43 protein-coding genes and 1 tRNA gene (1 of these 44 running past the window's edge) are annotated in these 57,671 nt (G+C 74.0%); 26 read left to right on the top strand and 18 right to left on the bottom strand.

Annotated elements, in window-relative coordinates:
• Both hemG and RMN57_RS26995 read right to left on the bottom strand, forming a co-directional pair.
• Positions 1–1,097, bottom strand: partial view of a protoporphyrinogen oxidase gene (gene hemG, locus RMN57_RS27000; RefSeq protein ID WP_313765890.1) — the 5' portion only. It extends 340 nt beyond the left edge of the window; the window shows 1,097 of its 1,437 coding nt (coding positions 1–1,097); the start codon lies at positions 1,095–1,097; its stop codon lies beyond the left edge, outside the window.
• Positions 1,098–1,131: 34 nt separating this feature from the next.
• A complete protein-coding gene (locus tag RMN57_RS26995) occupies positions 1,132–1,728 on the bottom strand; it encodes a Uma2 family endonuclease (protein ID WP_313765889.1) in 597 nt (198 codons plus the stop codon).
• Between the two features lie 168 nt (positions 1,729–1,896).
• On the opposite strand from RMN57_RS26995, the gene RMN57_RS26990 reads away from it, so the two are divergent.
• Entirely contained in the window at positions 1,897–2,943 is a 1,047-nt protein-coding gene (locus RMN57_RS26990; protein ID WP_313765888.1) for a DUF4349 domain-containing protein, read from the top strand.
• A 92-nt stretch (positions 2,944–3,035) separates the two neighbouring features.
• Here RMN57_RS26990 and hemE read toward each other — a convergent pair whose 3' ends face one another.
• Positions 3,036–4,049, bottom strand: a complete 1,014-nt coding sequence (gene hemE / locus RMN57_RS26985; protein ID WP_313767977.1) for a uroporphyrinogen decarboxylase — start codon at positions 4,047–4,049, stop codon at positions 3,036–3,038.
• A gap of 259 nt (positions 4,050–4,308) precedes the next feature.
• On the opposite strand from hemE, the gene RMN57_RS26980 reads away from it, so the two are divergent.
• The 5 genes from RMN57_RS26980 (at position 4,309) to RMN57_RS26960 (ending at position 11,089) form a co-directional block, all read left to right on the top strand.
• Entirely contained in the window at positions 4,309–4,971 is a 663-nt protein-coding gene (locus tag RMN57_RS26980) for a DUF3000 domain-containing protein (protein ID WP_313765887.1), read from the top strand.
• Positions 4,972–5,292: 321 nt separating this feature from the next.
• Positions 5,293–6,009: a response regulator transcription factor gene (locus RMN57_RS26975; RefSeq protein ID WP_313765886.1), complete on the top strand. Its 717-nt coding sequence runs from the start codon at positions 5,293–5,295 to the stop codon at positions 6,007–6,009.
• 179 nt (positions 6,010–6,188) lie between these two features.
• Positions 6,189–7,442: a ribonuclease D gene (locus tag RMN57_RS26970; protein WP_313765885.1), complete on the top strand. Its 1,254-nt coding sequence runs from the start codon at positions 6,189–6,191 to the stop codon at positions 7,440–7,442.
• Positions 7,443–7,739: 297 nt separating this feature from the next.
• Positions 7,740–8,957 carry an acetyl-CoA C-acyltransferase gene (locus tag RMN57_RS26965; RefSeq protein WP_313765884.1) on the top strand — a complete coding sequence of 406 codons (1,218 nt, stop codon included), beginning with the start codon at positions 7,740–7,742 and terminating at the stop codon, positions 8,955–8,957.
• A 2-nt stretch (positions 8,958–8,959) separates the two neighbouring features.
• Positions 8,960–11,089: a 3-hydroxyacyl-CoA dehydrogenase NAD-binding domain-containing protein gene (locus tag RMN57_RS26960; RefSeq protein WP_313765883.1), complete on the top strand. Its 2,130-nt coding sequence runs from the start codon at positions 8,960–8,962 to the stop codon at positions 11,087–11,089.
• A 152-nt stretch (positions 11,090–11,241) separates the two neighbouring features.
• Here the strand turns inward: RMN57_RS26960 and RMN57_RS26955 are convergent, their stop codons facing one another.
• From RMN57_RS26955 to RMN57_RS26945, 3 genes are all read right to left on the bottom strand, one after another.
• Positions 11,242–12,759: a glycosyltransferase family 39 protein gene (locus tag RMN57_RS26955; RefSeq protein ID WP_313765882.1), complete on the bottom strand. Its 1,518-nt coding sequence runs from the start codon at positions 12,757–12,759 to the stop codon at positions 11,242–11,244.
• Positions 12,760–12,885: 126 nt separating this feature from the next.
• Positions 12,886–14,799, bottom strand: a complete 1,914-nt coding sequence (dxs, locus tag RMN57_RS26950; RefSeq protein ID WP_313765881.1) for a 1-deoxy-D-xylulose-5-phosphate synthase — start codon at positions 14,797–14,799, stop codon at positions 12,886–12,888.
• Positions 14,800–15,043: 244 nt separating this feature from the next.
• Positions 15,044–16,246 (bottom strand): ROK family transcriptional regulator, encoded by a 1,203-nt coding sequence (locus tag RMN57_RS26945; protein ID WP_313765880.1) that lies wholly within the window; start codon positions 16,244–16,246, stop codon positions 15,044–15,046.
• A gap of 490 nt (positions 16,247–16,736) precedes the next feature.
• On the opposite strand from RMN57_RS26945, the gene RMN57_RS26940 reads away from it, so the two are divergent.
• Both RMN57_RS26940 and pepN read left to right on the top strand, forming a co-directional pair.
• Positions 16,737–18,440, top strand: coding sequence for a PQQ-binding-like beta-propeller repeat protein (locus RMN57_RS26940; RefSeq protein WP_313765879.1), 1,704 nt, complete (start codon positions 16,737–16,739; stop codon positions 18,438–18,440).
• Positions 18,441–18,589: 149 nt separating this feature from the next.
• Positions 18,590–21,181: an aminopeptidase N gene (gene pepN / locus RMN57_RS26935; RefSeq protein WP_313765878.1), complete on the top strand. Its 2,592-nt coding sequence runs from the start codon at positions 18,590–18,592 to the stop codon at positions 21,179–21,181.
• A gap of 171 nt (positions 21,182–21,352) precedes the next feature.
• Here the strand turns inward: pepN and RMN57_RS26930 are convergent, their stop codons facing one another.
• Positions 21,353–21,583 carry a hypothetical protein gene (locus RMN57_RS26930; protein WP_313765877.1) on the bottom strand — a complete coding sequence of 77 codons (231 nt, stop codon included), beginning with the start codon at positions 21,581–21,583 and terminating at the stop codon, positions 21,353–21,355.
• A gap of 21 nt (positions 21,584–21,604) precedes the next feature.
• Complete coding sequence (gene malQ / locus RMN57_RS26925; protein WP_380234786.1) at positions 21,605–23,725, bottom strand: 4-alpha-glucanotransferase; 2,121 nt, start codon at positions 23,723–23,725, stop codon at positions 21,605–21,607.
• 283 nt (positions 23,726–24,008) lie between these two features.
• Between malQ and RMN57_RS26920 the strand changes: the two genes are divergently transcribed.
• Positions 24,009–27,950 (top strand): beta-N-acetylglucosaminidase domain-containing protein, encoded by a 3,942-nt coding sequence (locus RMN57_RS26920; protein WP_313765876.1) that lies wholly within the window; start codon positions 24,009–24,011, stop codon positions 27,948–27,950.
• 103 nt (positions 27,951–28,053) lie between these two features.
• On the opposite strand, the gene RMN57_RS26915 is transcribed toward RMN57_RS26920, so the two are convergent.
• On the bottom strand, positions 28,054–28,695 hold the full coding sequence (locus RMN57_RS26915; RefSeq protein WP_313765875.1) for an HNH endonuclease: 642 nt from the start codon (positions 28,693–28,695) through the stop codon (positions 28,054–28,056).
• Between the two features lie 632 nt (positions 28,696–29,327).
• On the opposite strand from RMN57_RS26915, the gene RMN57_RS26910 reads away from it, so the two are divergent.
• From RMN57_RS26910 to RMN57_RS26865, 10 genes are all read left to right on the top strand, one after another.
• Positions 29,328–30,452, top strand: a complete 1,125-nt coding sequence (locus RMN57_RS26910) for a mechanosensitive ion channel family protein (RefSeq protein ID WP_380234810.1) — start codon at positions 29,328–29,330, stop codon at positions 30,450–30,452.
• A gap of 232 nt (positions 30,453–30,684) precedes the next feature.
• Complete coding sequence (locus RMN57_RS26905; protein ID WP_313765874.1) at positions 30,685–31,875, top strand: ROK family transcriptional regulator; 1,191 nt, start codon at positions 30,685–30,687, stop codon at positions 31,873–31,875.
• A 181-nt stretch (positions 31,876–32,056) separates the two neighbouring features.
• The gene (locus RMN57_RS26900; protein WP_313765873.1) at positions 32,057–33,412 is read left to right on the top strand and encodes an ABC transporter substrate-binding protein; all 1,356 of its coding nucleotides are present in this window, start codon (positions 32,057–32,059) and stop codon (positions 33,410–33,412) included.
• A gap of 23 nt (positions 33,413–33,435) precedes the next feature.
• A complete protein-coding gene (locus tag RMN57_RS26895; protein WP_313765872.1) occupies positions 33,436–34,434 on the top strand; it encodes a sugar ABC transporter permease in 999 nt (332 codons plus the stop codon).
• 21 nt (positions 34,435–34,455) lie between these two features.
• Positions 34,456–35,379, top strand: coding sequence for a carbohydrate ABC transporter permease (locus RMN57_RS26890; RefSeq protein WP_313765871.1), 924 nt, complete (start codon positions 34,456–34,458; stop codon positions 35,377–35,379).
• Positions 35,379–36,668 carry a 6-phospho-beta-glucosidase gene (locus RMN57_RS26885; protein WP_313765870.1) on the top strand — a complete coding sequence of 430 codons (1,290 nt, stop codon included), beginning with the start codon at positions 35,379–35,381 and terminating at the stop codon, positions 36,666–36,668. Before RMN57_RS26890 ends, RMN57_RS26885 begins: the two co-directional genes overlap by 1 nt.
• 131 nt (positions 36,669–36,799) lie before the next feature.
• Positions 36,800–37,819: a BadF/BadG/BcrA/BcrD ATPase family protein gene (locus RMN57_RS26880; protein WP_313765869.1), complete on the top strand. Its 1,020-nt coding sequence runs from the start codon at positions 36,800–36,802 to the stop codon at positions 37,817–37,819.
• Positions 37,820–38,102: 283 nt separating this feature from the next.
• On the top strand, positions 38,103–39,416 hold the full coding sequence (locus RMN57_RS26875) for an MFS transporter (RefSeq protein ID WP_313765868.1): 1,314 nt from the start codon (positions 38,103–38,105) through the stop codon (positions 39,414–39,416).
• Positions 39,395–39,688: a hypothetical protein gene (locus RMN57_RS26870; RefSeq protein WP_313765867.1), complete on the top strand. Its 294-nt coding sequence runs from the start codon at positions 39,395–39,397 to the stop codon at positions 39,686–39,688. The genes RMN57_RS26875 and RMN57_RS26870 overlap by 22 nt, the downstream gene beginning before the upstream one ends.
• A gap of 252 nt (positions 39,689–39,940) precedes the next feature.
• Positions 39,941–41,014 carry a helix-turn-helix domain-containing protein gene (locus RMN57_RS26865; protein ID WP_313767974.1) on the top strand — a complete coding sequence of 358 codons (1,074 nt, stop codon included), beginning with the start codon at positions 39,941–39,943 and terminating at the stop codon, positions 41,012–41,014.
• A gap of 328 nt (positions 41,015–41,342) precedes the next feature.
• Here the strand turns inward: RMN57_RS26865 and RMN57_RS26860 are convergent, their stop codons facing one another.
• Positions 41,343–42,974, bottom strand: a complete 1,632-nt coding sequence (locus RMN57_RS26860; RefSeq protein WP_313765866.1) for an FAD-dependent oxidoreductase — start codon at positions 42,972–42,974, stop codon at positions 41,343–41,345.
• 117 nt (positions 42,975–43,091) lie between these two features.
• Entirely contained in the window at positions 43,092–44,009 is a 918-nt protein-coding gene (locus RMN57_RS26855) for a diiron oxygenase (RefSeq protein ID WP_313765865.1), read from the bottom strand.
• A 391-nt stretch (positions 44,010–44,400) separates the two neighbouring features.
• Here RMN57_RS26855 and RMN57_RS26850 point away from each other — a divergent pair, with 391 nt between their 5' ends.
• The 3 genes from RMN57_RS26850 (at position 44,401) to RMN57_RS26840 (ending at position 49,535) form a co-directional block, all read left to right on the top strand.
• Positions 44,401–47,046 carry a SpoIIE family protein phosphatase gene (locus RMN57_RS26850; RefSeq protein ID WP_313765864.1) on the top strand — a complete coding sequence of 882 codons (2,646 nt, stop codon included), beginning with the start codon at positions 44,401–44,403 and terminating at the stop codon, positions 47,044–47,046.
• Between the two features lie 261 nt (positions 47,047–47,307).
• Positions 47,308–48,684 carry a nucleotide disphospho-sugar-binding domain-containing protein gene (locus RMN57_RS26845; protein WP_313765863.1) on the top strand — a complete coding sequence of 459 codons (1,377 nt, stop codon included), beginning with the start codon at positions 47,308–47,310 and terminating at the stop codon, positions 48,682–48,684.
• Between the two features lie 116 nt (positions 48,685–48,800).
• Positions 48,801–49,535, top strand: coding sequence for a rhomboid-like protein (locus tag RMN57_RS26840; RefSeq protein ID WP_313765862.1), 735 nt, complete (start codon positions 48,801–48,803; stop codon positions 49,533–49,535).
• Between the two features lie 90 nt (positions 49,536–49,625).
• Here RMN57_RS26840 and RMN57_RS26835 read toward each other — a convergent pair.
• The 4 genes from RMN57_RS26835 to RMN57_RS26820 all read right to left on the bottom strand — a co-directional run bounded on the left by RMN57_RS26835 (position 49,626) and on the right by RMN57_RS26820 (position 52,307).
• Positions 49,626–49,712: transfer RNA gene (locus RMN57_RS26835), tRNA-Leu, on the bottom strand.
• Positions 49,713–49,794: 82 nt separating this feature from the next.
• Entirely contained in the window at positions 49,795–51,126 is a 1,332-nt protein-coding gene (locus RMN57_RS26830; protein ID WP_313765861.1) for a hypothetical protein, read from the bottom strand.
• 142 nt (positions 51,127–51,268) lie between these two features.
• Positions 51,269–51,397 (bottom strand): DUF397 domain-containing protein, encoded by a 129-nt coding sequence (locus RMN57_RS26825; protein WP_313765860.1) that lies wholly within the window; start codon positions 51,395–51,397, stop codon positions 51,269–51,271.
• Entirely contained in the window at positions 51,360–52,307 is a 948-nt protein-coding gene (locus RMN57_RS26820) for a helix-turn-helix transcriptional regulator (RefSeq protein WP_313765859.1), read from the bottom strand. The genes RMN57_RS26825 and RMN57_RS26820 overlap by 38 nt, the downstream gene beginning before the upstream one ends.
• A 179-nt stretch (positions 52,308–52,486) precedes the next feature.
• Here RMN57_RS26820 and RMN57_RS26815 point away from each other — a divergent pair, with 179 nt between their 5' ends.
• Positions 52,487–52,957, top strand: a complete 471-nt coding sequence (locus RMN57_RS26815; RefSeq protein WP_313765858.1) for an ATP-binding protein — start codon at positions 52,487–52,489, stop codon at positions 52,955–52,957.
• 151 nt (positions 52,958–53,108) lie between these two features.
• Positions 53,109–53,495 carry a hypothetical protein gene (locus RMN57_RS26810; protein ID WP_313765857.1) on the top strand — a complete coding sequence of 129 codons (387 nt, stop codon included), beginning with the start codon at positions 53,109–53,111 and terminating at the stop codon, positions 53,493–53,495.
• A gap of 94 nt (positions 53,496–53,589) precedes the next feature.
• On the opposite strand, the gene RMN57_RS26805 is transcribed toward RMN57_RS26810, so the two are convergent.
• A complete protein-coding gene (locus RMN57_RS26805) occupies positions 53,590–54,048 on the bottom strand; it encodes an Lrp/AsnC family transcriptional regulator (protein ID WP_313765856.1) in 459 nt (152 codons plus the stop codon).
• 63 nt (positions 54,049–54,111) lie between these two features.
• Here RMN57_RS26805 and RMN57_RS26800 point away from each other — a divergent pair, with 63 nt between their 5' ends.
• Together RMN57_RS26800 and RMN57_RS26795 are read left to right on the top strand one after the other, a co-directional pair.
• Positions 54,112–54,981: an AzlC family ABC transporter permease gene (locus RMN57_RS26800; protein ID WP_313765855.1), complete on the top strand. Its 870-nt coding sequence runs from the start codon at positions 54,112–54,114 to the stop codon at positions 54,979–54,981.
• Positions 54,974–55,309, top strand: coding sequence for an AzlD domain-containing protein (locus RMN57_RS26795; RefSeq protein ID WP_313765854.1), 336 nt, complete (start codon positions 54,974–54,976; stop codon positions 55,307–55,309). Before RMN57_RS26800 ends, RMN57_RS26795 begins: the two co-directional genes overlap by 8 nt.
• A 58-nt stretch (positions 55,310–55,367) precedes the next feature.
• Here RMN57_RS26795 and RMN57_RS26790 read toward each other — a convergent pair whose 3' ends face one another.
• Positions 55,368–55,865, bottom strand: a complete 498-nt coding sequence (locus RMN57_RS26790; protein WP_313765853.1) for a cupin domain-containing protein — start codon at positions 55,863–55,865, stop codon at positions 55,368–55,370.
• Between the two features lie 389 nt (positions 55,866–56,254).
• Positions 56,255–57,367 (bottom strand): FAD-dependent monooxygenase, encoded by a 1,113-nt coding sequence (locus tag RMN57_RS26785; RefSeq protein WP_313765852.1) that lies wholly within the window; start codon positions 57,365–57,367, stop codon positions 56,255–56,257.
• Positions 57,368–57,671 lie beyond the last annotated feature (304 nt).

Raw genomic sequence — 57,671 nt, 5'->3', positions numbered from 1 at the left:
AGCCGGCCGAGCGAGGTGCGCAGGAGGAAGGTGTCCGGGGCCGAGCGCTCCAGCCAGCCCCACTTGTTGGACGAGAAGGTGGAGGCCTTGATCCGGCGCCCGTCCACCGGCGGCACCAGGAACCCGCTGCCGGCCGGCGGCCCGGGCAGGTCGGCCCGCCGGAACGCCATGGTGACCAGCGCCATCCCCGCGTACTCGATGCCGTCCAGCTCTGCGGCGGCCCCGGGCGCGTCGGCCCGCAGCAGCCGGGCGGCGGCCGGCGCGGGCACGGCCAGCACCACGGCGTCCGCGTGCAGCACCTCGCCGCCGTCGGTCACCACCCGCCAGCCGTCCGGGGTGCGGCGCAGCTCGTCCACGGCGGTCCGGGTGCGCAGCTCGACGCCGGCCTCGGCGCAGGCCGCGGCGACCGCCTCGGGCAGGGTGCCGAGGCCCCCGCGCAGGCCCTGGAAGACCGGGGTGGCGGCGGTCTGCGGGCGGGTGGCCAGCGCGTGCACGCCCTCGACCAGCGAGCCGCCGCCGCGGGCGATCTCCAGCAGCTGCGGCACTGCGACGCGCAGCGAGATCTCGTCCGCGTGACCGGCGTAGACGCCGCCGAGCAGCGGCTCGACCAGCCGGTCCACCACCTCACGGCCCAGCCGGTCGGCGACGAACCGCCCGATCGCCACGTCGTCCGCGACGGCCTCGCCGGCGGCCTCGTGCCGGGCCCGCTCCAGCCCCTCGGACGTGAGCACCCCGGAGGCGGCCAGCGCGTCGAGGTTGCCGGGGACGCCCATCACCTGGCCGCCGGGCAGCGGACGCAGCGCGCCGCGGGTCCAGATCGCGGCCTTGGCGGTGGTCGGAGGCTCCAGCTCCGTACCCAGCCCGACCGCCCGGGCCAGCTCGACCGCCTCCGGCCGCCGCGCCAGCATCGACTCGGCCCCGAGGTCCACCCGGACCCCACCGACCTCTCCGCCCCGCAGCTTCCCGCCGAGCCGTTCGGACGCCTCCAGCAGCGTCACCCGGGCCCGCGCGGGCCCGCCCGCGGCCCCACTCAGAAACGCGGCAGCGGCCAACCCCGCGATCCCGCCACCGATCACCACGACCTGTGCTTGCGCCATGCCCCGCAGTCTTGCAGGTCCTTACACCAACGACTCAATCCGCCCGCTTCGTCCGCTTCGGCACCGGCACCAGGGCGTCGAGGTCGATGTCGACCGGGAACGGCACGGGCCGCTTCAGCCGGCCCCGGAAGATCCCGGCCGAGACGTACGAGGCCGTGCAGGTCTCCAGCTCGAAGACGTGCGCGACCGGCAGGCCGTTCTTCTCCTCGATCACCCAGTAGTGCGGGATGCCGGCCTCCGCGTACTTCCGCACCTTCACGTTGCGGTCACGATCGGCGGACTCCGGCGAGACGACCTCGACGACGAGCACCACGTCGGACGGCGCGTACCAGGTACGGTCCGGGTCGTACTCGGCCTCCGCCGCCACCAGGTCCGGTTCGGGACGGTTGCGCCGGTCCAGCTTGATCGTCATCTCGCGCTCGGCCAGGACGCCGTCCGGGACGAGGTCTTCCAGCGCGGCGGTGAGCCCGGTGACTGCTCGGCTGTGCCAGGAGCGCTGCGGGGACATCCTGAAGACCAGGGCTCCGTCGATCAGTTCGGTGTGCCGCGGCGCCTGCGGCAGGTGGTCGAGGTCGTCGGCGATCCACCCCTCTTCGCGGGGCGGGTACATCCACTCCGGCAGCTCGCTCATGGACGCACAGTAGCGAGGCCGGCCCGTGCCCGGGGCCTTGTCCGGGCCGCGGCCGAGCCGTGACGGAGTTGCGACCTCCGGGGCGGGTCCGATCGGGCGGGGGCTCCGTCCAATGGGCTGGGCGTCCGGATCCGGGCGCCGGCCAAGGGACTTGGGGAGGGCTCGATCGTGGTGCGAGAAGTGCGCGGGGCAGGGCGCAGAGCCGGGGCGGCGGCCGTGGTGTTCGCGGCGGCGGTGCTGGTCGGGGGGTGCAGCGCCGGCGGCGGGTCCGTCGTGGCGAGCGACAGCGCCAAGCGTGACGCCGCCGCGCCGGCGGCCGCGCCCCCGGTGGCGGCCTCACCGGGCGGGGCCGGCGCGGGCGCCGCGGCCGGCGAGGCCGCGGGCAGGCCCGGCGGCGGGGCGGGGCAGCCGAGCGCCGTCCAGGTGGCGGACAACCGGCTGATCGCCTACACGGCGCAGCTGTCGCTGCGCAGCAAGGACGTCCCCGCGGTGCTGGCGAAGGCGCGCGAGCTGGCCTCGTCCGCCGGGGGCTACGTCGGCGGCGAGACGGTGAGCGGCGGGGGCGACGAGAACGCCGGGCAGACCGGCCAGATCACGGTCAAGGTGCCGTCGGCGACGTTCCAGCAGACGCTGGACCAGTTCGCCGCGCTCGGCGAGGTGCTGTCACGGCGGAGCCAGGCGGACGACCTGACCCAGCAGGTGGCGGACGTGTCGAGCCGGCTGCAGACCCAGCAGGCGAGCGTCGACCGGGTTCGGGCGCTGATGACGCAGGCCAAGACGCTGGCCGAGGTCACCAGCCTGGAGGGTGAGCTGAGCCGCCGCGAGGCGGACCTCGAATCGCTGCAGAAGCAGCTGAAGGAGCTGTCGGCCCGGACGTCGCTCTCCACCATCACGCTGGACGTGCGGCGGGATCCGAAGCCCGTCCACGACCAGCCGGACGTCAAGAAGGAGAAGGACGAGGGCTTCTGGTCCTCGGTCGGCTCCGCGCTGGGCGGCGGCTGGCACGCACTGGTCACGGTCGTCCGTGTGCTGGCCATGGCCCTCGCGGCGGTGGCGCCGTTCCTGCTGGTGGCCGGCCCGGCGGTGGCGGCGGCCTGGCTGGTCCGGCGGCGCCGGGCCCGCACCCCCCGCGCCGCGGTGCCGCCGGTGCCGCCTATGCCGGAGCACCTGCCGAGCCCGCGGGAGGAGGCGGACGGGGAGCGCCGGGAGGCCTGAGTGCGCCCCGGGTACGGCGGTGGCGGGCCCCTCCCCTCGGAAGGAGCCCGCCACCGGGTCGTGCCGGCCGTACCGGCCGCGCCGGCCGGGCGTCAGCGAGCGCTGGCCTCGTGCACGAACTCGACCAGCCGGCTGAGCGCGTCCGGGTCCATGCTCGGGAGCACGCCGTGGCCGAGGTTGAAGATGTGGCCGCTGGTGCCGAGCGCCTGGGCGGCGTGCAGCACCTCGCGGGCCTTGGTCTCGACGGCCTTGGTCGGCGCGAAGAGCACCGCCGGGTCGAGGTTGCCCTGCAGGCCCTTGCCGGGGCCGACCCGCTCGGCGGCGACGTTCAGCGGCACCCGCCAGTCGACGCCGACGACGTCCGCGCCGGCCTGGCCCATCAGGCCCAGCAGCTCGCCGGTGCCGACGCCGAAGTGGATCCGCGGCACGCCGTAGTCGGCCACCGCGTCGAACACCTTGGTGCTGGCGGGCATCACCGAGCGGCGGTAGTCGTCCGGGGCGAGCGAGCCGACCCAGGAGTCGAAGAGCTGGACCGCCGAGGCGCCGGCCTCGATCTGCACCTTGAGGAAGGCGGAGGTGATGTCGGCCAGCCGGTCGACCAGGGCTGCCCAGAGCTCGGGCTGCCCGTACATCATGGCCTTGGTGTTCTCGTGGTTCTTGGACGGGCCGCCCTCGACCAGGTAGCTGGCCAGCGTGTAGGGGGCGCCGGCGAAGCCGATCAGCGGGGTGGAGCCGAGCTCGTCGACGAGCAGGCCGATCGCCTCGGTGATGTAGGGGACGTCGTCCGGCTCCAGCGGGCGGAGCCGCTGGAGGTCCTCGGCGGTCCGGATCGGGTCGGCGATGACCGGGCCGATGCCGGGCTTGATGTCGACGTCGATGCCGATCGCCTTGAGCGGCACCACGATGTCGCTGAAGAAGATGGCCGCGTCCACCTTGTGCCGGCGCACCGGCTGCAGGGTGATCTCCTTGACCAGCTCGGGCCGCATGCAGGACTCCAGCATGGGGATGCCCTCGCGGACCTTCAGGTACTCGGGCAGCGAGCGGCCCGCCTGGCGCATGAACCACACCGGCGTGTGCGGCACCGGCTCGTGCCGGCAGGCGCGCAGGAACGCCGAGTCGTACGCGGCGCCGCGGCGCGCGGGGGTCTGCTGGCCGGGGGCGGCGCCGGCCGGGACGCCTGCCCGGGTGGCCGCCGTGGTGTCTGCCGTAGTCTCGCTCACGGTTCAAATCTTCGCACGCGCCCCGCACCGTCCTCCCCGGGCGGGCTCGTCGGTTCCTCCAAGATCTGGCCGGTTTGCCGTCCCGGCACGCCGCGCGGGCAGAAGTTGCGGCGATTACCCGCGTTTTCGACCTAGTCTTCGGGTCATGGCAGCGGTCGGCGGGCACCCAGCGCAGGGTGGCGGAACAGGTGGCGGGACGGGTCGGGAGGCGGCGCCGAGCGAGTTCCTTGCCGCGGTCGAGGCTCTGCGGGGGGCGCGGCTGCGCCCCGAGATCGAGTTCTCCCCCGCTCCGGCGCCCCGTCGGCTCGCCCCGCACGCCTTCGCGTTGACCGCCGCGGTGGAGGTGGACGGCGAGGAGCTGGCCGACGGCCGGCTGGTGCTGCTCCACGACCCGGCCGGGCAGGAGGCCTGGAACGGGGACTTCCGCGTGGTGACGATGACCCGCGCCGAGCTGGAGCCCGAGATGGCCGGCGACCCGATGCTCTCCGAGGTCGGCTGGGCCTGGCTGCTGGACGCGCTGCAGGCGCACGGCGCCGGCTACGCGGAGCCGTCCGGCACGGTGACCAGGTGCGCCTCGCAGTACTTCGGCGGACTGGCGGACCGCGCGTCGTCCACCGAGATCGAGATCCGGGCCTCCTGGACGCCGGCCGACGGCCGGTTCGAGCGGCACCTCGCGGCCTGGGGGGACCTGCTCTGCATCAGCGCCGGCCTGCCGCCGGCCGCCCCGGCGCCGCAGCCCGCGGCCGACGCGTCGTCACTCGGCGGAGTGGTCCCGATGCCCGCCCGGCGGCGTCCGCGCTCGCACTGACGAGTGGCGTCCGGGCCGATCGGCGCCGGCGAGGCCCGGCGCCACCCCCAGGGCTGACGGAGTGTGACTTCGGATCAGCTCCGCGTCAATTAACCGGTCAAGGCCGACCGATTTGCTCCGGATCCGATCGATTTTGTGCGAATTCCAGGCATGTCGCATCAGTCACCTGCGCGATTTGTCCGTATTGTTACTCACTAGATCGTGATCTTTCGCTAAAGCCGGGCACGGTAGCTGCCGAAGCAGACTGTGACCCTTTCCGAACGCGGAACACTCCGACCGCCCCCATCGGGGTTCCGTCCGCCACTCCCCGCAGGAGGCCTGGTGTCGGTCCTTCTTGAGCACCCCGCAAACGTGGTCGCCTACCGTCCGACCAAGCCCACCGCCATGGTGGTCATCGCCGATCCCCGCGTCCGCAACACCGTCACCCGCCACCTCTGGGCGCTCGGCGTCCGGGACGTGATCGAGGTGTCCTCGATCGCCGAGGCCCGCCCCCGGGTCTCCACCCCGCGCGACATCTGCGTCGCCGACGTGCACCTGCCGGACGGCTCCGGGCTGACCATCCTGGCCGAGACCCGCGCCGCGGGCTGGCCCAACGGCCTGGCGCTCTCCGCCGCCGACGACATCGGCGCGGTCCGCAGCGCGCTGGCCGGCGGCGTCAAGGGCTACGTGGTCACCGGCACCCGCACCAACGTCGCCATGCCCGGCCGCCCCGGCCTGCCGCTCGGCGCCGGCGGCCTGGCCGGCCGGATGCGCCGTCCCGGCATGCCGGGCGTGCCGGGTGCGGCCGGTGTCCCGGGCGCCCCCGGGGCCCCCGGTGCGCCGGGCGCGCAGCAGGCCGCCTACCGCGAGCTCTCCGGCCGCGAGGTCGAGGTGCTGCGGCTGGTCGCCGAAGGGCAGTCGAACAAGGCGATCGGCGTCGCCATGGGACTGTCCGCACTCACCGTCAAGAGCCACCTCGCCCGCATCGCCCGCAAGCTGGGCACCGGTGACCGGGCCGGGATGGTCGCGGTCGCGCTGCGCACCGGCATCATCCACTGATCACCCGGTAGGACCGCTGGACCGCTGCGGCGGTCTTGGAGGAACGTTCCTTCAGGACCGCCGCAGCACTCCTGTCCGGCCCCGGTCGGCGCCCACACGGGCGCAAGGGCATATGCGGACTCCCGGTCTGACCAGTCCGACAACACTCCCGGCCGCGAGGACCGTCGTACCCTTGGTGGGTGACCGACGCCGTAGCAGCCATCCCAGAAGAAGCAGCCCCGGTCCCACTCCTCGAACCGAAGGAGGGGATCCCGCCAGTGGTGGCGGACGAGCGGGCGCTGGCCGCCGTCGTCGCCGCCTTCGCCGCGGGTACCGGACCGGTCGCCGTCGACGCCGAGCGGGCCTCCGGTTACCGCTACGGGCAGCGGGCGTACCTCATCCAGCTGCGCCGCGCGGGCGCCGGGACCGCGCTGATCGACCCGATCGCCTGCCCCGACCTGACCGCGCTGGGCGCGGCCCTGGCCGACACCGAGTGGGTCGTGCACGCGGCCACCCAGGACCTCCCCTGCCTCGCCGAGGTCGGCATGCGCCCGCAGCTGCTGTTCGACACCGAGCTGGCCGGCCGGATCGCCGGCTTCGCCCGGGTCGGCCTCGGGCCGATGACCGAGAGCGTGCTCGGGCTGAGCCTCGCCAAGGAGCACTCGGCGGTCGACTGGTCCACCCGGCCGCTGCCCGAGCCGTGGCTGCGCTACGCCGCTCTGGACGTCGAGGTGCTGGTCGAGCTGCGCGACGCACTCGAACAGGAGCTGGACGCCCAGGGCAAGCTCGGCTGGGCGATGGAGGAGTTCGCCGCCATCGCCGCCGCGCCCCGCCCGGCGCCGCGCACCGATCCCTGGCGCCGCACCTCCCAACTGCACAAGGTCCGCCGGCGCCGCCAGCTGGCCGTGGTGCGCGAGCTCTGGCTCGCCCGCGACCGGATGGCGCAGGAGCGCGACGTCTCGCCGGGCCGGGTGATCTCCGACGCCGCGATCGTCAACGCCGCGCTGGCCATGCCGCTCAACCTCGCCGGGCTGCAGGCCGTCCAGGGCTTCGGGCCGCGGGTGCACCGGCGGCAGCTGGAGCAGTGGCTGGCCGCCGTGCAGCGGGGCCGGGACGTCCCGGAGAACCAGTTGCCGCCGGCCACCGCGCCGCACGACGGCCCGCCGCCGCCCCGCGCCTGGGCCGAGAAGGACCCGGTGGCGGCCGCCCGGCTCTCCGGGGCGCGGGCCGCGGTCACCGAGCTGGCCGAGGCGCACAACCTGCCGGCCGAGAACCTGATCACCCCGGACCTGGTCCGCCGCGTCTCGTGGGAGCCGCCGGCCGACCCGAGCGCCGCCGACGTGGCCGCCGCGCTGCGCCGGCTCGGCGCCCGGCAGTGGCAGGTCGACCTGGTGGCCCCGGTGGTCGCCGAGGCGTTCGCCAAGGCCGCGGCCCAGCCGCCGCAGGCCGACTGAGGCCGGCCGGGGGCCCCGGCCGCCACGGCACCGCCACAGCGCCGCCACCGTGCGTCCACGGCGCACCGAAGGGGATGTCGTCCGAGGACGGCATCCCCTTCGCCGTCCCCGCGGACCTGCACAGGTCTCCCGGGGGGACGTGTCGCGGGACACACCCGGAGATCCGGCCGCCGGGCCTGGGCAGGTTGGTTACCGACGGGTAGCATGACCGTGAAGCGGCGCCGCTCACGTCCCGACTGCGACGGACGGCGGCAGCCTGCCCACCTCAACCTGTTGGTCCCTGGGAGGAGAGCCCCCGTGCCTCGTACCGCGAGGGACGTCGTCTTCGTCGATGGCGTCCGCACCCCGTTCGGCAAGGCCGGCCCGAAGGGCATCTACCACGAGACGCGCGCCGACGACCTCGTCGTCAAGTGCATCCGGGAGCTCGTGCGCCGGAACCCGAACCTGCCCGTCGAGCGGATCGACGAGGTCGCCATCGCGGCCACCACGCAGATCGGCGACCAGGGTCTGACCATCGGCCGCACCGCGGCCCTGCTGTCCGGCCTGCCGAAGTCCGTTCCGGGCTACGCGATCGACCGCATGTGCGCCGGCGCGCTGACCGCCGTGACCACCACCGCCGGCGGCATCGCCTTCGGCGCGTACGACGTGGTCGTGGCCGGCGGTGTCGAGCACATGGGCCGCCACCCGATGGGCGAGGGCGTCGACCCGAACCCGCGCTTCGTCTCCGAGAAGCTCGTCGACGAGTCCGCCCTGTTCATGGGCATGACCGCGGAGAACCTGCACGACCGGTTCCCGCACATCACCAAGGAGCGCTGCGACGCCTACGCCGTGCGCTCGCAGGAGAAGGCCGCCAAGGCGTACGTCAACGGCGACATCCAGCCGGACCTGGTGCCGATCTCGATCCGCAACACCAACCCCGAGGTCGGCGAGACCGGCTGGGGCCTGGCCACCGTGGACGAGCCGCTGCGCCCGGGCACCACGATGGAGTCGCTGGCCAACCTGAAGACCCCGTTCCGCCCGCACGGCAACATCACCGCGGGCAACTCGGCCGGTCTGAACGACGGTGCCACCGCCTCCCTGCTTGCCGCCGAGGACGTCGCCGAGGAGCTCGGCCTCCCGGTCAAGATGCGCCTGGTCTCGTACGCCTTCGCGGGCGTCGAGCCCGAGGTGATGGGCATCGGCCCGGTGCCGGCCACCGAGAAGGCGCTGGCCAAGGCCGGTCTGACCATCGACGACATCCAGGCCTTCGAGGTCAACGAGGCCTTCGCCGTCCAGGTGCTGGCCTTCCTGGACCACTACGGCATCGCGGACGACGACGAGCGGGTCAACCCGTTCGGCGGCGCGATCGCCTTCGGCCACCCGCTGGCCTCCTCCGGCGTGCGCCTGATGAACCAGCTGGCGCGCCGCTTCGAGCAGCGCCCGGACGTCCGCTACGGCCTCACCACGATGTGCATCGGCTTCGGTATGGGCGGCACCATCATCTGGGAGAACCCCCACTTCGAGGGCGGTAAGTGACCATGAGCACCACGACTGAGCTGCTGACCCGTGGCGCCGAGCTGTTCCCCGGCGAGGTCGTCACCACCGCCCACGTCCGCCACCTGGACCTGCCGCTGCAGGCCGGCAAGCTGGCGCTGGTCACCCTGGACAACGGCTTCGACCACACCAAGCCGACCACCTTCGGCCCGGGCTCGCTGCTCAAGCTGGACGCGGCGCTGGACCAGGTCGAGGCCGAGGCCGCCGAGGGCAAGATCGTCGGCGTGGCCATCACCGGCAAGCCGTTCATCTTCGCGGTCGGCGCCGACCTCAAGGGCGTCGAGCTGCTCAAGGAGCACGCGGACGCGCTGGCCATCGGCAAGGGCGGCCACGAGGTCTTCAAGCGGATCGCCGCGCTGCCCGTCCCGTCCTTCGCGTTCTACAACGGCGCGGCGATGGGCGGCGGCGTCGAGGTCGGCCTGCACTGCACCTACCGCACGGTCAGCGCGGGCGTCCCGGCCTTCTCGCTGCCGGAGGTCTTCCTGGGCCTCGTCCCCGGCTGGGGCGGCTGCACCATCCTGCCGAACCTGATCGGTCCGGCGAAGGCCGTCAAGGTCATCGTCGAGAACTCGATGAGCCAGAACAAGCAGCTCAAGGGCAAGGAGGTCTTCGAGCTCGGCATCGCCGACGCGATCTTCGAGCCGGCCGACTTCCTGGAGCAGTCGCTGCTCTGGACCGCCAAGGTCCTCAAGGGCGACGTGGTCGTCGAGCGCGAGGAGATCGACCGCGGCAAGGCCTGGGACGACGCCGTCGCCTGGGGCCGCCTGGTCGCCGACGCCAAGGTGCACGGCGCCGCGCCGGCCGCCTACAAGGCGCTGGACATCATCGCCCAGGTCAAGGACGAGGACCTGCAGGCCGGCTTCGACGCCGAGGACGCGGCCCTGGCCGAGCTCATCATGGGCGGCGAGCTGCGCAGCGGCATCTACGCCTTCAACCTGGTGCAGCGCCGGGCCAAGAAGCCGTTCGGCGCCCCGGACAAGTCGCTGGCCCGCCCGGTCACCAAGGTCGGCGTCGTCGGCGCCGGTCTGATGGCCTCGCAGCTGGCGCTGCTGTTCGCCCGCCGCATGGAGGTGCCGGTGGTCCTCACCGACATCGACCAGGAGCGCATCGACAAGGGCGTCGGCTACGTCCACGCCGAGATCGACAAGCTGCTCGGCAAGGGCCGGATCGGCCAGGACAAGGCCAACCGCCTCAAGGGCCTGGTCACCGGCTCGCTCGACAAGGCCGTCGGCTTCGCCGACGCGGACTTCGTGATCGAGGCCGTGTTCGAGGAGATGGGCGTCAAGCAGACCGTCTTCGCCGACCTGGAGAACGTGGTCTCGCCGACCTGTGTGCTGGCGACCAACACCTCCTCCCTCTCGGTCAGCGAGATGGCCTCGAAGCTGAAGCACCCCGAGCGGGTCGTCGGCTTCCACTTCTTCAACCCGGTCGCGATCCTGCCGCTGCTGGAGATCGTCCGCGGCGAGCAGACCGACGACGCCTCGCTGGCCACCGCCTTCGGCGTCTCGAAGAAGCTGAAGAAGACCGCGGTGCTGTGCAAGGACGCCCCGGCGTTCGTGGTGAACCGGATCCTGACCCGCTTCATGGGTGAGATCCAGGGCATCATCGACGAGGGCACCCCGATCGCCACGGTCGAGAAGGGCGTCGAGCCGCTCGGCCTGCCGATGTCCCCGATCATGCTGCTGGAGCTGGTCGGCCCGGCCATCGCGCTGCACGTCTCGGAGACCCTTCACGGCGCCTTCCCGGAGCGGTTCACCGTCTCCGAGAACCTCGGCAAGGTGGTCAAGGCCGGCAAGCGCGGCTTCTACACCTGGGTCGACGGCAAGCAGGTGCTCGACCCCGAGGTGCTGGAGCTGCTCTCCTTCGGCGACAGCGTGCTGACCGAGGAGCAGGTCCTGAACCGCGCTCTGGACGCCGTGGCGCAGGAGATCGGCCTGATGCTGGAGGAGGGTGTCGTCGGCGAGGCCCAGGACATCGACCTCTGCATGATCACCGGTGCCGGCTGGCCCTTCCACCTGGGCGGGATCACCCCGTACCTGGACCGTGAGGGTGTCTCGGAGCGGGTGAACGGCAAGCGGTTCCTCGCCCCGGGTGTGGCCTCGGTGCCCGCCTAGCAGTGGTACGGAAGGGCCCCGGTGACCATCAGGTCACCGGGGCCCTTCCGTGTCCGCGGGGGCGGCTGCCGGCCGTCCTCGCACCTGCGGCGGCACCGTGCGCCGGCGGCGGGCTCCCGGCGCCGGGGTCGGGCCCGGGCGCCGGGCGGGCCTCAGCGCTTGAGGCGGTAGACCACGGTGTCGGCGAAGACGCCGACCATCTCGTAGTGGGTGTCCAGCAGGTTCTCGATCTTCGGGATCTGGGTGGGCTGGTACGGCGCCAGGCCGGAGTCGTCCACGACCACCTCGGGCAGGCCGTTGTCGACCAGCTCCTTGTCGAAGGTCTGCCAGGCGTTGCTGACGCTGAACTGCTCGCCGACGTTGAGGCTGCCGTCCTTGCCGCCGCTGTAGTTGGTCAGGAAGCCCGCGGTCAGGTAGCGGGTGGCCGGCTTCCGGTCGGCCAGCCAGTACAGCTCGGGGTGCATGCCCCAGACCAGCACGGTGTCCTTGGGGGTGGTCTGCGCGGCGACCGCGGTGGCCACCTCGGTGGTCCGGTCGAGCCGCTCCCCCGGCCACGCCAGCGCCAGCGTCCAGAAGGCCGTCGCGGCGACCGTGGTGTACACCAGGACGGGCTTCCAGCGGACCGCCGAGGTGGCGACCGCGCCCGTGCCCAGCAGCACCAGCGGGGGCATCAGCTGCAGGTAGTAGTGGCCGAAGAAGTGGAAGCCGACGCTGACCGCGACGACCGAGGAGAGCAGCCAGACCCAGAGGTCGGCGGTGGAGCCGTGCTCCTCCCCGGCGACCGGCAGCGGCCGGTGGCGGTGCTTCAGCCAGAGCCGGCGGCCGACCGGCAGCAGGAAGCCGAGCCCGGCCGCGGCCAGGATCGCCGAGTTGCCCAGCGCCCGGCCGATCATCTGCAGCCAGGCGCCGCCGAAGGAGGCGTAGTCGCCGCTGCCGGTGACCACCCAGAAGAGGAAGCCCTTGGGCTTGGTGAGGATCACCGCGACCAGCGCTATCGGCAGTGTGAACCCGAAGCCGATCTTGAACAGGGCGGGCGGCCAGCGCACGCCGCGCCGGCGGGCGTCCTGGAAGAGCATCCAGAGCACCGGCAGCAGCACCGCGCCGCCGGTCTGCTTGGTCAGCGAGCAGAGTGCCACCGCGATGCCCGCGGCCAGCCAGCGGCGCCGCTCGGCGTACCGGAAGGCCGCCACCATGGCGGGCAGCATGAAGACCTCGAAGGTGGCCGCCTGGGTGTCCTCCGGCGAGAGCCCGATGGAGACCAGCAGGTAGAGCAGGCCCGCGCCGGCGCCGGCCCGGTTGCCCCAGCGTCCGCGGGCGATCGAGGCCAGCAGGATCGCGGTGACCAGGTGGGCGGCCACCGCCAGGGTGCGCAGCGGCCAGAGCGAGGCCGAACCGAAGACCGCGAAGCAGGCCTGGTAGAGCCAGGGCAGCAGCGGCGGCTTCCGGTCGACCACGGTGTCGTACAGCACGCCGCCGTCGGCCAGCATCCGGGCCTGGGTGGCCAGGAAGCCCTCGTCGGGGCTCCAGACGGGCCGGACGAAGGACGGGATGTGGGTCACGAGCGCGACCAGGGCCAGCACCGGCACCAGCCTCGTCCAGTAACCCTGGCGGACGCGGTCGGGCAGGCGCTCGGCGAGCCCGGCGAGGCGGGGGCGGGTGGGGGTCGGCACGGATGACAACCTACCGGGCGGGATCGGCGCGGGCTGCGCCGGTCCCGCCTTTCGGTGCGATTATCGGCCTGTTCGCCGGGGAACTGTTGCCCAGTTGTCGCAAACGGCGGCCGTGGGCCGAACGGGTCAGGCCTCGACGGCCGCTACGTCCAGCCGGGCGATCCGGGAGACCAGGGCGGTCACCTGGCGGGCGATGTCCGGCCCGTTGAGGCCGATCTCGGCGAGGATCTCGCCCCGCGAGGCGTGGTCCAGGAACTCCTGCGGGATGCCGAAGTCGCGCAGCGGGACGTCCACCTCGGCGTCCCGCAGCGCCTGCGCGACCGCGGCGCCGACGCCGCCGACCCGGCCGTTGTCCTCGATCGTGACGACCGCGCGGTGTTCGGCGGCCAGGCCCGGCAGCGCCGGGTCGACCGGCTTGACCCAGCGCGGGTCCACCACGGTGGAGGTGATGCCCTGGGCGGCCAGCAGGTCGGCCACCTCCAGGCTGGTCTGGGCCATCGCGCCGACCGAGACGATCAGCACGTCGGCGCGGCGGCCCTCGGTGCCGTCCTCGTCGGCGCGCAGCACGTCCATGCCGCCGATCCGGCCGACCGCGGGGACGGCCGGGCCGACCGTGCCCTTGGAGTAGCGCACCACGGTCGGGGCGTCCTTGACCTCGACGGCCTCGCGCAGCTGGGCGCGCACCTGGTCGGCGTCGCGCGGTGCGGCCATCCGCAGGCCCGGGACGACCTGGAGGATCGACATGTCCCACATGCCGTTGTGCGAGGCGCCGTCGGTGCCGGTGACGCCGGCCCGGTCCAGCACGAAGGTGACGCCGAGCCGGTGCAGCGCGACGTCCATCAGGACCTGGTCGAAGGCCCGGTTGAGGAAGGTCGCGTAGACCGCGAAGACCGGGTGCAGGCCGTTGGTGGCGAGGCCCGCCGCGCTGGTGACGGCGTGCTGCTCGGCGATGCCGACGTCGAAGATGCGGTCCGGGAACTCCTTGGCGAAGGGCGCGAGCCCGACCGGGTGGAGCATCGCGGCGGTGATGCCGACGATGTCCTCGCGCTCGTGGCCGAGCGCGACCATCTCCTCGCCGAAGACCGAGGTCCAGTCCTTGCCCGAGCTCTTCACCGGCAGGCCGGTGTCCGGGTGGATCACCCCGACCGCGTGGAAGCGGTCCTCCTCGTTGTTCTCGGCGGCGTGGTAGCCGCGGCCCTTCTCGGTGAGGCAGTGCACGATCACCGGGCCGCCGAAGCCGCGCGCCTTGGTGAGCGCGGACTCCAGCGCGGTGAGGTCGTGGCCGTCGATCGGGCCGATGTACTTGAGGCCGAGGTCCTCGAACATGCCCTGCGGGGCGATGAAGTCCTTGAGGCCCTTCTTGGCGCCGTGCAGCGTGTCGAACAGCTGCTGGCCGACCACCGGGGTGCGCTGCAGGGCGTCCTTGCCCCAGGACAGGAAGCGCTCGTAGCCCTGGGTGGTGCGCAGCGTGGCGAGGTGGTTGGCGAGGCCGCCGATGGTCGGGGAGTAGGAGCGCTCGTTGTCGTTGACGACGATGACGACCGGCAGGTCCTGGGCGTCGGCCAGGTTGTTGAGCGCCTCCCAGGCCATGCCGCCGGTGAGCGCGCCGTCGCCGATGACGGCGACGACCGGGTCCGACTTGCCGAGGATCTTGTTGGCCTTGGCCAGGCCGTCGGCGTAGGAGATGACGGTGGAGGCGTGCGAGTTCTCGATCACGTCGTGCTCGGACTCGGCGCGCGAGGGGTAGCCGGACAGGCCGCCGCTCATCTTCAGCCGGGAGAAGTCCTGGCGGCCGGTGAGCAGCTTGTGGACGTAGCTCTGGTGGCCGGTGTCGAAGAGGATGCGGTCGCGCGGCGAGTCGAAGACCCGGTGCAGCGCGACGGTGAGCTCCACCACGCCGAGGTTGGGGCCGAGGTGGCCGCCCGTCTTGGAGACCTCCGTCACCAGGAAGGTCCGGATCTCCTCGGCCAGGGTGGCCAGCTGTGCGGGCGTGAGCCGGTCGAGATCGCGCGGTCCCCGAATGCGGGTCAGCAGGGCCACCCGTTCCTCCTCGTTCAAAGTCGCGGACCGCGGGCGGTCCGGCGGGCGTCGCTGCCCGGTGTGCCGACGCGCTCCGACGGTCGTCTAGGTCGGTGCCGACCGGTCGAGTCTAATGTCCGCCTACCGGACGCCGAGCGGGGTGCCCGGTGCCGTGCGCCGGTAACCCCCCTCACCCTGCGGTTCTCGTCGTGAAGCCGGGCGTGGCGGCCCGCGTGGCGGCTCCCGCCGGCCGCCCGGCTCGAACTCACGAACGGGCGGCGGACGCCTGTGCGGACCGGCCGAGCGCCCCGGACTCACCCATCTCGCTCATCACCAGCGCCAGCGCGCCGAGCACCTCGGCCCGGCCGCCCAGGGTGCCGGGGACCACCGAGAGCTGGCGGGCGGCGCTCGGGATCGCGTAGCGGGCCACCGAGTCCCGGATCGGGGCCAGCACCAGCTCGCCGGCGTCGGCGAGGTCGCCGCCGAGGATCACCCGGCGGGGGTTGAGCAGGTTGCACAGGGTGGCCACGCCGGTGCCGATCTGCCGGCCGGCGTCGGCGATCACCCGGCGGCAGCCGAGGTCGCCCTGGTGGGCCAGCTCGACCACCCGGGGCAGGGTGAGGTCCGGGCCGAGGGTGGAGGTGAGCAGGCCGAGCAGGTAGCGGGAGCCGACGAAGGTCTCCAGGCACCCGCGGTTGCCGCAGCGGCAGACCGGGCCGGCCTCGTCCAGGGTGATGTGGCCGATCTCGCCGGCGGTGCCGCCCGGGCCGCGGTAGATCTGGCCGTTGACCACCAGGCCGGCGCCGACGCCGCTGGCCACCTTGATGTAGGCGAGGTCGCTCAGGCCGCGGCCGGCGCCCCAGACCAGCTCGCCGAGCGCGCCGAGGTTGGCGTCGTTGTCCACGTGCACCGGCATGCCCAGGCGCTCGGCCAGCTCGTGGCCGGGGGCGATGCCGGTCCAGCCGGGCAGGATCGCGGTCGAGCCGAGCGCGCCGGTCTCCACGTCGATCGGGCCGGGGACGCCGAGGCCGACGCCGATCACCTTGTCCGGGCGGAAGCCGGCCTGCTGGAGCAGCCGCTCGACCAGCGCCTCGGCGCGGTCGAAGCCCTGGGCGGCGGAGACGTCGACGTCGATCGGGGCGCTCTCCTCGGCGAGCACGCGGTGCGCGAGGTTGCCGACGGCGACGCGGAGGTGGGTGTGGCCGAAATCGATCCCCACCACGATGCCGGCGTCGCCGCTGAGCGACACGCTGCGGGCGCGGCGGCCCCCGGAGGAGGTGTCGGCCACCACGACGGTGCCGCTCTCCTTGAGCTCCCGGACGATGTTGGACACGGTGGCCGCGGAGAGCCCGGTGCTGCGCGCGATCTCGGCCTGGGTCAGCGAGCCGGCCATCCGTACCGCGCGGAGCACCCGCTCCAGGTTCGCCCGGTGCAGTGAGGACTGCGAGCCCGGTGTGTCCGTCGACATGATCCACCCTCCCAAGGGCAGGGGAACCGCTCGGCCGGGTATTCCCCTTTCAACTCCTGAAGCCTAGGCCCTGACGCGTCCGGACGGTGCGGCGACCGGCGACGCGGGTGCGGGGCGGGGGCGCACCCGGCCGCCACGACGAACCGCGGGAGGCGGTCCGGCAGGGCCGGCCGGAGCGGCGACACGCCCGGGTGGGTGCGGAGCGGACGGCGGGGAAGCCCGGCAGCTCAGCGGGACGACGGGGGTGCTCCGGGGCTCCTGCGACCGGGTGAAATCGGGCCACCCGTACCATGGTGCCCAATCTCACCCGTCCCACGGTCCACGGATGTCATCCGGCCGGGGGGCGATTCCAGACATGACGGGGCATCAGATGGCAGGGGATCACCCTACTCCAGGGGCGGGCGACTCGCCCGGCAGCAGTCCGGCGGACAACCGGGGCGTATCGCTCGGACGGGGGCCGGGCGTCGACCCGGCGGCCGTGGCGAACCAGATGACACAGCTCGACGGGGCGCCGATCCCGGGTCAGGGCGGCCCGGCCGCACAGGCCGCGCCCGGCACGCCGCCGCAGCCCCCGGCCCAGCCGCCGGCACCGGGCAGCGACTACGCCTACGCGCCCACCGCCGCCGCAGGCTTCCCCGCCCAGGCCCCGCCGCCGCCGGCGGCCGCGCCCGTCGGCCCGTTCGACCCGGCCCCGACCAACGGTCAGGGCTACGGCTACCCGGGCCAGCCGCAGGCCGACGGCGGCTACGGCTACCCGCAGCAGCAGGCCGGGTACAGCTACCCCGGCGCCCCGGTGCCGCAGCCGCCCAAGCAGCGCAACCCGGTGATGCTCTGGGGCGGCATCATCGGCGGCGTGCTGGCGATCGCCATCATCGCCGGCCTGGTCGTCCTGTTCACCGAGAACGACACGCCGGACAACCCGACCGCCAGCGGCGGCACCAGCACCTCCGGCGGCACCAACACCGACCCCAGCGCCTCGGCGAGCTCGGGCGGTTCGAGCGGCGGCTCGGGCGGCGGCGGTGGCGGCAAGGCCGGTGCCTACAACCTCGCCTGGAGCGCCCCCAAGCCGACCGCCGCGGCGAGCGGCTCGCAGCTGCTCGGCATCTGGGGCGCCGACAAGACCGTGGTGCGCGCCGACAGCTACGGCATCCGAGGCCTCAACGCGGCCGACGGCAAGGAGCTGTGGAGCATCGCGCCGCCGTCCGGCAGCAAGGAGTTCTGCGCCGCCTCGTACGGGGTCAACTCCAAGCACATCGCCGCCGTCGCGCTCAACACCGGTGACAGCGACTGCTCCACCGTCGGCGCGATCGACGTCAGCACCGGCAAGCTGCTCTGGACCGTCAAGGCCAGCCAGGAGCGGATGTCCTACCCGACCCTGACCGTCACCGACAAGGTCATCGGCATCGGTGCCAGCGGCGTGGTCGGTGCGGTGAACGTCGCCGACGGCTCGCCGGCCTGGCAGTTCCAGCCGCGCGAGAAGGACTGCAGCGTCTACGGCAAGGCGGCCGGCAACCAGATCGCGGTCAGCGACCGCTGCTACGGCCTCAACACCACCACCAAGTCCCAGCTGGTCGTGGTGGACGCCGACACCGGCAAGACCGCCAGCGGGGCGCCGATCACGCTCACCGGCAGCATCGAGCGGGTCGACAAGGTCATCTCGGACCAGCCGCTGGTGCTGCTGGTGACCAACGGCCCGAACGGCGACTACATCCTGCCGTTCGACAAGAGCACCAAGCCGATGACCCCGATGTCGGTCAAGGAGCCCGGCGCCGACAGCCTGCGCCTCTCCGGCCAGTCCGACGCGTTCACCCAGAACGTGGTCAGCGGCAACACGCTCTACGTCCAGGTCAACCCGAGCAAGCCGGCCGTCAACGCCTACGACCTGACCACCGGCAAGCGGCTCTGGTCCTCCAACGGCGGCAACGACGACGACATCCGGCTGGTCTCCGGCACCGACAAGGACGGCAAGGTCCGCGCGGTGGTGGACATGGGCTACAACAAGGACGCCAAGCTGGTCACGCTCTCGCCGACCGACGGCAAGCCGACCGACCTCGGCACCATCACGTCGCAGAAGAGCACCGACTTCATCAGCATCACCAGCACCGAGTACGTGCTGCAGTCGGACGGTTCGCTGTACGGGTTCTCCCGCAGCTCCGGCTCCGACTCCCCGGTGCTGAAGTACGCGAAGAAGTGACGCGCCGACACCGGTGACGCTCCACCCCTCCGGGCGGGGCGGGCGGGCCCCCGAGGCCCCGCCCGCCCCGCCCGGACCCGTTTCCCCCCGAAGCGGCACGGCGGGCATGGGAGGATGCGAACCACCAGCCTGACGAAGGAGTCCAGCGAGTGCCCGGCACCAACCTGACCCGTGAGGAGGCCCGCACCCGGGCCGACCTCCTGCACGTGGATGCGTACGACATCGAGCTCGACCTGAGCTCGGCCCGTGAGGGAGGCACCTTCCGGTCCACCACCGTGGTCCGGTTCACCGCCACCACCCCCGGCGCGGCCACCTTCATCGACCTCGTCGCCCCGAGCGTCGAGGAGATCACGCTCAACGGCGAGCGGCTCGACGAGGCCAACTTCGCCGACAGCCGGATCGCGCTGCCGAACCTGGCCGCCGAGAACGAGCTGAAGGTCGTCGCCAACTGCGCCTACACCAACACCGGTGAGGGCCTGCACCGGTTCGTCGACCCGGTCGACGGCGAGACCTACCTCTACACCCAGTTCGAGGTGCCGGACGCCCGGCGGGTCTTCGCCTCCTTCGAACAGCCCGACCTCAAGGCCTCGTTCGCCTTCACCGTGACCGCGCCCGAGGGCTGGGTCGTGGTCTCCAACTCCCCCACCCCGACCCCGGCCGGCGACGGCCCGACCCGGACGTGGACCTTCGAGCCGACCGGCCGGATCTCCACCTACATCACCGCGCTGATCGCCGGCCCGTACGTCGGCGTCTTCGACGCCTACGAGAACGGCGACCAGAAGGTGCCGCTGGGCGTCTACTGCCGCCCCTCGCTGCGCGAGTTCCTGGACGCCGACGCCGTCTTCGAGGTCACCAAGCAGGGCTTCGACTACTTCCAGGAGAAGTTCGACTACCGCTACCCGTTCGCCAAGTACGACCAGCTGTTCGTGCCGGAGTTCAACGCCGGCGCGATGGAGAACGCCGGCGCCGTCACCCTGCGCGACCAGTACGTGTTCCGCTCCAAGGTGACCGACGCCGCCTACGAGGCGCGGGCCGCCACGATCCTGCACGAGCTCGCCCACATGTGGTTCGGCGACCTCGTCACCATGGAGTGGTGGAACGACCTCTGGCTGAACGAGTCGTTCGCCACCTACGCCGAGGCCGTCTGCCAGGCCGAGGCGCCCGGCTCGCGGTGGCCGCACTCGTGGACCACCTTCGCCAACCAGATGAAGACCTGGGCGTACCGGCAGGACCAGCTGCCGTCCACCCACCCGATCATGGCCGACATCAACGACCTGGAGGACGTCCAGGTCAACTTCGACGGCATCACCTACGCCAAGGGCGCCTCGGTGCTCAAGCAGCTGGTGGCCTACGTCGGCCAGGACGCCTTCTTCGAGGGCGTGCGGGCCTACTTCAAGCGGCACGCCTGGGGCAACACCCGCCTGAGCGACCTGCTCGGCGCCCTGGAGGAGGCCAGCGGACGCGACCTCAAGGCCTGGTCCAAGGCCTGGCTGGAGACGGCCGGCATCAACGTGCTGCGCCCGGCGATCACCCTCAACACCGACGGCGAGATCGAGTCCTTCACCGTCCTCCAGGAGGCCCCCGCGCTGCCCGCCGGCGCCAAGGGCGAGGCGGTGCTCCGCCCGCACCGGATCGCCATCGGCCTGTACGAGCTGGCCGACGGCGCGCTGGTGCGCACCGACCGGATCGAGCTGGACGTCGACGGCCCGCGCACCGAGGTGCCGCAGCTGGTCGGCCGCCACCGCCCGGCCGTCGTCCTGCTCAACGACGACGACCTCTCCTACGCCAAGGTCCGCCTCGACGAGGACTCGCTGGCCGTCGTGGCCGATCACCTCGGCGACTTCACCGACTCGCTGCCGCGCGCGCTCTGCTGGGCCTCCGCCTGGGACATGGCCCGCGACGGCGAGATGGCCGCCCGCGACTACCTGGCGCTGGCCGTCTCCGGCCTCGGCCGGGAGTCCGACATCGGCGTGGTCCAGTCGGTGCACCGCCAGGTGAAGACCGCCCTGGACGCCTACGCCGACCCGGCCTGGCGCGAGCAGGGCCTGACCCGCTGGGCGGAGACCGCCGAGGCGCAGCTGCGCGCCGCCGAGCCGGGCAGCGACCACCAGCTGGCCTGGGCCCGCACGCTGGCCGCCGTCGCCCGCACCGAGGAGCAGCTGGGCCTGCTCGCCGGGCTGCTGGACGGCTCGGTCGAGCTCAAGGGCCTGGCCGTCGACACCGAGCTGCGCTGGACGCTGCTCGGCCGGCTGGCGGCCACCGGCCGCGCCGACGAGGCCGCGATCGCGGCCGAGCTGGAGCGGGACAACACCGCGGCGGGCCAGGAGCACGCCGCCACCTGCCGCGCCGCCCTGCCGACGGCCGAGGCCAAGGCGGAGGCCTGGGCCTCGGTGGTGGAGTCGGACAAGCTCACCAACTACGTGCAGGAGGCCGTGATCGCCGGCTTCCAGCAGGCCGACCAGCGGGAGCTGCTGGCGCCGTACGCCGCGAAGTACTTCGCGGCCGTCAAGGGCGTCTGGGAGACCCGCAGCCACGAGATCTCGCAGCAGATCATCGTCGGCCTGTACCCGTCGCTCCAGGTCGAGCAGGCCACGCTGGACGCGACCGACGCCTGGCTGGCCGCGGCCGAGCCGGCTCCGGCGCTGCGCCGGCAGGTCATCGAGGCGCGGGCCGGGGTCGAGCGCGCGCTGAAGGCGCAGGCGGCGGACCGCGCGGCGGGCGCCCGGGCGCTGGGGCACTGACGCCGGCCGTGGGGGCCGCGGGTTCCGCCCGCGGCCCCCACGGACACCGGGGGGCCGTCGGCCGCCCGAACAGCCGGACGCCCGGAACGCCGCGGAAACGCCCGAGGGGGCGCCGGACGTGCTGTCCGGCGCCCCCTCGGGCGTGGTACGGGCTGGGTGGAGGGCCCGCGGCTACTTCTTCTTGTCCTTGGTGCCGTACGGCATCGCGGCCAGCGCGCCGATGACCACGAAGAGGCCGATCGGCAGCAGCACGAACAGGCCGAGGGTCTGGGCGACGCTCAGGCTCGCACCCGGGTCGTCGCCGTCGTCCCGGGTGAGGGCCATGGCGGGCGACGACAGCAGCATCATCAGCGTGACCGTTGCGGTGACCGCGCCGGCTCGCAAAGCGTTCCTCTTGTCCACGTCGCCCAACTTACCCGCCGCTTACGTCGCCGCGCGCGGCGGGGTCGGCCTTTCGGGCCCGTCGAGCAGGACGGATGCGAGCGCGGCGGCCGCCGGGTCCGCGGCCAGCCCGTCCAGGGTCACCGGGTCCCCGGCGCCGTCGGCGATCGGCAGCCGCCAGTTCGGGTACTGGTCCCACGTCCCGGGCAGGTTCTGCGGGCGCGGATCGCCCACCAGGTCCGGGAGCCAGACCCCGACCAGCTCCGCCGGGGTGGCCCGCAGGAACCGGTACAGCGCCTGCGCGGAGAGCGGCTCGTCCTCGCCCAGCAGGCCGAGCCCGGCCAGCTCCGTGCGCCAGTCGGCGAGCTCCGCCGCCGCCTCGGCCTGTTCCTCGCCGAGCGCACGGGCCAGCAGGCCGAGCCGGTGCCGCAGCTCGACGTGCTCGCCGGACAGCCGGGCCGCGGTGCTCGGCAGGTCGTGGGTGGTCAGGGTGGCCAGGCTGCCCGGCCGCCAGCGCTCCGGGGCGAGGATCTCGCCCTTCGCCTGCCAGTCCCGCTCGAACCAGAGCACGGAGGTGCCGAGGATGCCGCGCACCGCCAGCTCCTCCCGGACCCCCGGCTCCACCGTGCCGAGGTCCTCGCCGATCACCGCCGTGCCCGCCCGGTGCGCCTCCAGGGCCAGCACCCCGAGCATCGCCTCCGCGTCGTAGCGGACGTACGCACCCTCGGTCGGCGCGTGGCCGGCCGGCACCCACCAGAGCCGGAAGAGGCCCATCACGTGGTCGATCCGGATCGCGCCCGCGTGCCGGGCCGCCGAGCGGAGCAGCTCCGCGTACGGGGCGTAGCCGGCCGCGGCCAGTGCGTCCGGGCGCCAGGGCGGCAGGCCCCAGTCCTGGCCGTGGGCGTTGAAGGCGTCCGGCGGGGCGCCGACCGAGATGCCGGTGGCCAGCACGTCCTGCAGCGCCCAGGCGTCGGCCCCGTCCGGGTGTGCGCCGACGGCGAGGTCGTGGATCAGGCCGACCGGCATGCCCGCGGTGCGGGCCGCCTGCTGGGCCCCGGCGAGCTGGTGGTCCACCTGCCAGGCGAGCCAGCGGTGGAACTCGACGGCCTCCGCGAGCTCCTCCGCCGCCAGCCGGACGTGCGGGCTGTCCGGGTGGCGCAGACCCTTGGGCCAGGTGTGCCGGTCGGCGCCGTGCACCTCGGCGAGGGCGTTCCAGAGCGCGTACCGCTCCAGCCACTCGCCCTCCCGCCGCCGGTACGCCTCGTACGCGGCCCGGCGCCCCGCGCCGCGCGGCACCTCGTGCAGCAGCTCCAGGGCCCGCCGCTTCAGCGCCCAGACCGCGTCCCGGTCGATCAGGCCGTCGTGGGCGAGCACCTCGGCGCGCAGCCGGGCGGCGCGCCGGACCAGCTCGTCGGCCTCGGCGCGCTGCTCCCCGGTCAGGTAGGCGTACTCGGGGACGGCCTCCACCCGCAGGTGGACGGGGTCGGCGAAGCGGCGGGAGGAGGGGCGGTAGGGCGACGGGTCGGAGGGGGTCGTGGGGAGGGCCGCGTGCAGCGGGTTGATCTGCACGAACCCGGCGCCGAGGCCCGCCGCCCACTGGGTGAGCTCGGCGAGGTCGCCGAGGTCGCCCATGCCCCAGGAGCGGTCCGAGAGGACGGAGTACAGCTGGGCGAGGAAGCCCCAGCTGCGGCCGGGGAGCTGCGGGAGGCGCTCGGGGGCCACGATCAGGTGGGCGCGCCGCTCCGTCCCGTTCGTCACCGCCCTGAGCACGTGCCGGCCGAGCGGCAGGTCGGCCGGCAGCCAGTGCGAGTGACCGCACGGCAGCTCCCAGACGCCGCCGTCCTCCAGCTCGACCGCGAGCCGCGCGTCGGCCGGTACGTCCAGCGCCGTCCGGCGCCCCTGCCGCACCACCACGGTCGGCGGCAGCAACCGCTCCCGCTGCTCGGCCCGGTGACGCTCCAGGGCCTCCCGCGCGGCCTCGGGCGTTCCCGCCTCCACCCCCAGTGCGGCCAGCACCGCGACCAGCGTCCGCGTCGAGGGCCGGTAGGCCGTGTCCACCCCGTACGCCTGCGCCAGCGCCACCAGTTCGGCCGGGGGCGGCGGGGCGTCCTGCGCCGGCACCTCCAGGCCCTCGGCTCCGTCACGATCGAGATAAGCGGCCACTCGCGGCTCCTGCGATGTCTCGGCAACACCCGGTCAGAACAGCCACAGTCCTACCCGCGTAACGCCTCGATCACCCAGTGCGACACGACCGCGGCGGCTCGTGGACGGGGGAGGGCTCCGGGGGCGACGGATCGTCAGGACGCTGCGCGCGGATGACTCGCGGATGAACGGGGAAGGAGAGCAAATACGACAAACCGGTCATAGCTGTCCGTCACATTGACACCGGCTGGGCCAACTGGTGGGCTTTGGCGGCGATGTCGTAACCGCCTGCGAGGAGGCTCCTGTGCAAGCCCGAGTATCCGTCGCGGCAGGTCGACGGCTGCGGCAGCAGCTGGAGCAGAGCCCGGCCCTGCGTGACGTGTTGCACCACCCGGCGGCGATCGCGGCCCGCCGGGCGACCGCGCGGACGTGCCGTCAGCTGGCGCCCAGGACGGCGGACCGGCTGATCGCCGACCTCAAGGGGACGGAGCCGCTGCTGGCGTCGGTCCGGGCCGAACGGGCTGCGGCCGCGCGGCCGGGGGCGCCGAGCCGGCGCACCCTGCAGATCGCCGCGACGCTGTCGGCGGCGGCCGTGGTCGGCGGTCTGCTGGTCAGCGGGCCGCCCGCGTACGCGTACAGCCCGGCGCCCGACGTGGTGAGCACCGCGTCGCAGACGCCGCTGGGCAGCATGAGCAACCCGCAGGTGTTCCCGCGGCCGCAGGAGCAGACCGTGGCCGGCAAGCCGGTCGCGGTGCCCGCCGCGGTGACCCTGGTGACCGCGCCGAAGGCGGACCTCGGCGCGGTGGACGCGGTGCGCGAGGTGCTGGGCGTCGCCGGGGCGACGTCGGTGACGCCGCAGGCGGACGCCGGCACGCCCGCCGCCGGCTCGCTGGTGGTGTACGTCGGCGGGGCCTCCGAGGGCGCCGGCGGCGAGGTGGACCGGGTGCTGGGCGAGCTGGCCACCGCGGCCGGCAAGGACGGCGCCGCACCGTCCACCGCCGGGATGCCGGCCGGCGGCTACGTGCTGTCGGCGGGCCAGCTGCCGGCCCAGGGCGGCGGGACGTACGGCGTGGTGGTGCTGGCCGGCACGGACGCCGCGGGCACCTTCTACGCGGCGCAGTCCATGCGCCAGCTGCTGGCCGCGGTGCCGGCCGGGCAGGGCCCCGACGTCGGCGCGGCCGGGATCGGGCTGCCCGGGATCACGCTGCGCGACTGGCCCACCGGCGCGCCGGTGCGCGGGACGGCGGAGGCCTTCTACGGCACCCCGTGGACCCAGCAGCAGCGGCTGGACCAGGTCGACTTCCTCGGCCGGTCGAAGCAGAACTTCTACCTGTACGCCCCGGGCGACGACCCGTACCGGCTCTCCCGCTGGCGCGACGGCTACCCGGCCGCCAAGGCCGAGGAGCTGAAGGCGCTGGCCGCCCGCGCCCGGAGGAACCACGTCACGCTCGGGTACGCGATCGACCCCGGGCAGGCCTTCTGCTACAGCTCGGCCAAGGACGCGGACGCGCTGGTGGCCAAGCTGGACGGCCTGCGCAAGCTCGGCTTCACCGCCTTCCAGCTGCAGTTCCTGGACGTCTCCTACGACGAGTGGCACTGCGGCGACGACCGCTCCAAGTACGGCACCGGCCCGGCGGCCGCCGCCAAGGCGCAGGCCGAGCTGGTGGCCAGGGTGCAGGAGCGGCTGATCGCCCGGAACCCGGGGCTGGCGCCGCTGTCGATCGTCCCCACCGAGTACCACAAGCAGGGCTCCACGCCGTACCGCAAGGCGCTGGCGGCGGCGCTGCCGGACGCCGTCCAGGTGGCCTGGAGCGGCGGCGGGGTGATCCCGGAGAAGATCACCGGCGCTCAGACCTCGGAGACCGCGGGCCTGTACGGGCGGCCGCTGGTCACCATGGACAACTACCCGGTCAACGACGCCAACCCGGACCGCCTCTTCCTCGGCGCCTACGGCGGCCGCGACACCGAGGTCGCCACCCGCTCGGCCGTGCTGCTGACCGGCGCGATGCAGCAGCCGGTCGCCTCCCGGATCGCGCTGGCCACCGCGGGCGACTTCGCCTGGAACCCGGCCGGGTACAAGCCGGAGGAGTCCTGGCAGGCCGCGCTGCACTCGCTGGCCGGCCCGACCGGCACCTCCGCCACGCCCGCCGGGGAGGCGCTGGCGGCCGTCACCGCGCTGGCCGGCAACAGCTCCTCCTCCCCGCTGTCCAAGCAGGAGTCCGGCTACCTCGCGCCGCTGCTGGACAAGTTCTGGGCGGCCGCCGAGCCGAACTCCGGCGCCGCGCCGGACCTCGCCAGGCTGATAGAGGCGGCGGCCCCGCTGCGGGACGCCTTCACCGCCATGGCGAACGCCCAGCGGACGCTGGCCGCCACCCCGGCCACCGCCGCGCTGGCCGCCGAGGCCGGCCCGTGGCTGGCCCCGCTGCACGACTACGGCCTGGCCGGGCAGTCCGCGCTGGACATGCTGCTCGCCCAGCGCGGCGGCGACGGCGCGGCCGCCTGGAAGGCCCGGGTCGAGCTGAACCGGCTGCGCGAGCAGCTCGGCCAGAGCCCGGCGACGGTCGGCGCGGGCGTGCTCGGCCCGTTCCTGGAGCGCGCCGTGCAGGCCGCCGACAACTGGGCCGGCGTGGTCGGCGGCGGCATCACGCCCACCACCAGCATGGGCACCGCCCACGACCACCTGCCCGCGCTGATGACCGACGGCGTGGCCGACACCTTCTACTGGAGCTCGGCGCCCCCGCAGCCCGGCGACTCGGTCGGCCTGGACCTCGGCGGCGGCCGCCCGGTCGGCACCGTCACCGTGCTGATGGGCTCCTGGGGCAGCGGCCCGGACGGCCGGACCGCGATGGACGACTACATCCGCGACGGCGTGCTGGAGTACTCCACCGGCGAGGGCGGCTGGAAGCAGCTCGCGGTGGTCAAGAACCAGAAGAACATCAGCGCCCAGGTGCCCGCCGGCACGGTGGTCCGGGCGGTACGGCTGCGCGCCACCGCCGCCCAGAAGACCGCCGTGGCGGTGCGCGAGTTCACCGTGGCCGCGCCCGACGAGGCCCCGGCCAGCGTCTCCGGCGGCCCGGCCGCACTGCCCGGCGCCTCGGCCTCCGCCGTCCTGGACGGCAACCCCGACACCGCGTACCGGGCGGCCACCGCGCCGACCGTCGCGGACGAGCCGCTCACCGTGGAGCTGGGCGCGGCCCGGCCGCTGGACCGGCTGACCATCCTCACCGACCCGAACGTGCGGGCCAGCGCGGTCGTCTCGCTGCGCCGGGCGGACGGGACGTGGGTGGAGATCGGCACCGTCCAGCCCGGCTACAACGAGCTGGCGGCCGGCGGCCAGAGCGCGGACGCGTTCCGGATGGCCTGGAAGGCCGGCGGCGAGCCGCCGGTGGTCAACCAGGTGATCCCCTGGTACGCGGACGTCCCGGCGGCCCGGCTCAGCCTGGCCGACGCCTCGCTGGACGTGGTGACCGGCGCGGCCGCGCCGGCGCAGGCCCGCGCGGTGGTCGAGGCCGGCCGCCCGGAGGGCGCGACCGGCGAGCTGCGCACCGAGGTGCCCGCCGTCGCCAAGGGCCTGACCGTCGCCCCGGTCGGCGCGGTGACCGTGCCGCGCGGCGGCAAGGTCGGCGTGCCGCTGCAGGTCAGCGCCGCCGCCGACACCCCGGCCGGGACGTACCAGGTGCCGGTGCTGTTCGTCTCCGGCTCGACCACGGTCCGGCAGGTGCTGCAGGTGCACGTGGTGCCGCCGACCGGCGGGCCGGACCTGGCCACCACCGCGACCGCGAGCTCCTCGGCCGACGAGACGCCGACCTTCCCCGCCGCGGCGGTGGCCGACGGCGACCCGAAGACCCGCTGGTCCTCGCTGGCCAAGGACGACGCCTGGGTGCAGCTGGAGCTGCCGAAGGCCGCCCACCTGGGCTCGGCGGTGCTGCACTGGCAGTCCGCGTACGCGTCCTCGTACAAGATCCAGACCTCGGCGGACGGCGTCACCTGGACCACGGTGGCCACGGTGGACGACGGCAAGGGCGGCAACGAGACGGTGCGCTTCGACGCGCCGGGGGCGAAGTTCCTCCGGGTGCAGGGCGTCGCCCGGGCCACCAAGTTCGGCTACTCGCTCTACGGCATCGAGGTCTACGCCGTCACCCCGGCGACGGCCCCGCCGGCCGCTCAGCAGCCGGCCGCCCCGGCCACCCAGCCGCCGGCCGCGCAGCCGACGACCGCCCCGGTCGCGCCGACGCAGAAGCCCTGACGGGCCCCGCACGACGGCGGGCCGCCGCGCTCCCCGTGCGGGGTGCGCGGCGGCCCATGAGGCGTACCGAAGATCGTGACGGGCAGGCCCTTGTGGAGCGGGGTCAGGCGGAGAGCGGTTCGGGCTGCTCGCCGCGGCGGACGGGGGCGGGGTGGGCGGCGTGGGCCCGCCCGAGCGGGACGGGGTGCGCCTCGGTATGGTCGTGGTGCTCGTACTCGCCCCACTGCGGGGCGCGCAGCTGGTCCGCGCCGCCGTAGGGCTCCAGGTAGGGCCGCCAGCGCGGGTCCCTGATCCCGGTGCCGATGATGCGCCAGGCGAGGCCGCTGGGCGGGGCCGGCGGGCGCTTCATCCGCCAGCCGAGTTCGGTGAGGTGACGGTCGGCCTTGGTGTGGTTGCAGCGGCGGCAGGCCGCCACGACGTTGTCCCACCGGTGCTGGCCGCCCCGGCTGCGCGGGATGACGTGGTCGACGCTGGTGGCGGCGGCCCCGCAGTAGACGCAGCGGCCGTGGTCTCGGGCGAACAGCGCCCGGCGGGTGAGCGGGACGGGCCCGCAGAACGGAACCCGCACGAAGCGGGTCAGGCGGACGACGGACGGCGCCGGAAGGGCGCTGGTGGCGCTGTGCAGAGTGACTCCCGAGTCCTCCAGGCTGACCGCCTTGTGGTTGAGGACCAGGATGAGTGCGCGGCGCATCGATACGACGCCGAGTGGCTCGTAGGACGCGTTGAGGACCAGGACATGCGGCACGGATGCCTCCTTGGACGCCTGCGGCGCGTGGCTCGCGCCGGGACGAGCGGTTGGATCACACAACGGGTGCGTGATCTCCCCCAGTGTCGCCTTACGCCTTCGTACGGCGCCACCACTCCTGTGTAACGGACCTGACGTGAACTCCGGGTGTGGTTTCTGTCATACCCGGTATGCCCGGGGGAAGGACGGGTTGCACGCGGGTGCCCGCCGGTGCCCTCCCGCGCCCGCCCGGGAGACGGCTCGGCCGGTCGGAGCAGTCCGGGGGCGGGGCGGACCCGGGCCCTGTCCAGGGGCGCCACAGGGGCGTGCAGAGGCGTTGACGGGGCGTTCGGGCCGTCTCCGCGCGCCGGCAGAAGGGTCCCGGGGCGGCCCGGGAACCACCCGCCACCTGCGGGCGTTCCGCCCCCGGGCGCCCTCGCGGCGTGTCCGGGGCGCGCTCCGGCGGCCGATAGGCTAAGGCGGACGGTCCGCAGGCCACGGCATGCTTCCGCGCCGGCGGGCTGTGCCACGCACCCTGCAGGAAGGTCCCGCCTGTGTTCAGCTCCGGTGACGCCGGTCTCCTGGCCGACGCGTCCACGACGACGCTCACCTCCACGCCGTCGAGCCCGTCGCCGAGCCCGACGGCCCCGGCGGTGCCGCAGCTCGACCTCAGAATCCCGACCAGCGCGCAGGAGGTCAGCGACACCACCAAGCAGGCGGCCAGCTGGTTCGACTCGCACTGGCAGGAGTGGCTGGCGAGCGGGATCCGGATCGTCTTCATCGTCGTGCTGGCGCTGGTGCTGCGCGCCGTGGTGCGCAAGCTGATCACCCAGCTGATAGCGCGGATGATCAAGCCGGCCGAGAGCCACGACGAACCGGGGATGCTCGGCGGGCTGCTGGCCAACACCGGGGTGGTCAACCCGGAGCGCCGGCAGCAGCGCTCCGAGGCCATCGGCTCGGTGCTGCGCAGCGTCGCCTCGTTCACCATCCTGGGCACCGCGGCGCTGATGGTCCTCTCGGCGCTCGGGGTGAACCTCGCGCCGCTGCTGGCGAGCGCCGGTGTGGCCGGTGTGGCGATCGGTTTCGGCGCCCGCAACCTGGTCACCGACTTCCTCTCCGGCGTCTTCATGATCATGGAGGACCAGTACGGCGTCGGCGACGAGATCGACACCGGGGTGGCCACCGGCACGGTGCTGGAGGTCGGCCTGCGGGTCACCAAGCTGCGCGGTGCGAACGGTGAGATCTGGTACATCCGCAACGGCGAGGTGAAGCGGATCGCCAACATGAGCCAGGGCTGGTCGACCGCCACGGTGGACGTCCAGATCGCCTACAAGGAGAACCTCGACCGGGCCGAGGCGCTGATCCGGGAGACGGCGGAGGCGATGGCCAAGGAGGCCCCGTTCGACGAGCTGGTCTGGGCGCCGATGTCGATCCTGGGCATGGAGTCGGTCGCCGCGGACTCGGTGGTGCTGCGGGTGGAGGCCCGGACGGCGCCGGGCAGGTCGCTGAGCGTGGCGCGGGCCCTGCGGCAGCGTCTGAAGGCGGCGTTCGACCTGGCCGGGATCAAGGTCAAGGAGGAGGCCGCGCCGGCCGGGGCCGCCGCTGCCGCCGCCGGTACGGCCGCCGCCGCGGTGGTGCTCACGGCGGCCGCGGCCGCGGCGCCCACCGACGCCGCCCCGCCGTCCGCGCTGGCCGACCCGACCTCGCCGCGCTACCTGGCGACGGCGCCGATACCGGCCCCGGTCAAGCCCGCCGACGACGGCGCCAAGACGCCCTGACGGCCCGCGAAGCCGCGGCGAAACCGGACGAAAGCCCCGCCTCCCGAGCGCTCGGGGGGCGGGGCTTCGCGCTGCCCGGTAACGCTTCGGCATCCTCCGCGGGAAGGGCCATTGACACCCTCCGGACGGGCGCCGTACGGTCCTGTGCCAAGCGACTGGAAAGTTTCCTAACAGTTCGCCTCCGAGTCGGCCGACGGCCGCCGCGACCAGCGGGAAGAGGGAGGATCTCCGCGTGACCAAGTCGACCGCCAAGGCCCCCCTCGCCGGGACCCCCAGCCTGCTGCGCGCCATCAACGACCGCGCCGCCCTCGAACTGCTCCTGGAGAACGGACCGCTCTCCCGTACCCAGATCGGCACCCTGACCGGGCTCTCCAAGCCCACCGCCTCCCAGCTGCTGGCCCGCCTGGAGGCGGCCGGGCTGGTCCTGCCGGTCGGCACCACCGCCGGCGGACCCGGCCCGAACGCGCAGCTGTACCAGGTGAATCCGGCCGCCGGGTACGTCGCCGGGCTGGACGTCACCACCAGCGAGGTGCGGGTCGCCGTCGCCGACATCACCGGCACCACGCTGGCCGAGCACACCGCCCCCACCAAGGGCTGGCCGGCCGCCGAGACGGTGGCCCGGGTCGCCGGGGCGGTCGCCTGGACCGTCCGCGCCGCCGGGCTCGCCGAGGGCAGCCTGCACACCGTGACCATCGGCGTCGGCGGCGCCCCCGACCCGGTCACCGGCAAGCTCCGCTACGCCTCCCACCTGCCCGGATGGCACGCGCCGAAGCTGCTCCAGGAGCTGAGCGCGGCGATCGGCGCCCCGGTGTCGATCGAGAACGACGTGAACCTCGCCGCCGTCGCCGAGCAGGCCTCCGGCGCGGCCCGCGGCTCCGAGGACTTCGTCCTGCTCTGGGCCGGCGAGGGCACCGGCGCCGCGATCGTGATCGCCGGCCGGCTGCACCGCGGCTTCACCGGCGGCGCCGGGGAGGTCGGCTACATGCCGGTGCCCGGTGCACCGGTCCTGCGGGACGTCCGGCGGCGCAACTCCGGCGGGTTCCAGGAGCTGGTCGGCGCGCCCGCCGTCCGCGCCCTGGCCCGGGAGCACGGGCTCGGCGCGCCCACCGCGGAGGAGTCGCTCGCGAAGGCCCTGGAGACCCCCGGCGCCGGGGACGACTTCCTCGCCGCGCTGGCCGGGCGGCTCGCCGTCGGCCTGGCCGTGATCGTCGCCGTCGTCGACCCGCAACTGGTGGTGGTCTCCGGCGGTGTGCCGACGGCGGGCGGCGAACGGCTGCGCGCACTCGTCGAGGAGGAGCTGGCCCGGATCTCGATCGCCCGGCCGGAGGTCCGCAGCAGTGCCCTGACCGGCTCCCCCGTCCTGCTCGGCGCGCTGCAACGCGCACTGTCGGCCGCCCGGGAGGCGGTCTTCTCCACCCACTGACCGCCCGAGTCCACCGGCACCACGTACCGCCCGCACCGTCGCCCGCGCACCTCCCGCACCGCCGTCCACGGACCGCACAGACCGGCACCACCGACCCGCACCCTGCACACCTCTCCCCCAACCCCGAACGCGGGCCCGGAGGCGATGACGCCTGCCCGCGCACCCCGAGGAGGACCTCGAAGTGCACGCCAACACCCCCCGCAGAGGCCGCCGTACGCTCGCCGCCGTCGCCGGCACCGCCGTCCTGGCCCTGTTCGCCTCCGCCTGCACCGGCAGCAGCGACGCCGGCGGCAACGACGACTCGGCGAGCGGCAAGGACGTCACCATCACCTTCTGGCACGGCTGGAGCCAGGAGTCCGAGGTGAAGGCGATCGACGAGAACATCGCCGCCTTCCAGAAGGCCCACCCGAACATCCACGTGAAGACCGTCGGCAACATCGCCGACGACAAGATCAACCAGTCCCTGCGGGCCGGCGGCGACGACGCCCCGGACGTGGTCTCCTCCTTCACCACCAACAACGTCGGCATGTTCTGCTCGACCAAGGCCTTCGTCGACCTCAAGCCCTTCCTGGACAAGAGCGGCATCGACACCGCCAAGACCTTCCCGTCCGCGATGCTCGGCTACACGCAGTTCCAGGGCAACCAGTGCTCGCTGCCGCTGCTCGGCGACGCCTACGGCCTCTACTACAACCTGAAGGCCTTCGCCGCCGCCGGCATCACGGCCCCGCCGAAGACCTTCAGCGAGTTCGCCGACGCCGCCGCCAAGCTGACCGTCGCCGACGGCGACTCCTACAAGCAGCTCGGCTTCATGCCGCTGTACCACGGCTACGAGTCCACCACCGAGCACTTCCTCGGCCAGTACGGCCCGACCTACTTCGGCACCGACGGCAAGTCCAGCCTCGCCTCCGACCCGAAGGTCGCCGCGATGCTGAAGTGGCAGAAGGGCCTGGTCGACAAGCTCGGCGGCTACGCCAAGCTGGACAAGTACCGCGCCACCTTCGGCGAGGAGTTCAGCGCGAAGAACCCGTTCCACACCGGCCAGGTCGCGATGGCCATCGACGGCGAGTGGCGCACCGCCTCGCTCGCCGAGAACAAGCCCGACTTCGAGTGGGCCACCGCGCCGTTCCCCGTCCCGGACGACCAGGCCGACACCTACGGCCGCGGCTACCAGACCGGCACCATCGTCGGCATCGCCAGCACCAGCAAGAAGCAGGCCGCCGCCTGGGAGCTGGTCAAGTACCTGACCACCGACACCGACGCGGTGGTCTCCTTCGCCAACGCGATCCACAACGTGCCCAGCACCTTCGAGGCGCTCAACTCGCCGAAGCTGGCCAGCGACCCGAACTTCAAGACCTTCCTGGACGTCGCCAGGAACTCCCACTCGGGGACCACCCCGGCGAGCGTCAACGGCGGCGGCTACATCGTCTCCCTGCAGAACCTCGGCTACGACTACGAGTCCGGCAAGCAGCCCGACCTCCAGGCCGGCCTCGCCGCCACCGCCAAGGAGATCGACGCCGCCATCGCCCAGGCGAAGTAGCGGGAACGACCCACGGAGCTCCCATGTCACTCGCGTTCGGCACCCGCAGGGGCACCGGACCGACCGACCCGGCGGCGCCCTCCACGCAGCACCTGCTGCGCCGGAAGCGCCGCCGGGAGGCGGCCCGCACCCTCGCCTTCCTCTCCCCCTGGCTGATCGGCTTCGGCGTCTTCTTCCTGTACCCGCTGATCTCCACCGTCTACTTCTCGTTCACCAAGTACAACGGCTTCGGCGCGCCCGCCTTCAACGGCCTGAAGAACTGGGACTACGTCCTCAACGACCTCCCGGCGTTCTGGCAGGGCCTGCGGAACACCCTCTGGCTGGTCGTCGTCATGGTGGGCCTGCGCGTGGCCTTCGGCCTCGGCATCGGCCTGCTGATCACCCGGATCAAGACCGGCGTCGGCTTCTTCCGCACCGCGTTCTACCTGCCCTACCTGGCCCCGCCGGTGGCCGCCACGGTCGCCTTCGCGTTCCTGCTCAACCCCGGCACCGGCCCGCTCAACCACCTCCTGGGCGAGCTGGGCCTGCCGCAGCCCGGCTGGTTCGCCGACCCGGAGTGGTCGAAGCCCGCGCTCACCATGCTCGCCCTGTGGGGCATCGGCGACCTGATGGTCATCTTCATGGCCTCGCTGCTGGACGTCCCCAAGGAGCAGTACGAGGCCGCCGAGCTGGACGGGGCCGGCCCGTTCCAGCGGTTCCGGTACGTCACCCTGCCGAACATCTCGCCGATCATCATGTTCGCGGTGGTCACCGGGGTGATCCAGACCATGCAGTACTACACCCAGGCGATCGTCGCCGGGAAGGTCGCCAGCGGCGTCGCGGGCAACTCCGGGCAGCCGTTCGAGCCCGGCTACCCGCAGGGCTCCACCTGGACCCTGCCCCAGATGGTCTACAACCTCGGTTTCCAGCGCTTCAACTACGGCGCGGCGTGCGTCGTCGCGCTGGTGCTGTTCGCCATCTCGATGGCCGTCACCTCGATCCTGCTCCGCCGCAAGTCCGGCTTCATGGCGAGCGACGACTAGCGGACCAGTGAGGACCCGATCATGACTCTCAGCCCGACCCTCGCCACCGGGGCGCCCGCGGAAGGGCCCGCGAAGGGGTCCGCCCGCCGCGTGCCCACCGCCGCCGCCCGCGCCGCCCGCCGGCGCACGATCCTCAACTGGGTGGCCGTCCACGCGCTGGCCGTCGCCGCCGCCCTGTTCTTCCTGCTGCCGTTCGTCTTCGCCTTCCTCACCGCGGTGATGACGGACAGCCAGGCGCTCACCACCGACTACTGGCCCACCTCGTGGGAGTGGGGCAACTTCGCCAAGGTCTGGGAGACGCCCGGCTTCCTCACCTGGTGGCGCAACACCCTGCTCTACGCGGGCCTCGGCACCCTGCTGACCATCGTCTCCAGCCTGCCGGTCGCCTACGCGCTCGCCAAGTTCCGCTTCCGCGGCCGCAACCTCGCCCTGGCGGCCGTCATCGCGATGATGATGCTGCCGCCGCAGGTCACCGTCATCCCGATGTACCTGTTCTGGGCGAAGCAGCTCGGCCTCGACGGCTCGCTCTGGCCGCTGATCGTCCCGATGGCCTTCGGCGACGCCTTCTCCATCTTCCTGCTGCGCCAGTTCCTGCTGACCATCCCCAAGGAGTACATCGAGGCCGCCCGGATCGACGGCTGCGGCGACCTGCGCACCCTGCTCCGGGTGGTCCTGCCGATGGCCAGGCCGGCCGTCGCCGCCGTCGCGCTGTTCCAGTTCTTCTACTGCTGGAACGACTACTTCGGCCCGCAGATCTACGCCAGCAACAACCCCGACGCCTGGACCCTCTCCTACGGCCTGGAGTCGTTCAAGGGCGCCCACCACACCAACTGGAACCTCACCATGGCCGCCACCCTGCTGGTGATGGCGCCGGTGATCGTCCTCTTCTTCTTCGCGCAGAAAGCCTTCATCGAAGGCGTGACACTGACAGGGGTCAAGGGCTGATGTCCTCACTCAAGCTGGCCATCGTCGGCGGAGGTTCGACGTACACCCCGGAGCTGGTCGACGGCTTCGCCCGGCTGCGGGACACCCTGCCGATCGGCGAGCTGGTGCTCGTCGACCCGGCGGCCGACCGGCTGGAGCTGATCGGCGGCCTCGCCCGGCGGATCTTCGCCAAGCAGGGCCACGGCGCCACCGTGACGACCACCTCCGACGTCGGGGCCGGCGTCGCCGGCGCCGACGCGGTGCTGCTGCAGCTGCGCGTCGGCGGCCAGGCGGCCCGCGACCAGGACGAGACCTGGCCGCTGGAGTGCGGCTGCGTCGGCCAGGAGACCACCGGGGCCGGCGGACTCGCCAAGGCCCTGCGCACCGTCCCGGTGGTGCTGGACATCGCCGAGAAGGTCCGCCGCGCCAACCCGGACGCCTGGATCGTCGACTTCACCAACCCCGTCGGCATCGTCACCCGCGCACTGCAGAACGCCGGGCACCGGGCCGTCGGCCTCTGCAACGTCGCCATCGGCTTCCAGCGGCGGTTCGCCGGGCACCTGGGCGTCGCCCCGGAGCTGATCCGCCTCGACCACGTCGGCCTCAACCACCTCACCTGGGAGCGCGGCGTCACCCTGCTCGACGCCCCCGGCGCGACCACCGGCCGCGAGGTGCTGCCCGAACTGCTCGGCGGCTTCGGCAAGGAGATCGCGGCGGACCTGCTGCTGCCGCAGCGGGTGATCGAGCGCCTCGGCGTCGTCCCCTCCTACTACCTGCGCTACTTCTACCAGCACGACGCCGTGGTGGCGGAGCTGAAGGCCAAGGGCTCCCGGGCCGCCGAGGTCGCCGCGATCGAGCGGCAGCTGCTGGAGCTGTACGCCGACCCCGCGCTGGACACCAAGCCCGAGCTGCTCGGCAAGCGCGGCGGCGCGTTCTACTCCGAGGCCGCGGTGCAACTGATCGCCGCCCTGCTGGGGACCGGCGGCGGGACGTCGGTGCAGGTGGTGAACGCCCGCAACGCGGGCGTGCTGCCGTTCCTGCCCGACGACGCCGTCATCGAGGTGCCGGCCGCGGTCGACGCCGCGGGCGTGCGCCCGCTGCCGCAGCGGCCCGTCGAGCCGCTCTACGCCGGCCTGATCGCGGCCGTCACCGCCTACGAGCACCTCGCCCTCGACGCCGCCCTGCACGGCGGCCGCGACCGCGTCTTCGACGCCCTCCTCGCCCACCCGCTGGTCGGCCAGATCGAGCTCGCCGACCAGTTGACGGACCGGCTGCTCGCCCACAACCGCGAGCACCTCGCCTGGGCCTGACCGGCCCGCCGCACCCGGCCCGCGCGCCCCGTCCGCCCCTGCGCGGAGGGCCCCGCGGGCCGGGCCGCGAGGAGACCCACCACCCCCGGCCGGGGACCACGGCCGGGCCACTGACGAGCCGCGGGGACCTCATGACCCACCAGCCCGAACCGCTCCTGCCCGGCGTCCTCGCCATCGACGCGGGCAACTCCAAGACCGACGTCGCCCTGATCGGCGCCGACGGCACCGTCCACGGCTCCGCCCGGGGCGGCGGCTTCGCCCCCCAGACCGTCGGCGGCGCGGCCGCCGTCGCCGGCCTCGCGCCCCTGGTCGAGGAGGCGGCGGCCGCCGCCGGCCTCCCCGTCGGCAGCGGCGTGCTGACCAGCCACGTCAGCGCCTGCCTGGCCAACGCCGACCTGCCGGTCGAGGAGGAGGCGCTGCGCGCCGCCCTGGAGTCCCACCCCTGGGGGCGCAGCACCACCGTCGCCAACGACACCTTCGGACTCCTCCGGGCCGGCACCGACGGCCCGCGCGGCATCGCCGTCGTCTGCGGCGCCGGCATCAACTGCGTCGGCCTGCTGCCCGACGGCCGCACCGCCCGGTTCCCCGCCCTCGGCGAACTGACCGGCGACTGGGGCGGCGGCGGTGGCCTCGCCCTCAGCAGCATGTGGCACGCCGTCCGCGCCGAGGACGGCCGCGGCGGGCCCACCGCGCTGGCCCCGGCCATCGCCGAGCACTTCGCGCTGCCCAGCACCGGCGCCGTCGCCGAGGCGGTCCACCTCGGGCAGCTGCCGTTCGCCCGGCTGCACGAGATCGTCCGGGTGCTGTTCGCGGTGGCCGAGGGCGGCGACGAGGTGGCCCGGGAGCTGATCGACCGGCAGGCCGACGAGATCGTCCGGCTCGCCGTCGTCGCGCTCGGCCGGCTGGACCTGCTGGACGAGCCCACCCCGGTGGTGCTGGGCGGCGGGGTGCTCGCCTCCCGGCAGCCGCTGCTGCTGGACAACGTCACCGCCCGGCTCGCCGCGGCGGCGCCGCTGGCCGAGCCGCGCGTCGTCGTCGCGCCCCCCGTGCTGGGCGCGGCCCTGCTCGGCCTGGACCACCTCGGGGCCGGCCCGGCCGCCCAGGCGCGGGTCCGGCAGGCGTACGACCGGGCGCCGCGGGTGGCGGCGTAGCGGCGGGGCCGCGTCTCGGGACTCCGTTCCCGCCGGGTCCGCACACCCGGCGGGAACGGGAACACGACGGGGCTCCACGGCCGGTACTCCGGCGCTGCTCCGGCGCCCCGTACGGCTGCCACGGCTGCTCCGGCTGCTCCGGCGACAGGTACGACCTCGTCCGGGACCCACCGGGCCGCATCGTCCGCATCGCCGAGCTCCACCACCCGTGACGGCGGGAAGCCGCCGTCCGCCAGGTGGGCGGCTCTACTGAATCCTTCGCTCATCTGATGAGCTGCCCCGCATGGACGAGGAGCAGGGCGACCGGCGGCGCTGGCTGGTGCTGGCGGTCGGGATGTTCGCGATGACCTCCGGGTGTGCGTTCCAGTTCGGGCTGCCGTACCTGATCCCGGCGCTGCGGGACGAGGGGCTGTCGCTCTCGCAGGCGGGCCTGCTGGCCGCGTGCCCGACGATCGGCCTGGTGCTGACGCTCACCCCGTGGGGGGCGGCGGCCGACCGGTGGGGTGAGCGGTGGGTACTGGCGTCCGGGCTGGGGCTCGGCGGTCTGGTGCTGCTGGGGGCGGCGCGGGTGCACGGCACGGTCGGTCTGGGGGCCTGCTTCCTGCTGGCGGGCGCGGCCGGGGCGTCCGCGCACGCCAGCAGCGGGCGGCTGATCCTCGGCTGGTTCCCGGCGCGGCAGCGCGGGTTGGCGATGGGCCTGCGGCAGACCTCGCTGCCGCTGGGCGTCGCCGTCGCGGCGCTGCTGCTGCCTCCGCTGGCCGGGCACGGGCGGGCGACCGCGCTGGTCGTGCTGGGCGGGTTGAGCCTGGGGGCGGCGCTGCTGGTGGCGGCGGCCGTCCGGGATCCGGCACGGCCGGCGGACGGTGACGGCAGGCGGGCCGGCAGCCCGTACCGGACGCCGGTGCTGTGGCGGCTGCACGGCGCCGCGACGCTGCTGGTGGTGCCGCAGTTCACGGTGTCGGTGTTCGCGCTGGTCTTCCTGGTGGACGAGCGCGGGTGGCCGCCCGCGGCGGCCGGTCCGCTGCTGGCCTGCGTGCAGGTGGCCGGGGCGGGCGCGCGGTTGGCGGCCGGGCGCTGGTCGGACGTGGCCGGCAGCCGGGTGGGCCCGATGCGGCGGCTGGCGCTGACCGCGGCCGGCGTGCTCGCGGTGCTCGCGGCCGGCGCGCTCACCGGCTCGGCGGTCGCGGTGTCGGCGCTGATGGCGGCCGGTGTGCTGACGGTGTCGACCAACGGCCTGTCGTTCACGGCCGTGGCCGAGTACGCGGGTTCGGCCTGGGCGGGCCGGGCGCTGGGCGTGCACACCACCGTGCAGAACGCGGTCGCGGCCTGCGTCGCCCCGACGGTGGGCGCACTGATCGGGGCGGTCGGCTACGGCGCGGCGTACGCGCTGGTCGTGGCGTTCCCGCTGGTGGCGGCGGTGGTGGTGCCACCGGTGCTGCACGAGAAGTCGGACCGGCCGACTTCTCGTGCAACCCGGGGCGGCTCCGGGACGCCCCGAACCGCCCGGCGCACCGGCGCGCAGGCGACCGGCCCCCGAGCCGCCCACGGCGCCGAGTCGGGTCTCCCGGAGTCGGCGTGGGACGGACCCGGTCGGTAGCGTGCTGCGGTTCGGACCCGGCGGCGATCGCGGAGTTCAGCGCCCCCGCGATGAAGGGCCTCCTGCGCGATGCGTACGCGCGGTACGACGTGGTCAGGCTGCTGGCGGTCGCGCCCGGGGTGATCGCCGTGAACGTGCGGCAGACGCCCACCGACCGCGACGACAACGTCGTCGAGAGCGCGTGGGGCGCCGCGCTGTACGTGATCGCCCGGCGGGAGGGCGGCTGGAGGATCGTGGCCGGCCAGAACAACGCGGTGGACGCGCCCCGCTGAGGGCGGGTCGGCAGCGGCCCGGCGGACGGCTTCCGGTGCCCACCGGCAGCGCACGCGGGCTCCGGCCGGAACGGCCGGTGGCCTGCGGCGCAGCGGAGACCCCCTGCTAGATTCGCCCACCGAAGAGCGGTCGGGCGGTCCGGGGGGACCGGGGGGAACCGGCGACCGGGACCGGGGGGCGGAACAGTGAGCAGAGTGACGGCGGCGGGCGACCGGCACCCCACGGAGCCGGACCTGCCCGCCGAGCTGGGCATGCACTGCCGCGACCTTCTGGACGACGTCTCCCGGACCGGGCGGCTGCTCCGGCGCGACGAGTTGGAGAGCCTGCGGACCCTCGGCGAGCGCGGCGCCGAAGCCGGACACGGGCTGCGCGACCTCGTCTCGCACTGCCTGGGGGCGGCCCGGCAGTCGTGGCAGAAGCTGCCCGGCAACGCCACCGCCGGCGGCATCGCCGACCTGCGCCGCACCGGGGACGCCGTCCTCGGCGCCGCCGAGGCCGCGCTCGCCGCGCTCGGCGAGGGGCACGAGCGGGCGCTGCGGCTCGCGGTCCGCCAGGAGGAATCGGCGCGGCGGGAGTTCATCCACGACCTGCTGTACGGCCGCAGCGACCTCGGGCTGCTCGCCGAGCGGGCCGAGCGGTTCGGGCTGCGCCTGGCCGGCCGGTACGTCGTGGCGGTCGCGGTCGGCGACGAGCCCTACGCGGACGCCCATCCGCTGGTGCACCGGGTGGAGCGGGAGCTGGCGGGCCGGTTCGGCGAGCAGGACGTGCTGCTCGCGGGCAAGGACGGCCGGATGGTCTGCATCGCGCCCGACGACGACCTCGCCGTGCTGGACTCCTTCGCCGACCTGGCGCTCCGCCCGGGCCCGGGCTACCGGCCGGTGCTGCGGGTGGCGACCGGGCGCGGCCATTCGGCCGCGAGTGGTGTGGTGCGCAGCTACGAGGAGGCGCTGGGTGCGCTGGACTACGCGGAGCGGCTCGGGCTGCGCTCGCAGCGGCTGCGGGCGGAGGAGCTGCTGGTCTTCCCGGTCCTGATGCGCGACCGGGCGGCGATGGCCGACCTGGTGCGCACCGTGCTCGGCCCGCTGACGACGGCCCGGGGCGGCGCGCAGCCGCTGCTGGACACCATCGCGGTGCAGGCGGAGGCGGCGTACGTGAACGCGGAGGCGGCCCGCCGGCTGGGGGTGAGCGTCCGGACGCTCGGCTACCGGCTGGAGCGCATCCACGCGCTGACCGGCTACGACCCGGCGGACGCCCTGCACCGCTTCACGCTGGAGACCGCGGCCATGGGCGCACGCCTGCTGGACTGGCCCGAGCGCCCGCTCTGACGCCGCTGCGGTGCGCCCGGACGCCCGGCCCCCCGGGCGCGCGCCGGAAGTCGGGTGGGCCGACTTCTCGCGCCGGCCTTCCGACGGGCGAGCCTGCACAGGAAGTCGGGTGGGCCGACTTCTCGTGCGGACCTTCCGACGAGCGAGCGCGCGCCGGCAGCCGACCCGATCGACTTCCTGCGCGGGCCAGCCGCACGCCGGCAGCCGGGGCCGCCGGCCACCGGCTCCCGCCGCCCACCTCCCCCGCAGGACGTCGACCCCATCGACTTCCTGCGCGGGCCATCGGCGGACTCACGGCGAACCCACGGTGAACCGACGGCCCCGCGGGTCAGTGGCGGCGCTGGCGGGTGGCGGCGAGGAGGGCGGGGACGGTGGTGAACTTGATCCGCGGGCGGCCGGCGGCGCGGCCGAGGTCGCGCTCGGTGCGGTCGATCGCGCGCAGCTCCCTCAGCCCGAGGGCGTCCGGCCGGCGGCTGCGGACCAGCCGGGCGAGCTCCTTGCCGCCACCGGTCGGGGCGGGCAGCACACCGGCGGCCGCGTCGTCCAGGAAGGCGTCCACGGTCTCCTGGGCGCAGGCCCGGTTGGCGCCGATCCCGCCCGAGGGGCCGCGCTTGGCCCAGCCGACCACGTACGCGCCCGGCAGCGGTTCGCCGGTCGCCGGGTCGACCACCCGGCCGGCGCGCTGCGGCACGGCCGCGGTGTCCGCGTCGAAGGGGAGCCCGGGCACCGGCACCCCCCGGTAGCCGATGGACCGCACCACCAGGCCGGCCGCGACGGTCCCCCCGCCGCCCCGGCCGTCCTCGACGCGCAGCCCCTCCACCCGGCCGTCGCCGACCAGCGCCGTGGGCGTGGCGAGGAAGCGCAGCACGATCCGCTTCCCGGGGCGTGGCGGCGCCGCGGTGTCGACCGTCTCCAGCGGCAGCCCGGCCAGCAGGGCCGCCTTGGAGCCGGGGGCGGCGTCGGCGAGCGCGGCCCGGACCTCCGGGTGGTCCGCCACCACCAGCTCGACGCCGGGCAGCTGCCGCAGGGCGAGGAACTCCGGCCTGGTCCAGGCCGCCTGCTCCGGCCCGCGGCGGGCCAGCAGCACCACCTCGCGGACCCGGCTGGTGCGCAGTGCGGTCAGCGCGTGGTCGGCGATGTCGGTGGCGGCGAGCCGGTCCGGGTCGAGCAGCAGGATCCGGGCGACGTCCACGGCGACGTTGCCGTTGCCGATCACCACGACCCGTTCGGCGGAGAGGTCGACGGCGTCGGCGGGCACCGTCGGGTCGGCGTTGTACCAGCCGACGACGGTGGTCGCGGGCAGGCTGCCGGGCAGGTCCTCGCCGGGCAGGCCGAGCCGGCGGTCGGCGGCGGCCCCGACCGCGTAGACCACCGCGTGGTGGTGGGCGGCCAGTTCGGCGTGGCTGAGGTCGCGGCCGACCTCCACGTTGAGGTGGACGGTGAGCCGGGGGTGGTGGAAGACGGAGGCGAAGCTCTCGGCGATCCGCTTGGTGGCCTGGTGGTCGGGGGCGACGCCGTGGCGCAGCAGCCCGCCGGCCACGGGCAGGCGGTCGATCATCGTGATGTCGGCGCCGGTGGTGCGGAGCAGCGCCTGCGCGGTGTAGCTCGCGGAGGGGCCGGTGCCGACGATGGCGACGCGCAGCGGGCCGAGGCCGTCGGGCAGGCTGCGGGGGAAGGTCGGCGCGCTCCAGGCGTGGTCGCTGGGGTGGTCCTGGAAGTACTGCCGGTTGAGGTCGCCGAAGACCGTGTCGGGGCCGGCGAGCCGGTCGACCGGGAAGACGGCGTCGACCGGGCAGGCGTCGGCGCAGGCGCCGCAGTCGATGCAGGCGGCCGGGTCGATGTACAGCATGTCGGTGCTGCCGAACGCGGGCTCGTCGGGCGTGGGGTGGATGCAGTTGACCGGGCAGACGGAGACGCAGGAGGCGTCGTTGCAGCAGGTCTGGGTGATCGCGTAGGCCATGGCCGGGGTGGGGTCCTCGCTGCGTGGGGGTCGGTCGGGGCGGGCTGCGGGACCGGGCCGGCGGCACCGCGTCCGGCGGCACCGCGGCCCGGCCCGGGCTCGGAGCACGTGCCGGGCTCAGAGCATGTGGATGCGGCGGTAGATCGCCGTCGAGGCGCGGGTGAGCAGGCCGGCCTCGGCCAGGAACGCCATCAGGTGGCGCGAGCTGGTGCGCATCATCGCCCTGCGGTGCTCGCTGCCGCGCACCTCGGCGACCGCCCGCTCGACGTCCAGGCCGGCCGCCCGGTAGACGCCGGGGTGGACCATGCTGCTGACGATGACGAACGCGCCGGCGGCGATGCCGGTGGCCGCGGCCCTGCGCCGCGCCGGGCCCGCGTACCGCAGCCGCTCGCGGATCTCCTGGCGGGCGAACTTCATGTGCCGGGACTCCTCGACCACGTGGATCCGGGACGTCCCGCGGACGATCTCCAGGACGTTCTCGCCGCGCATCCAGTCGCGCTGCATGACGTCGAGCACCTCCTCGGCCACGAGGATGCCGCCGTAGGCGAGTTCACCGCGAGCGGTGGCCTTGTAGAGGCGGCCGGCCTGGGCGATCAGCCGGTTCGGCTTGTACTGCGGGACGCCCATCTTCTCGCAGGCGCGGGCGAACATGATCGAGTGCCGGCACTCGTCGGCGATCTCGGTGAGCGCGAAGCGGAACTCGGCGCTGCCCGGGTCCTTCAGGTACTGATCGCGCAGCACCATCTGCTGCAGGATCATCTCGAACCAGATCCCGGTGGTCATGATCGAGCAGACCTCGTGCCGGGTGAGGGTGACCCGCTGCTCCTCCGACATCTCGTCCCAGAGGCGGGTGCCGTACAGCGTGCTCCACTCGGGATTGAGGCCGTAGTGGTCGTCGGGGAGCGGGGCCTCCCAGTCGATCTCGGTCGCCGGGTCGTAGGAGAGGGTCGCGGCCGACTCCAGCAGCCGCTTCGAGACGTCGTCGTCGGCCGTGGTGTGGCCGTGGAACCGTGCCGCCGTACCGGTCCGGGTCATGGCTGCCTCCAGGTGCGTGGCCTGCGAGGTCCCCGCCGACCCCGCTTATTGACGGAGAGTACAATAAGAGCTCCGGCCCGAGAACCCCTCGCGCAACCACTCCTCGCGCGACCACGCCCGGCACCGCCCGGCGCCGCACCGCATCGCCTCGCAGCGCCACGCCTCGCACCACCACTCGGCGCGCCCGCCGCACTGCGCGCCGTGCCCGCGCTCCCCCGTACCACTGGCGGCTGCGCCCGTCGGAGGGATGATGGCGGGGTGGGCGTGCACGGCCGGGAGCGGACGGGCGGCACGAGCAGCACGGTCGGTCGCGGGCCGGTCGCGGTCACGACCGCCGCACGGCGGGCGGCCGGCCGGCCGGACACGGGCGAGACACATCCGAGGGGTGCACATGGACAGCCGGCGGTTCCCCTACGTCGACCGCGCGGCCGGCGCGCTGCTCGACGCGGCCGGCCGGATCACCCGCTGGACGCCGGAGGCCGAGCGGCTGCTGTCCCTGCGGGCCGACGAGGTCTGCGGCCGGTCGGTCCGGGAACTGCTCGCGGACCCGGCCAGCTGGCCCGCGCTGCTGGCGGACCGGGTGCCGGGCACCTGGTCCGGCCAGGCCGTGGTGCGCTCCGGCCGGGGCGACGACCTGGGGGTCGTCTTCCAGGTGCTCCCGCTCGCCGCCCCCGCCCCCACCGCCGAAACCGCCGACGCCACCGGAACCGCCTCCACCACCGAAACCGCCGACGCCGCGACCGGCGACCCCGACGGGGCGGAGCCGTCCGCGCCGCCCGGGCCCGCGGAGCCGCGCTACTTCGTGCTCGCCGCCCCCGCCGGCCTGGTCGCCCAGTGGCGCCAGGACCAGGCGTTCACCCGCGAACTGTTCCTCCAGGACCGGGTGGGCCTCGCCGTCTTCGACGACCGGCTCCGGCTGGTCAGGACCAACACCCACCTGCTCCCCTACACCGGCCTCCCGCCCGACCTCGGCGGCCACCGCCTGGGCGACTTCCTCCAGGCCGCGGACGCGGCGGCGGTCGAGCGCCACCTGCACGAGGTGCTGGAGTCCGGCCGGCCGCTGGTGCTGGCGGAGGAGCTGGTCCGCACGATCGACGACCCGGGCCGCGGCGCGGTGATGGCCGTCTCGGCGTTCCGGCTGCAGGCACCCGACGGCAAGGCGATCGGCGTCACCGCACTGTTCACGGACGTGACCCAGCTCCACCGGACGGGCGAACGCCTCGCCGTCCTGCACCGCGCCACCGCCGCGGTCGGCAGCTCGCTCTCCGTCGCCAGAACGGCCGAGGAGCTGGCCTCGGTGCTCGCGCCCGGACTGGCCGACCTCGCGGTGGTCGAGATCGCCGAGGCGGTCTTCAGCGGCGACGATCCGGTGCCGGACCGCAACGGCCGGCTGCTGCTCCGGAGGGCCGCCGTCGCCGTCGACCGGCACCCCGGCTCCGGCGTCGACGCCTTCGCCGTGCCCGCCGCCGCCGAGCAGGTCCTGGTCGACGCCACCGACCCGCCGGGCGACCCCGGCAGCGCCACGCCCACCGCCACGGCCACCACGACACCCCCCGCCGAGGCCTCCGCCCAGCCCCCCGCCGACGACCCGTCCACCGCGATGACCGCACCGCTGCGCGCCCGCGGCACCCTGCTCGGCCGGGTGACCGTCCACCGCGGCCCGCGCCATTCGCCGTACGAGCCGGCCGACCACGACCTGCTGCGCGAGATCGCCGCCCGCGCCGCGCTGGCGCTCGACAACGCCCGCCGCTACACGCGCGAGCGCCGCGCCGCCGTCGGCCTGCAGCGGAGCCTGCTGCCGCCGGCGCAGACCGAGACCTCCGCGGTCAGCACCGCGAGCGTCTACCTGCCGACCGACACCGCCACCGGCGTCGGCGGCGACTGGTTCGACGTGATCCCGCTCTCCTCCGCCCGGGTCGCCCTGGTCACCGGCGACGTGGTCGGCCACGGACTGGAGGCCAGCGCCACCATGGGCCGGCTGCGCACCGCCGTCCGCACGCTCGCCGACCTCGACCTGGAGCCGGACGAACTGCTCGTCCACCTCGACGACCTGGTCTCCCGACTGCTGGCCGACGAGCACGAGCCCTACGCCGAAGCGCCCGGCGGCGGCCTCGACCAGGGGTGGGGGCTCGGGCTCGACCACGGCGGGAGCCGCCCGGACGGCTACGGCGAGGCGGCCCGGACGGGCGCCGGAGCGGCCGCGCCCGGCGGCCCCGCGGACGACGACACGTGGTCCGCCCCCCGCCGCGCCGTCGCCTTCGGCGCGACCTGCGTCTTCGCCGTCTACGACCCGGTGTCGCGGCGGCTGGCGGTCGCCTCGGCCGGCCATCCGCCGCCCGCCGTCGCCGCCCCCGACGGCCGCGTCGAGTACGTGCCGGTGCGCCCCGGCCCGCCGCTCGGCGTCGGCGGCCTGCCGTTCGAGGTGGCCGAGGTCGAGGTCGCCCCCGGCAGCCTCCTCGCGCTCTACACCGACGGCCTGATCCACGGCCACAGCGGCGAGGTCGACCTCGACGAGGGCATGGCCGAGCTGCGCCGCCGCCTCGCCAGGCCCGGCACCGCCACCGCCCCGCTGCCGGAGCTCGGCCGTCAGCTGGTCGACGGCCGCCCGGCGGACCGGCTCGCCGACGACGTCACGCTGCTGCTGGCCCGCACCCGGGCCGTGCCGCCCGAGTCCACCGCGACCTGGTCGGTGGAGGCCGACCCGGCCGCCGTCGCCGCCGTCCGCGAGCGGACCGCGGCCCACCTGACCGCCTGGGGGCTGGAGGACCTGGTCTTCACCACCGAGCTGGTGCTCAGCGAGCTGGTCACCAACGCCATCCGCTACGCGGGCGGCCCGGTGGAGGTCCGGCTGATCCACGCCGAGCGGCTGACCTGCGAGGTGTCCGACCCCAGCGCCACCCAGCCCCGGATGCGCCGGGCCCGGGTCACCGACGAGGGCGGCCGCGGCCTCTACCTGGTCGCCCAGCTCACCGACCGCTGGGGCAGCCGCTACACCCGGCACGGCAAGACCATCTGGGCCGAGCAGGAGCTGCCGTAGCGCGCCTGACGCGCCGGCGGATCACCGGACGGGCAGACCCCGGTGGCATGGTGACGCGGCCGCCGGGCATCCGTCAGCATGGTGTGCGCACCACCGTTCCCAGGGGCCGGTCGGCTTCGGCCCCCGCCGCGGCGATCGGACGTTGATCGGATGTTCATTCCGCTCGGCCACGGTGGTGCCGACGGCCCCGGAGCCGTCGTCCCCCTGCCGACGGCGCCGTCTCCCCCCGGCCGCCGCCCTCCCCCTGAAGGGAACCCACCCATGCCCAAGATCATCGTCGCGGCCACGCCCGCCGCCGGGCACACCGGTCCGCTGCTGCGGATCGCCGGCCACCTCGCCGGTCTGGGCCACGACGTGGTGTTCCTGGGCGGCGCGCGCTTCGCCGAGCCGGTCGCGGCGGCCGGCCTCGGCTTCCGCGCGCTGCCGGCGGAGGCCGACTTCGACGACCGCGACCTCGCCGTGAGCTTCCCGGAACGGGAGCTGGTGCCGCCCGGCCCGGAGCGGACCGCCTGGGACGCCATGCACATCTTCGGCGACCCGGTACCGGCCCAACTCGCCACCCTGCACGAGCTGCTGGCACAGTTCCCGACGGCCGCCCTGATCTACGACAGCCTCTTCCTGGGCGGGGCGGCGCTCGCGCTGGAGCGGAAGGCCGGCGACCGCCCGGCCGTGGTGGCCGTCGGCACCTTCCCGGTGATGGTGGGGAGCCGGGACACCGCGCCGTTCGGCCCGGGCCTGCTCCCTCCGACGGACGAGACCGAGCGGGCCCGCTACGCGGCGCTCGCCGAGCAGTTGGCGGAGCGGGGCCGGCCGGTGACCGAGCACGTTCGCCGGGCCTTCGCCGCCGCCGGCGTGGAGCTGCCCGCCGGCGAGCGGGCCAGGGCCGTCACCGAGGCCGCCGACCACTTCCTGCAGCTGACCGTGCCCGGCTTCGAGTACCCGCGCGGCGACCTGCCCGCCAACCTGCGGTTCGTCGGCGCCCTGCCGCTGCCCGCGCCGGACGGCGCGCCGATGCCGGCGTGGTGGCCCGAGCTCACCCGGGCCCGGGCGGAGGGCCGCAAGGTCGTCGTGGTCACCCAGGGCACCGCCGCCAACGGGGATGTGACGGCGCTGCTGGCACCGACGGTGCACGCGCTGGCCGATCGGCCGGACCTGCTGGTCATCGCGGCCACCGGCCGCCGGGACGGGGAGCGGCTGCTGGCCGCCGAGGTGTCCCGGCTGCCCGCCAACGTCCGGGCGGCCGGGTACGTCCCGTTCGACGCGCTGCTGCCGCACGCGGACGTGCTGGTCAGCAACGGCGGCTACGGTGGCGTGCACACCGCGCTCGGGCACGGCGTGCCGCTGGTGGTCGCCGGCGGGAGCGAGGACAAGCCGGAGGTCGCCGCCCGGGTGGAGTGGACCGGCACCGGGGTCAACCTGCGCACCGGCCGGCCGTCCGCCGAGGCCGTGGCGGCCGCGGTCGAGCGGGTCCTGACCGACCCCGGGTACCGTCGGCGTGCCGAGGAGCTGCGTACCGAACTGGAGGCCTATCGTGCGCTGGACGTGATCGCCGACCTGGTCGCCGGCCTGACCCCCACCCCGGCCGACCGGACCGAACCGGCCGACCTCGCCGGGGCACTGGCCGCCGAGGCCGGCTGAGCACCGCACCACGCAGCTTCCCAGCCCTCCCCCGCACCAGGGGCGGGCCCGCCGGCCCCGGGGAACGACCTCCCCGGGGCCGGCGGCCCCGCCCGCAAGAGAACGGAACCGAAGCCATGGGCCGCCTCCAGCTCGCCGTCCGGGCCTACCCGAGGCGATCGCCGCTGACCTTCGCCTATGTGTGCCTGCTGCTGCTCACCCACGTCTGGGTCGAGTCCGTGCTGCCGGCCGACAACTCGGCCGTCCTGCTGCACCACGTCAGCACCAACCTGGACAACCTCACCGACCATCCGCTCTCCGCCCTGTTCGGCAGCGCCCTGTTCTTCGACGGCACCCTGACCGACGTCGAGTCGTCCAGCTTCGCGAGCACGTTCATCACCCTGGGCATCGGCGTCGCCTGCTGCCTGGCCTGGCTGGAGTACCGGCTGGGCACCACGCGGGCGTTCGGGGCCTTCCTCGCCGGGCACATCGGGGCGACGCTGCTCACCGCCCTGGTCATCACGGCCGCGCTCGGGCAGGGCTGGTACCCGGAGAGCGTGCGTCAGGCCTCGGACTTCGGCGTCAGCTACGGTGCCCAGGCCGTGATGGGGGCCGCCACCGCCCTGCTGCCGCGCCGCGCCCGGCTGCCCTGGGCGGTCTTCGTGCTCGGCTGGCCGCTCGGCGGCGCCGACTGGAGCGGGCCGCTGCCGGACTTCACGACGGTCGGCCACCTCCTCGCCGCCGGCATCGGGTTCGCCCTGGCACCGCTGGCCGCCGGCCGGGCCCGCACCCGGCAACGGCCGCGGGCGGGCGCCGACCGGCCCGGCGCCGACCGGCCCGCCGCGCCCTCGGCCGACGCCGGTCGGCCCTGAGGTAGGTCCAAGCCGGCCGCTTAGCCGACCGCGGGACGCCGCGGAGAAACGTGAAGGGCCCCTCACGAAACCGTGAGGGGCCCTTCACCATGGTGCGCGAGGGGGGAGTTGAACCCCCACGCCCTTTCGGGCACTGGAACCTGAATCCAGCGCGTCTGCCTATTCCGCCACCCGCGCATCTGGTGATGGGCTAAAGCTTAGCCCATCCGCGGGGGTGCTCCGAACCGGGTTTCCCGGCACCCCCGCGGAACGGGCGACGTCAGCGGCTCACGCGCTCCAGGATCCACTCGATCAGGGCGCCGGAGACGTGGCTGTGCTCGGTGTTGTCGGCGTCGAAGGCGACCTCGTCGAGATGGCCGGCGGCGAGGTCGGCATCGGTGATGGAGAGGGTCGTTTCGACGTTCCACCGGACCGGGTCGAAGTCCAGCGCGGCCGCACTGACGGACGGCACGAAGGTGCCGCTGCGGTACTCGTCGGAGATCTTCGCCTTCAGCGCGTCCGCGACCTTGCCGAAGGAGTCCAGGGTGCCGCCCGGCGCGCCGTCCAGCGCCGGGACCTCGGTGGTGGTGCTGCGCCGGACCGCCAGGCCGAGGTGCATGCCGCCGATCTTCTGCGCCTCGCCGCGCTCCGGCTGGAAGCGGGCGGTGGCGCTGGCGATCAGGGCCTGCCAGTCGAAGGCCACCTCGCCGGGGGGCAGCGGGAGGCCGATGCCGTCCCGGCGGCCGTTGGAGACGCCGAGCCGGAGCGGGCGCTGCGGGAAGTTGCCGACCCGCGCCAGGTCCGCCAGGAACTCCTTGCGCAGCGGGCTGGAGGTGGCCACCGGGCCGGAGTACTTGGAGTTCTCCACCCAGGCCCAGAGCAGCTGCTGCGCGGCCTCGCTGCGGATCAGCTCGGCCTGCTTGGGCTGACCGGGCGCCGCGGGGGTGAAGTCCTCGAAGAAGTAGGCCATCTGCTGGAGGACCAGCGGGATCCAGGCGCCGTTGTGCGGGGAGTCGTAGGAGAGGTAGGTCGCGGTCTGGTGGTCGACGCCCTCGTGCTCCAGCTTGGCGAGCGCGTAGCGGGTGACGATGCCGCCCATGCTGACGCCGCCGACGGTGAGCGGGGCGTCGCCGACGCGCTCGGCGATCACCCGCGTGATGGCGCTGATCGCAACGCCGGCGTTGGCCTGGATGTGGGTGTGGCGCTTCTCGAAGCCGATGAGGACGACGTCGATGCCGCGGGCGAGCAGCTGGTCGAAGAAGCCCGGCGTGCCGGGCTGGTACGGGGTGTTGAAGTAGGCGAAGAGATCGGGGAGTTCGCTGGGCCCGTAGTTGAAGCCGTCCGCGAAGAGGAACGGGCGCCGGAGGCCCAGCTTCGGGTTGGCGAGGTAGACGGCCGCCTGGCCCGTCGGGATCTCGCCCTTGTACGGGTCGCCGACCAGGTCCCAGGTGAAGTCGGCCGGGCGCGGCTCGCCGACGTCGATGCGCTTCGGGGTGGCGAACCAGACCTCCGGCTTCAGCGACGCGGCCAGCTCGGCCCGCTCGGCTTCGGTGGGCTCGGTCTCGCGCCCCAGGAGGGTGAGGGCGACGTCGATCCGGGGTTCCTGTGCCATGAGTACCGCCTCTGTGGTGGTGAGGAGCGATCATCAGCGCGCGCAGGGCGACGGTATCGGTTCGGTTACGGACGGCACCAGGCCGTGACCGAGAGTGGTCGAAAGTGTCCGGGTGGGACGGGGAGTGACGGAACGCGATCGGTCAGCCGAAGTCGCCGGCCCGGACGGCGGCGAGGAAGGACTCCCAGGCGGTGGCGGAGAAGAGGAGGGCCGGGCCCTGGGGGTCCTTGGAGTCACGCACCGGAACGACGCCGGGGAATCCGGGGGCCATTTCGATGCAGTTGCCCCCGTTGCCGCCGCTGTAGCTGCTCTTGCGCCAGGCAGACGCGCCGATCTCGTTCCTCGTCATCCCTGAACCCCTCCAGCGCATCAGCGATCAGCGCGAGCGAGGCGTCCACCGAGAGCACGTCCCCGCGGAGGCGATCATAGCTGCGCCGATGCCGGGCGACGATTGCCGCAACATCGCTCGGATGCCCGCGATCAAGGCTCTCCGAGTAGACCCAGTTCTGCCCGTCGGGCATCTCCAACAGCACCATGGAGGCATCGATGATCGTCCGCCGCGATGCGAAGGGCGCGACCTGGATGAGGATGTTGGGGAGCTGAGCGGCTGCCAGCAGGTGCTGCATCTGGCGACGCATCACACCCGGACCGCCGTAGACCGTCCGGATGGCACTCTCATCGAGAACGGCCAGCAGCAGGGGCCCGTCCGGATCCAGGAATCGCTTCTGCCGACCGAGCCTCGCGGCGGTCCGTTCCGCTATCAGTTCGGGATTTCCGGCCGCGTCGCTCGCCTCGAACACTGCTCGGGCATATTCGGGACATTGCAGCAGGCCGAGGACAACGCCGTACTGGAACACCCGAACGGCGACCGCCTCGGCCTCCATGTCCGCATGGTCCCGGAACCAGTCCGGGTGCTCGACCTCGGCCTCCCAGTCCACCCGGTCCCAGAGCCGCTTCAGCAGGCCGCCCGTCTTCAGCACCCGGTCGGCGTCCTCGACCGAGTCGGCCGGCATGCGCCGCTTGCCGCTCTCGTACCGGGTGATGTTGGTCCGGTTGCAATGGAGCAGCTTGCCCAGCTCCTCCTGCGTGTAGCCCAGCATCTCGCGGTAGAAGCGCAGTTCCTCGCCGAACATCACGGCCGAGCTCGCCGTCGGCCCCTGCTTCGCGCGCCGGTGTGACATGCCGACTCCCTCACGTGCCGGATGTGCCATGCACTGCCAATCGGCCGTCACCGTACCTCCGGGGCGCGATGATTGAGACCGGAACGCGATCGTCTGCCTGCGCAGCGTGAGGTGTGCGCCCCTGCCGCGAGCCGCTTCCACAACCCCCTTCACCCGCCACGCCCGGAGGCTGCCCCGTCATGCCCGAGACCTGCACCCACCACCGCCCCCACGAGTTCGCCGCCCGGCTGCGCTCGCGGCCCGACTCGACCCCGCTCGCCCGGCTCCTCCTCCGCGCCTACCTCAGCGGCATGCCGCAGGGCGAGCGCTATTCCGACATCTCCGAACTGCTCCTCGGCGAGCTCTTCGCCAACGCCGTCCAGCACAGCGACGCGCCGCCGGACCGGCTGGTCGAGCTCCGGTTCGCGCTCGTCGCCGGCCGTCTGCGCATCGAGGTGCACGATGCCGGCAGTGGCCGTCCCACCCCCCGCGCCTCCTCCTCCGACGACGAGCGCGGCCGCGGGCTCTTCCTCGTCAACGAGCTCGCCGAGCGCTGGGGTTGCTGCCCTCGCGCGGGTGGGGTCGGCAAGTTCGTCTGGGCGCTGATCTCCCCCGCGCCCGGCTTCGCCGATCCGACCGTCACCCGGGCCCGGACGGCCGTCGCGGTCTGACGACGGGCGGCGCCGACCGGCGCACTTCGCACCACCGCCCGCACCGCGTTCCCTCCAAGGTGGGGTTTGGCTCAACCCCCCGTCCGCCCACGACCGATGCCCCATTCGGCACGGGTCCGCACCTGCGGACCCGCCGACACGAAGGGGACACATGATGCTGCGGAGCAAGCGCGCTCTGGGGGCGGGCCTGTTGGCGGCGGCGCTGGCCGTCGGAACGGGCTGGGCCGTGCAGGCCAACGCGGACGACCTGACCACCGACAACTCGCCGGCCCGCGACTCGGCCTCCGCCGTCCAGGCCGTGGACGGCTACCAGCTGGTCACCCTGCCCAACGCCAACGTGCCGAACTTCCAGCGCCGTACCGTCTACTGCCCGACCGGTAAGAAGGCCCTCGGCGGCGGCGCCGAGGCCCAGGGCAACGACGCCATCCTGGTGGGCAGCTTCCCGACCTCCGACGGCCGGGGCTGGGTCGCCCTCGGCCGCCAGAACGCCTACAGCACCGTGGGCATCAGCGTCTACGTGATCTGCGCCAACGCCTGACCCCACCCCTCACACGGGACGAGCGGGGTGGCGGCGCTGCCCGCCGCCACCCCGCCGTCCACCGCAGCCGCCGCCCACCGGAGCCGCAGCCCCCTCAGCCGTCGTTCTTGATGATCTTCATGGTCAGGTGCGAGTCGACCCGGGTGACGGCCGGCAGCGCCATGAGCCGGGCGGTGAGGAAGCTCTCGTAGGCGGCGTGGTCCTCGACCGCGACGCTGACGAAGTAGTCGGGCCGGCCGAAGAGCCGACGGAACTCGACCACCTCCTCGTAGGAGGCCACCGTCGACTCGAACTCCTCCACCGTCTGCAGGTCGTTGACGCCGATCTCGACCGCGACCACCACCTCGAAGCCGCGGCCGGCCGCCGCCGGGTCGATCCGGGCCCGGTAGCCCGCGATGATCCCGGCCTCCTCCAGCCGCTTGACCCGGCGGAGGCAGGGCGGCGGGGTGAGGCCGACCCGCTTGGCCAGCTCGACGTTGGTCAGCCGACCGTCCCTGCGCAGATGGAACAAGATTTCACGATCGATGCCGTCCAGCATTTCTTTGTTGCTCATTCCGCAGTTACAGGGCAATGATTGGAAACCATATTACCTGCAATTCGCCCTAGAATTACGGGTATGGCTTCCGCACCCGCCGGGACGCTCGCGCGCCCCGAATCCCCGCCCCCACCCACTCCGGCCCCTGCCCCCACCCCCGCCCCGCGGGCCGACCTGGTTGCGGCGCTGCGGGACTCCAGCTCGGTGGGGCTGGGCCTGTTCCCGCTCGGGATCGCCTTCGGCGTGCTCGTCGTCCACGCGGGCCTGGACTGGTGGTGGGCCACCGCGTTCACGGCTCTGGTCTACGCCGGGTCGCTGGAGTTCCTGCTCGTGGGGCTGGTCGTCACCGTCACCCCGCTCGCCCAGATCGCCCTCACCGCGTTCCTGGTGAATTTCCGTCACGTGTTCTACGCGCTGTCCTTCCCGCTCCACCGTGTGCCGGGCCGCCTCGGCAAGGCGTACAGCACCTTCGGCATGACGGACGAGGCCTACGCGCTGACCACCGGCGCGGACGCCCGGTCCTGGAACGGCCGGCGGATCATCTGGCTCCAGGTGCTGTGCCAGGTCTACTGGGTGGCCGGCGGCACGGCCGGCGCGCTGTTCGGGGCGCTGGTGCCCGCCCGTCTGGTCGGCCTGGACTTCGCGCTCACCGCGCTGTTCGTCGTCCTGACCGTCGACGCCTACCGGGCCCGCCGGGACATCGCGACCCCTGCGCTGGCCCTGGTCTGCGCGCTGGCCGCGCGCTTCGTCCTGCCGGGACAGCTGCTGCTCGCCGCCACCGGCCTGTTCACCGCCGGGCTGCTGGTCCGGTACGCCCGGGCGAAGCACCGCACGCCGGAGGCCGCAACGGCGACCCCGACCCCGACCGCAACCCCGACCGCGACCGCAACCCCGACCGCGACCGCAACCCCGACCGCGACCGCGACCGCGAAGGAGCCGGCCCGTGCCTGACACGCCCTACCTGCTCGCCGCCATCGGCGTCTCGGCCGCCGTCACCTGGGGGCTGCGCGCTCTGCCGTTCGCCGCCCTCGCCCCGCTGCGGTCCAGTGCCGTCCTGCACTTCCTGAGCGTCCGCATGCCGGTCGGGGTGATGGTGATCCTCACCGTCTACTCGCTGCGCGACCTCCCCCTCGCCGGCCCGCTCCGGGCCACGCCCACCCTCCTCGCCCTGGCCGCCACCCTCGGCCTGCACCTGTGGCGGCGCAACGCGGTGCTGAGCATCCTGGGCGGGACCGCCGTGCACGTGGCCCTCGCGAGCACGCTCTTCGCTCACATGTGACCGGCGCCGGTCACCGACCGGCACCGCTCCCCCGCCCGCGGATCCGATTCGTCCACCGCTACTTCGCAGCCGCCTCCAGGGTGGCGCGCCAGAGCGGGCTGTCGACGTAGTGGTTGTCGTACAGCTCGGAGGAGTCCTTGATCTCCTGCGGGCTCGCCTCGCCGCGCATCACCCGGCCGAGCAGGCGCAGGTAGTCGAAGCGGGGCATGCCGGGGGTGAAGGTGAAGAGCACGTCGGCGGTCGAGCCGGGGGCGGCGGCGAAGGCGTGCGGGGTGCGCGGCGGGACGAGCAGGAAGTCGCCCTCGTCGAGCACCGTCACCTCCTCGTCGACGAGCACCTGGAGCGAGCCGCCGATGACGAAGAACAGCTCCGAGGCCCGGGTGTGGAAGTGGGCCGGCGCGCCGACGGCGCCTTCGGCGAAGGTGGAGCGGTAGCTGGTGATCGGGCTGCCGTCGGTTCCGCAGTCGGCCAGCAGGGTCATCACGCTGCTCGGGTCGCTGGTGGTCTCGGCGGTGGCGGCGCGGGTCAGAACGGGCTTGGCGGCGGTGCTGCTCACAGTGAATCTCCCCTGGTCAGTGGCGGCTCCGGCGTTCCGCCGTGGCCTTGTGATCACAACTCTACGAGCCCGAAAGACCGCTGATGTGGTTCATTCCATCACCAGAATCACGGGTCAATTTCCGAGGCGCCACCGGCCGTCCGGCGGGCGGCACGGATCGGTGCATCCCTCTCCTCTGCACACCGACTTCCCCCCAACGTGGGGTTTGGCTCAACCGATCGGCATGCGGGTGCCGATGCCCCATCCGACGCAAGTCCCGGCCGGGGCGGCGGAGCTGAGGGCCGCCGCCCCGAACACCGGCTCGACCGAGCCGAGTTCACCGGCCGAACCCGCACCCGGCGGGCGTCCGACCGCACCCGCCGACCGGCTCCACCGCCGGAGCCCTGCACTCAACGGTCCAGGCTGATAGCGTTCTTGGCCTTCTCCACCGACTCCTCCGAGGCCGGGCCGCCGGGGTTCTCGGTGGCCAGCGCCTGGTTGAGGGCGACGAAGGGGCGCATCCGCTCCTCGTAGCGCTCGAAGGCGGCGCGGTGGCCCTCGCCGGCGGCCGCGGCCCGGCCGAGCTCGTCGGCGAGCAGGTGGGCGCCGACCAGGGCGAGGCTGGTGCCCTGCCCGGACAGCGGGGAGGCGCAGTAGCCGGCGTCGCCGACCAGGACGGCGCGGCCGGCGGACCAGCGGTCCATGCGGACCTGGGCCATCTCGTCGGCGTAGAAGTCGGGGGCGCGGTGCAGCGCCTCCAGCAGCCGCGGGGTCTCCCAGCGCAGCGCCGCCATCCGCTCGGCGACCCGGGCCCTGGCCTCGTCGGCGTCCCGGACGGCCGGCTCCTCGCTCGCCCAGCCGAAGGTGACCCGCAACTCGCTGTTGCCGCGCACCGGGTAGATGCCGTAGCCGGCATCACCGTCGCGCTGCCAGACCTGCCAGTCCTCCAGGCCGAGGAAGTTGTCCGCGCCGAAGATGGCGACGTGCATCCCGAGGTGGTTCAGGTACTGCTCCTCGGGGCCGAAGGCCAGCCGGCGGACGCGGGAGTGCAGGCCGTCCGCGCCGACGACCAGGTCGAAGGTGCGGGGCTGCGCGTGCTGGAAGGTGACGTGGACGCCGTGCTCGTCCTCCCGCAGGCCGGTGACGGCGTCGCCCCAGATGAACTCGGCCTCGTCCGCGGCGCGTTCGGCCAGGATCGCGACCAGGTCCTCACGCAGCAGTTCGACGTCCTCGCTGTCGAGCCGGCCGCTGCTGAAGGTCGCCTCGGTGGAGCGGTGCACCTCGGCGCCGTCGCCGTCGAGCACGGACATGCCGCGCATCCGCGTACGCACGGCGCGGACCTGCTCGGTCAGGCCCATCCGGCCGATCACGTCGAGGGCGACGCCCCGGATGTCGACCGCCTGGCCACCGCGGCGCGGGCCGGGGGCGAGCTCCACCACGGTCGGGGCGAAGCCCTGACGGCGCAGCAGGTGGGCGAGCGCGGTGCCGGCGATGCCGCCGCCGGAGATGAGCACGGTGTGCACGGGGACTCCCTGGTTCAGGTCGGTGCGATTTCTGCCTGTACGCCGTAAGCGACGAACTGAATGTACGACGTAAATTCAGAGACCGCAACCGCATCCACCAGCACATACAGAGCAGACCTGTACTAGTACAGCTGGCGCGGGAGCCGCAGCGGCGCACCCGGCTCCGCCACCCGGGAGGGAGCGTTCAGGATCAATTCGGTACGAAAAGGAGTGAACTTCCGACGCTTCCTGAGCGTGGTTCTGATGGACACCGATCGTCCGCCGAGGCCGATCGCCGACGTCCAGGAGTTGCCATCGTCATGTC

It is taken from the genome of Kitasatospora sp. CM 4170, assembly GCF_032110285.1.
In the GTDB taxonomy this organism is placed as follows: Bacteria; Actinomycetota; Actinomycetes; order Streptomycetales; family Streptomycetaceae; genus Kitasatospora; species Kitasatospora aburaviensis.
The sequence above is the reverse complement of the archived record's forward strand: the minus strand, read 5'-3'. Positions and strand labels throughout refer to the sequence as shown.

Bases quoted from the DNA above. Each gene is read 5' to 3' on its own strand.
- RMN57_RS26875 (WP_313765868.1), top strand. From the start codon at position 38,103: ATGGACGAGGAGCAGGGCGACCGGCGGCGCTGGCTGGTGCTGGCGGTC.
- RMN57_RS26865 (WP_313767974.1), top strand. From the start codon at position 39,941: ATGCACTGCCGCGACCTTCTGGACGACGTCTCCCGGACCGGGCGGCTG.
- RMN57_RS26890 (WP_313765871.1), top strand. From the start codon at position 34,456: ATGACTCTCAGCCCGACCCTCGCCACCGGGGCGCCCGCGGAAGGGCCC.
- RMN57_RS26885 (WP_313765870.1), top strand. From the start codon at position 35,379: ATGTCCTCACTCAAGCTGGCCATCGTCGGCGGAGGTTCGACGTACACC.
- RMN57_RS26810 (WP_313765857.1), top strand. From the start codon at position 53,109: ATGATGCTGCGGAGCAAGCGCGCTCTGGGGGCGGGCCTGTTGGCGGCG.
- RMN57_RS26840 (WP_313765862.1), top strand. From the start codon at position 48,801: ATGGGCCGCCTCCAGCTCGCCGTCCGGGCCTACCCGAGGCGATCGCCG.
- RMN57_RS26815 (WP_313765858.1), top strand. From the start codon at position 52,487: ATGCCCGAGACCTGCACCCACCACCGCCCCCACGAGTTCGCCGCCCGG.
- RMN57_RS26980 (WP_313765887.1), top strand. From the start codon at position 4,309: ATGGCAGCGGTCGGCGGGCACCCAGCGCAGGGTGGCGGAACAGGTGGC.
- RMN57_RS26800 (WP_313765855.1), top strand. From the start codon at position 54,112: ATGGCTTCCGCACCCGCCGGGACGCTCGCGCGCCCCGAATCCCCGCCC.
- RMN57_RS26825 (WP_313765860.1), bottom strand. From the start codon at position 51,397: ATGGCCCCCGGATTCCCCGGCGTCGTTCCGGTGCGTGACTCCAAGGAC.
- RMN57_RS26945 (WP_313765880.1), bottom strand. From the start codon at position 16,246: ATGTCGACGGACACACCGGGCTCGCAGTCCTCACTGCACCGGGCGAAC.
- RMN57_RS26855 (WP_313765865.1), bottom strand. From the start codon at position 44,009: ATGACCCGGACCGGTACGGCGGCACGGTTCCACGGCCACACCACGGCC.
- RMN57_RS26805 (WP_313765856.1), bottom strand. From the start codon at position 54,048: ATGAGCAACAAAGAAATGCTGGACGGCATCGATCGTGAAATCTTGTTC.
- RMN57_RS26860 (WP_313765866.1), bottom strand. From the start codon at position 42,974: ATGGCCTACGCGATCACCCAGACCTGCTGCAACGACGCCTCCTGCGTC.
- RMN57_RS26880 (WP_313765869.1), top strand. From the start codon at position 36,800: ATGACCCACCAGCCCGAACCGCTCCTGCCCGGCGTCCTCGCCATCGAC.
- RMN57_RS26895 (WP_313765872.1), top strand. From the start codon at position 33,436: ATGTCACTCGCGTTCGGCACCCGCAGGGGCACCGGACCGACCGACCCG.
- RMN57_RS26845 (WP_313765863.1), top strand. From the start codon at position 47,308: ATGCCCAAGATCATCGTCGCGGCCACGCCCGCCGCCGGGCACACCGGT.
- RMN57_RS26940 (WP_313765879.1), top strand. From the start codon at position 16,737: ATGACACAGCTCGACGGGGCGCCGATCCCGGGTCAGGGCGGCCCGGCC.
- RMN57_RS26830 (WP_313765861.1), bottom strand. From the start codon at position 51,126: ATGGCACAGGAACCCCGGATCGACGTCGCCCTCACCCTCCTGGGGCGC.
- RMN57_RS26820 (WP_313765859.1), bottom strand. From the start codon at position 52,307: ATGTCACACCGGCGCGCGAAGCAGGGGCCGACGGCGAGCTCGGCCGTG.
- RMN57_RS26995 (WP_313765889.1), bottom strand. From the start codon at position 1,728: ATGAGCGAGCTGCCGGAGTGGATGTACCCGCCCCGCGAAGAGGGGTGG.
- RMN57_RS26850 (WP_313765864.1), top strand. From the start codon at position 44,401: ATGGACAGCCGGCGGTTCCCCTACGTCGACCGCGCGGCCGGCGCGCTG.
- RMN57_RS26960 (WP_313765883.1), top strand. From the start codon at position 8,960: ATGAGCACCACGACTGAGCTGCTGACCCGTGGCGCCGAGCTGTTCCCC.